The 57,671-nt window shown below is 55.8% G+C and carries 56 protein-coding genes and 1 tRNA gene (1 of these 57 only partly in view); 36 read left to right on the top strand and 21 right to left on the bottom strand.

The genetic code is table 11. The annotated features are described in order from the left end of the window. The 6 genes in view from ACZ5D1_RS07780 to uvrB are tightly spaced (at most 32 nt apart) and all read right to left on the bottom strand, a layout consistent with a single transcriptional unit that may run on beyond the window. Positions 1-405, bottom strand: the 5' end (the start) of a protein-coding gene (locus ACZ5D1_RS07780; RefSeq protein ID WP_011367992.1) for an NAD+ synthase. Its footprint begins 1,248 nt before the window's first position; the window shows 405 of its 1,653 coding nt (coding positions 1-405); the start codon lies at positions 403-405; the stop codon falls past the left edge of the window. Beyond that, positions 406-1,185, bottom strand: a complete 780-nt coding sequence (dapB, locus tag ACZ5D1_RS07775; RefSeq protein ID WP_027181119.1) for a 4-hydroxy-tetrahydrodipicolinate reductase — start codon at positions 1,183-1,185, stop codon at positions 406-408. Between the two features lie 22 nt (positions 1,186-1,207). After that, positions 1,208-3,271: an NAD-dependent DNA ligase LigA gene (ligA, locus tag ACZ5D1_RS07770; RefSeq protein ID WP_234702925.1), complete on the bottom strand. Its 2,064-nt coding sequence runs from the start codon at positions 3,269-3,271 to the stop codon at positions 1,208-1,210. Positions 3,272-3,300: 29 nt separating this feature from the next. Continuing rightward, on the bottom strand, positions 3,301-4,032 hold the full coding sequence (locus ACZ5D1_RS07765; protein ID WP_011367995.1) for a glycosyltransferase family 2 protein: 732 nt from the start codon (positions 4,030-4,032) through the stop codon (positions 3,301-3,303). A gap of 6 nt (positions 4,033-4,038) precedes the next feature. Next, positions 4,039-5,079 carry a potassium channel family protein gene (locus ACZ5D1_RS07760; RefSeq protein ID WP_464556459.1) on the bottom strand — a complete coding sequence of 347 codons (1,041 nt, stop codon included), beginning with the start codon at positions 5,077-5,079 and terminating at the stop codon, positions 4,039-4,041. A gap of 32 nt (positions 5,080-5,111) precedes the next feature. Further along, on the bottom strand, positions 5,112-7,160 hold the full coding sequence (uvrB, locus tag ACZ5D1_RS07755; protein ID WP_464556457.1) for an excinuclease ABC subunit UvrB: 2,049 nt from the start codon (positions 7,158-7,160) through the stop codon (positions 5,112-5,114). 213 nt (positions 7,161-7,373) lie between these two features. Here uvrB and ACZ5D1_RS07750 point away from each other — a divergent pair, with 213 nt between their 5' ends. After that, positions 7,374-7,859, top strand: coding sequence for a hypothetical protein (locus ACZ5D1_RS07750; protein ID WP_011367998.1), 486 nt, complete (start codon positions 7,374-7,376; stop codon positions 7,857-7,859). 49 nt (positions 7,860-7,908) lie between these two features. Here ACZ5D1_RS07750 and aat read toward each other — a convergent pair whose 3' ends face one another. The 4 genes from aat to ACZ5D1_RS07730 all read right to left on the bottom strand — a co-directional run bounded on the left by aat (position 7,909) and on the right by ACZ5D1_RS07730 (position 11,995). After that, positions 7,909-8,655 (bottom strand): leucyl/phenylalanyl-tRNA--protein transferase, encoded by a 747-nt coding sequence (gene aat, locus ACZ5D1_RS07745; RefSeq protein WP_011367999.1) that lies wholly within the window; start codon positions 8,653-8,655, stop codon positions 7,909-7,911. 26 nt (positions 8,656-8,681) lie between these two features. Beyond that, on the bottom strand, positions 8,682-10,964 hold the full coding sequence (gene clpA / locus ACZ5D1_RS07740; RefSeq protein WP_464556455.1) for an ATP-dependent Clp protease ATP-binding subunit ClpA: 2,283 nt from the start codon (positions 10,962-10,964) through the stop codon (positions 8,682-8,684). A gap of 1 nt (position 10,965) precedes the next feature. Continuing rightward, positions 10,966-11,280: an ATP-dependent Clp protease adapter ClpS gene (clpS, locus tag ACZ5D1_RS07735; RefSeq protein ID WP_011368001.1), complete on the bottom strand. Its 315-nt coding sequence runs from the start codon at positions 11,278-11,280 to the stop codon at positions 10,966-10,968. Positions 11,281-11,344: 64 nt separating this feature from the next. Next, entirely contained in the window at positions 11,345-11,995 is a 651-nt protein-coding gene (locus tag ACZ5D1_RS07730) for a class IV adenylate cyclase (RefSeq protein ID WP_234703577.1), read from the bottom strand. Positions 11,996-12,015: 20 nt separating this feature from the next. Here ACZ5D1_RS07730 and ACZ5D1_RS07725 point away from each other — a divergent pair, with 20 nt between their 5' ends. Together ACZ5D1_RS07725 and ACZ5D1_RS07720 are read left to right on the top strand one after the other, a co-directional pair. Beyond that, positions 12,016-12,390 (top strand): fluoride efflux transporter FluC, encoded by a 375-nt coding sequence (locus ACZ5D1_RS07725; protein WP_011368003.1) that lies wholly within the window; start codon positions 12,016-12,018, stop codon positions 12,388-12,390. A 36-nt stretch (positions 12,391-12,426) separates the two neighbouring features. After that, a complete protein-coding gene (locus tag ACZ5D1_RS07720) occupies positions 12,427-12,777 on the top strand; it encodes a DUF190 domain-containing protein (RefSeq protein ID WP_027181125.1) in 351 nt (116 codons plus the stop codon). A 173-nt stretch (positions 12,778-12,950) separates the two neighbouring features. On the opposite strand, the gene ACZ5D1_RS07715 is transcribed toward ACZ5D1_RS07720, so the two are convergent. The 11 genes from ACZ5D1_RS07715 to ACZ5D1_RS07665 form a co-directional block, all read right to left on the bottom strand. Next, positions 12,951-14,021, bottom strand: coding sequence for a protein-glutamate methylesterase/protein-glutamine glutaminase (locus tag ACZ5D1_RS07715; protein WP_027181126.1), 1,071 nt, complete (start codon positions 14,019-14,021; stop codon positions 12,951-12,953). 7 nt (positions 14,022-14,028) lie between these two features. Then, positions 14,029-14,880, bottom strand: a complete 852-nt coding sequence (locus ACZ5D1_RS07710; RefSeq protein WP_464556451.1) for a CheR family methyltransferase — start codon at positions 14,878-14,880, stop codon at positions 14,029-14,031. Positions 14,881-14,948: 68 nt separating this feature from the next. Continuing rightward, the gene (locus ACZ5D1_RS07705; protein WP_464556449.1) at positions 14,949-17,078 is read right to left on the bottom strand and encodes a chemotaxis protein CheA; all 2,130 of its coding nucleotides are present in this window, start codon (positions 17,076-17,078) and stop codon (positions 14,949-14,951) included. Between the two features lie 15 nt (positions 17,079-17,093). Beyond that, on the bottom strand, positions 17,094-17,456 hold the full coding sequence (locus ACZ5D1_RS07700; RefSeq protein ID WP_011368008.1) for a response regulator: 363 nt from the start codon (positions 17,454-17,456) through the stop codon (positions 17,094-17,096). A gap of 46 nt (positions 17,457-17,502) precedes the next feature. After that, complete coding sequence (locus tag ACZ5D1_RS07695) at positions 17,503-19,221, bottom strand: methyl-accepting chemotaxis protein (protein WP_011368009.1); 1,719 nt, start codon at positions 19,219-19,221, stop codon at positions 17,503-17,505. A gap of 180 nt (positions 19,222-19,401) precedes the next feature. Continuing rightward, a complete protein-coding gene (radA, locus tag ACZ5D1_RS07690; RefSeq protein WP_027181129.1) occupies positions 19,402-20,760 on the bottom strand; it encodes a DNA repair protein RadA in 1,359 nt (452 codons plus the stop codon). A 15-nt stretch (positions 20,761-20,775) separates the two neighbouring features. After that, entirely contained in the window at positions 20,776-21,546 is a 771-nt protein-coding gene (locus ACZ5D1_RS07685; RefSeq protein ID WP_011368011.1) for a DUF3426 domain-containing protein, read from the bottom strand. Between the two features lie 32 nt (positions 21,547-21,578). After that, positions 21,579-22,109, bottom strand: coding sequence for a hypoxanthine phosphoribosyltransferase (gene hpt, locus ACZ5D1_RS07680; protein WP_011368012.1), 531 nt, complete (start codon positions 22,107-22,109; stop codon positions 21,579-21,581). A gap of 21 nt (positions 22,110-22,130) precedes the next feature. Continuing rightward, positions 22,131-22,592, bottom strand: coding sequence for an N-acetyltransferase (locus ACZ5D1_RS07675; protein WP_011368013.1), 462 nt, complete (start codon positions 22,590-22,592; stop codon positions 22,131-22,133). A gap of 10 nt (positions 22,593-22,602) precedes the next feature. Then, positions 22,603-23,082, bottom strand: a complete 480-nt coding sequence (locus tag ACZ5D1_RS07670; protein ID WP_011368014.1) for a TlpA family protein disulfide reductase — start codon at positions 23,080-23,082, stop codon at positions 22,603-22,605. Between the two features lie 12 nt (positions 23,083-23,094). After that, positions 23,095-25,527, bottom strand: a complete 2,433-nt coding sequence (locus ACZ5D1_RS07665) for a homocysteine S-methyltransferase family protein (protein ID WP_011368015.1) — start codon at positions 25,525-25,527, stop codon at positions 23,095-23,097. Between the two features lie 214 nt (positions 25,528-25,741). Between ACZ5D1_RS07665 and ACZ5D1_RS07660 the strand changes: the two genes are divergently transcribed. From ACZ5D1_RS07660 to ACZ5D1_RS07500, 33 genes are all read left to right on the top strand, one after another. Further along, a complete protein-coding gene (locus ACZ5D1_RS07660; RefSeq protein WP_011368016.1) occupies positions 25,742-26,824 on the top strand; it encodes a sigma-70 family RNA polymerase sigma factor in 1,083 nt (360 codons plus the stop codon). A 27-nt stretch (positions 26,825-26,851) separates the two neighbouring features. Then, positions 26,852-28,552, top strand: coding sequence for a tetratricopeptide repeat protein (locus ACZ5D1_RS07655; RefSeq protein WP_464556444.1), 1,701 nt, complete (start codon positions 26,852-26,854; stop codon positions 28,550-28,552). Further along, entirely contained in the window at positions 28,549-29,382 is an 834-nt protein-coding gene (locus tag ACZ5D1_RS07650; RefSeq protein WP_464556442.1) for a hypothetical protein, read from the top strand. The genes ACZ5D1_RS07655 and ACZ5D1_RS07650 overlap by 4 nt, the downstream gene beginning before the upstream one ends. Positions 29,383-29,416: 34 nt before the next feature. Beyond that, complete coding sequence (locus ACZ5D1_RS07645) at positions 29,417-29,830, top strand: hypothetical protein (protein WP_464556440.1); 414 nt, start codon at positions 29,417-29,419, stop codon at positions 29,828-29,830. Positions 29,831-29,845: 15 nt separating this feature from the next. Further along, positions 29,846-30,286 (top strand): ribose 5-phosphate isomerase B, encoded by a 441-nt coding sequence (rpiB, locus tag ACZ5D1_RS07640; protein ID WP_011368020.1) that lies wholly within the window; start codon positions 29,846-29,848, stop codon positions 30,284-30,286. Positions 30,287-30,318: 32 nt separating this feature from the next. Next, on the top strand, positions 30,319-31,776 hold the full coding sequence (gene cysS / locus ACZ5D1_RS07635; protein ID WP_464556437.1) for a cysteine--tRNA ligase: 1,458 nt from the start codon (positions 30,319-30,321) through the stop codon (positions 31,774-31,776). A gap of 1 nt (position 31,777) precedes the next feature. Then, positions 31,778-33,229 carry a M48 family metalloprotease gene (locus ACZ5D1_RS07630; protein ID WP_464556435.1) on the top strand — a complete coding sequence of 484 codons (1,452 nt, stop codon included), beginning with the start codon at positions 31,778-31,780 and terminating at the stop codon, positions 33,227-33,229. Between the two features lie 11 nt (positions 33,230-33,240). Further along, the gene (locus ACZ5D1_RS07625) at positions 33,241-33,792 is read left to right on the top strand and encodes a macro domain-containing protein (protein WP_011368023.1); all 552 of its coding nucleotides are present in this window, start codon (positions 33,241-33,243) and stop codon (positions 33,790-33,792) included. A gap of 12 nt (positions 33,793-33,804) precedes the next feature. After that, a complete protein-coding gene (gene hslV / locus ACZ5D1_RS07620; protein ID WP_011368024.1) occupies positions 33,805-34,347 on the top strand; it encodes an ATP-dependent protease subunit HslV in 543 nt (180 codons plus the stop codon). Then, on the top strand, positions 34,348-35,331 hold the full coding sequence (gene ispE / locus ACZ5D1_RS07615) for a 4-(cytidine 5'-diphospho)-2-C-methyl-D-erythritol kinase (protein ID WP_011368025.1): 984 nt from the start codon (positions 34,348-34,350) through the stop codon (positions 35,329-35,331). Positions 35,332-35,334: 3 nt separating this feature from the next. Then, positions 35,335-35,410: transfer RNA gene (locus tag ACZ5D1_RS07610), tRNA-Gln, on the top strand. A 42-nt stretch (positions 35,411-35,452) separates the two neighbouring features. After that, on the top strand, positions 35,453-36,394 hold the full coding sequence (locus ACZ5D1_RS07605) for a ribose-phosphate diphosphokinase (protein WP_011368026.1): 942 nt from the start codon (positions 35,453-35,455) through the stop codon (positions 36,392-36,394). Positions 36,395-36,457: 63 nt separating this feature from the next. Then, on the top strand, positions 36,458-37,039 hold the full coding sequence (locus ACZ5D1_RS07600) for a 50S ribosomal protein L25/general stress protein Ctc (protein WP_273191737.1): 582 nt from the start codon (positions 36,458-36,460) through the stop codon (positions 37,037-37,039). Positions 37,040-37,175: 136 nt separating this feature from the next. Next, complete coding sequence (pth, locus tag ACZ5D1_RS07595; RefSeq protein WP_011368028.1) at positions 37,176-37,781, top strand: aminoacyl-tRNA hydrolase; 606 nt, start codon at positions 37,176-37,178, stop codon at positions 37,779-37,781. A 91-nt stretch (positions 37,782-37,872) separates the two neighbouring features. Further along, a complete protein-coding gene (locus ACZ5D1_RS07590) occupies positions 37,873-38,388 on the top strand; it encodes a CarD family transcriptional regulator (RefSeq protein WP_011368029.1) in 516 nt (171 codons plus the stop codon). A gap of 347 nt (positions 38,389-38,735) precedes the next feature. After that, positions 38,736-39,986, top strand: a complete 1,251-nt coding sequence (rho, locus tag ACZ5D1_RS07585) for a transcription termination factor Rho (protein ID WP_027181135.1) — start codon at positions 38,736-38,738, stop codon at positions 39,984-39,986. Between the two features lie 1,380 nt (positions 39,987-41,366). Further along, on the top strand, positions 41,367-42,335 hold the full coding sequence (gene hysB / locus ACZ5D1_RS07580) for a NiFeSe hydrogenase small subunit (RefSeq protein WP_267878609.1): 969 nt from the start codon (positions 41,367-41,369) through the stop codon (positions 42,333-42,335). Between the two features lie 32 nt (positions 42,336-42,367). After that, positions 42,368-43,834, top strand: a complete 1,467-nt coding sequence (gene hysA / locus ACZ5D1_RS07575; protein WP_011368032.1) for a NiFeSe hydrogenase large subunit HysA — start codon at positions 42,368-42,370, stop codon at positions 43,832-43,834. Between the two features lie 193 nt (positions 43,835-44,027). After that, positions 44,028-44,498, top strand: a complete 471-nt coding sequence (gene hysD, locus ACZ5D1_RS07570) for a NiFeSe hydrogenase maturation protease (protein ID WP_011368033.1) — start codon at positions 44,028-44,030, stop codon at positions 44,496-44,498. Between the two features lie 375 nt (positions 44,499-44,873). Then, a complete protein-coding gene (locus tag ACZ5D1_RS07565; RefSeq protein WP_011368034.1) occupies positions 44,874-45,827 on the top strand; it encodes a hydrogenase small subunit in 954 nt (317 codons plus the stop codon). 56 nt (positions 45,828-45,883) lie between these two features. Then, a complete protein-coding gene (locus ACZ5D1_RS07560; protein ID WP_011368035.1) occupies positions 45,884-47,590 on the top strand; it encodes a nickel-dependent hydrogenase large subunit in 1,707 nt (568 codons plus the stop codon). A gap of 76 nt (positions 47,591-47,666) precedes the next feature. Beyond that, on the top strand, positions 47,667-48,158 hold the full coding sequence (locus ACZ5D1_RS07555; protein WP_011368036.1) for a HyaD/HybD family hydrogenase maturation endopeptidase: 492 nt from the start codon (positions 47,667-47,669) through the stop codon (positions 48,156-48,158). Between the two features lie 18 nt (positions 48,159-48,176). Then, a complete protein-coding gene (locus tag ACZ5D1_RS07550) occupies positions 48,177-48,428 on the top strand; it encodes a HypC/HybG/HupF family hydrogenase formation chaperone (RefSeq protein ID WP_011368037.1) in 252 nt (83 codons plus the stop codon). Between the two features lie 2 nt (positions 48,429-48,430). After that, the gene (locus tag ACZ5D1_RS07545; protein WP_273191750.1) at positions 48,431-49,009 is read left to right on the top strand and encodes an arylesterase; all 579 of its coding nucleotides are present in this window, start codon (positions 48,431-48,433) and stop codon (positions 49,007-49,009) included. A gap of 109 nt (positions 49,010-49,118) precedes the next feature. Beyond that, the gene (gene ileS / locus ACZ5D1_RS07540) at positions 49,119-51,923 is read left to right on the top strand and encodes an isoleucine--tRNA ligase (RefSeq protein WP_011368039.1); all 2,805 of its coding nucleotides are present in this window, start codon (positions 49,119-49,121) and stop codon (positions 51,921-51,923) included. A gap of 61 nt (positions 51,924-51,984) precedes the next feature. Beyond that, on the top strand, positions 51,985-52,455 hold the full coding sequence (lspA, locus tag ACZ5D1_RS07535; RefSeq protein WP_464556427.1) for a signal peptidase II: 471 nt from the start codon (positions 51,985-51,987) through the stop codon (positions 52,453-52,455). Positions 52,456-52,478: 23 nt separating this feature from the next. After that, positions 52,479-52,727: a PLD nuclease N-terminal domain-containing protein gene (locus ACZ5D1_RS07530; RefSeq protein WP_011368041.1), complete on the top strand. Its 249-nt coding sequence runs from the start codon at positions 52,479-52,481 to the stop codon at positions 52,725-52,727. Further along, positions 52,717-53,223: a hypothetical protein gene (locus ACZ5D1_RS07525; RefSeq protein WP_011368042.1), complete on the top strand. Its 507-nt coding sequence runs from the start codon at positions 52,717-52,719 to the stop codon at positions 53,221-53,223. The genes ACZ5D1_RS07530 and ACZ5D1_RS07525 overlap by 11 nt, the downstream gene beginning before the upstream one ends. 104 nt (positions 53,224-53,327) lie before the next feature. Continuing rightward, complete coding sequence (gene ybgF, locus ACZ5D1_RS07520) at positions 53,328-54,335, top strand: tol-pal system protein YbgF (RefSeq protein WP_011368043.1); 1,008 nt, start codon at positions 53,328-53,330, stop codon at positions 54,333-54,335. A gap of 32 nt (positions 54,336-54,367) precedes the next feature. Continuing rightward, entirely contained in the window at positions 54,368-54,808 is a 441-nt protein-coding gene (locus ACZ5D1_RS07515; protein ID WP_011368044.1) for an NIL domain-containing protein, read from the top strand. 9 nt (positions 54,809-54,817) lie between these two features. Beyond that, a complete protein-coding gene (locus ACZ5D1_RS07510; RefSeq protein ID WP_027181142.1) occupies positions 54,818-55,357 on the top strand; it encodes a PilZ domain-containing protein in 540 nt (179 codons plus the stop codon). A 37-nt stretch (positions 55,358-55,394) separates the two neighbouring features. Then, a complete protein-coding gene (locus tag ACZ5D1_RS07505; protein ID WP_011368046.1) occupies positions 55,395-56,123 on the top strand; it encodes a protein phosphatase CheZ in 729 nt (242 codons plus the stop codon). Between the two features lie 261 nt (positions 56,124-56,384). Next, positions 56,385-57,622, top strand: a protein-coding gene (locus ACZ5D1_RS07500; protein ID WP_455697283.1) for an IS3-like element ISDde2 family transposase whose coding sequence is annotated in 2 segments (ribosomal slippage) — positions 56,385-56,739 and positions 56,739-57,622 — 1,239 coding nt in all. Because the reading frame shifts where the segments join, the coding sequence is not laid out codon by codon here. Positions 57,623-57,671 lie beyond the last annotated feature (49 nt).

Genomic DNA, 57,671 nt, shown 5'->3' with positions numbered 1-57,671 from the left:
ACCGCACCGGTGCCCCGGGGTGAAATACCGGCGTTCGTCGAACACATCATACGTGGGCAGCAGCACCTTGGAGCCTGCAACCTCCGCAACGCCGTCACGCAGCAGCACTGCCGCATTGCGCACGGTATCGGGATAATCGCCGGCTGCTGCCACGGGAGCACCGACCAGCACCGGACAGCAATCCGCAAGCTCCTGCGCCAGCCTGTCCAGATGGCCGCGGCAGGCGGAGATGAATTCGTCCATCAGCAGAAGATCGCGGGGGGGATACCCGCACAAAGCCAGCTCGGAAGTCACGCACAGCCGGGCACCCCCTGCACTGGCGCTTCGCACCGCACCGGCAATGGCAGACGCATTGGCTGCAAGATCACCCACCACGGGGTTCAGTTGTAACAGAGCGATACGCATCTACAGCATGTCCGACATGGTATACAGTTTACCGGGTCTGTTCTGCGCCAGCCACTTTGCGGCACGGATAGCCCCTGCTGCAAAGGTTTCACGCGAATGGGCCTGATGGGTCACTTCGATGCGCTCGCCGGGGCCCAGAGCATAGACCGTGTGTACGCCGACCACATCTCCGCCGCGAATGGTCTGAATGCCTATTTCCTCGTGCGGACGTTCTCCGATGATACCTTCACGGTGATAATTGGCCACCGTGTCCAGATCCCATTTCCGGGCTTCCGCCAGACATTCGGCAAGACGCAGTGCCGTCCCGCTGGGAGAGTCTTTCTTTTTGTTGTGGTGCAGTTCCACCATTTCCAGATCATACTGTTCGCCCAACAACGTCACCAGCTGAGGCAGAATTTTCAGCAGCACATTAACCCCCACACTCATGTTGGGAGCCCAGAACACGGGAGTCTGCAATGCGCAATCCGCAAGTTCGGCTTTCTGTTCTTCGGTGAAACCCGTTGTGCCGATGACCAGCCCGCTGCCGTGCCGCGCACACGCCCGCGCGTTATGCACGCTGGCTTCCGGTGCTGTAAAATCGATGACCACGGCATCGGGCAGTCCGGGCAGCAGTTCCTCCAGCGTTCCGGCCACCTGACAGCCCAGATGTTCCAGTCCTTCACGGCGGCCTTCGCGTTCGACCACACCGGCAAGACGGCATTCTCCGTCAGCACGCACCATACCGGTAATGGTTGTGCCCATACGCCCGCCGGCACCCATCACAATAACGGAAACACTCATGACGTCCTCCTCGCTCTGGCGCCTACTGCACGCGCAGCAGACTGTTTTCATAGTCATCTGCAGCCTGTCCGGAAATTTCTTCAGACTCTGATGCCTGCCTGATGAATTCATCTTCCGTCAGAACCGTTATTCCCAGTGAACGGGCTTTTTCCAGCTTGCTGCCGGGCTTGTCTCCGGCCACAAGTATATCAAGTCTGGCGGAAACGCCGCTCATGACGGCTGCCCCCGCTTTTTCTGCCATAGCTTTGGCTTCAGAGCGTGTCATACGCACCAGCGAACCGGTAAAAAGAATTTTTTTGCCCGCAAGCGGTGTCACCGGCGTGCTGTCACCTGCAGGCTGCTGCTCCTCGGGCCACAGACCAAGATTCTTGAACTGCTGCAAAAGCTCCCTGTTCTGCCCGTTGGCAAAAAAAGCTCGTATGGAACCGGCCACCTCGCCGCCGATATCACGCAGAGACTGCAATGTCTCCTGATCGGCACGCATCAGTTCGTCCATATTGCCGAAACGGGCGGCAAGCGTTCTGGCAGTCTGTTCACCCACATGGCGGATACCCAGCGCGCAGATGAAACGCTGGAGCGTGGATTCGTGGCGTGCCGAATCAAAAGCCTCTATAAAATTGGAAGCCAGTTTTTCGCCCATGCGCTCCATGCCCAGCAGGTCCTCCCGCGTAATGCGGAAAAGATCAGCCGGAGAAACCACCCTGCCGCTGTCCACCAGCTGCTCAATCCACTTGCGACCCACTCCGTCTATGTCCAGACCGGCCTTGGAAACAAAATGAATGATTGCCTGCTTGCGCACGGCAGGGCACTGCATATTGGTGCAGCGCCAGGCGGCCTCCCCTTCGCCGCGCACGGCAGCACTGCCGCAGACAGGACACACGGCAGGAAAAACATACTCACGTTCAGCTCCGGTGCGTTCTTCCGGCACCGCGCGTACCACTTCGGGAATCACATCCCCCGCCCGCTGCACAATGACAACATCGCCCAGCATAAGGCCCTTGGCACGTATTTCATCTTCATTATGCAAAGTGGCGCTGGAAACAGTCACCCCGCCCACAGTCACCGGCTCAAGCTCGGCCACAGGCGTCATCACACCAGTCCGCCCCACCTGAATTCTGATGTCCTTAAGGCGGGTACGCGCCTGATGCGCGGGAAATTTAAGCGCAATGGCCCAGCGAGGAGCCCTGGCCGTAAACCCCAGAGCCTCCTGCAGGTCAAGGTCGTTCAGCTTGGCGACAACGCCGTCTATTTCAAACGGCAGTTCATGCCGCGCGGCAGAAAGCTCGGTAAAAGCGGCTTCCACATCTGCAGGCGCAGCGCACAGTCTGCCCTGAGAAGGTACGGCAAACCCAAGCTCCTGCAGTCCCCGCATTATGTCATATTGGGTCCGCCAGCGCTGTCTGCCGTCCGCCCAGACAACCTGCCCCACGCCATATGCCATGAAACGCAGAGGGCGCGCCGCCGCCACGGAAGAATCCAGCTGGCGAACAGAGCCTGCGGCGGCATTGCGGGGGTTGGCGAACAGTTTGCCCCCCTTCTGCTGCTGCCGCGCATTAAGCGCTTCAAAATCGGCGCGGGTGATAATAACCTCTCCACGCACTTCAAGCCGCACGGGTGCTTCAATTTCCGGATTCAGCCGCATGCGGACATTGCGTACCGTGCGCATGGTGTGGGTCACATCTTCCCCCATGCTGCCGTCTCCGCGGGTCACAGCCAGCGAAAACACTCCGTTTTCATAAACAAGTTCCATGGCCAACCCGTCCATTTTGGGGTCAACCCAGAATTCAAGCGGAGCATCAGGTTCCAGCCGGACAACGCGCTCGACAAATTCGCGGAACTCTTCAATACCGAATGCGTTATCCAGACTGTACATGCGCAGGGAGTGCTCACGGGGCTTCAGTCCGTCTAGTATCTGCCCGCCAACCTTATGCGTGGGCGACCCCGGATGGATATGCTCAGGGTGTTCCTCCTCCAGCCGCACCAGTTCCCTGAAAAGGGCATCGTACTCCGCATCGGATATTTCGGGCTCATCCATCACGTAGTACCGGTGACCGTGATACTCCAGCAAAGTGCGCAGTTCTTCCATGCGCTGTTCAACCTTGGCCGAATCCTGCTTCACAGGTGCTCCTCGTCTGTCCACTGCCGCTTCATATCCTGAAGCAGCTCGTTGTATTGCGGGCCAAGCCGGGCGGTAAGGTATTCATTTTCCGCTCGCGCCGCCGTCTCTAAAAAACCGCTCACTGTTCTGGCCGTGGAATGATATGCGTGCTGCACAACAATGCCGTTGTCCACCACCACCGCCCAACCCGCACGGTGTGCGCAAAGCGAAAACCAGATATCCACCCCGTATCCGTAGGGGTTGCCGGCATAGTCCACGCCGCCGGTCTGCCGCCAGCAGTCAATGCTGATAACCGGTGCGATACCGTCTACATACGCAACCCGCCGGAACTGGTAACGGGGGTCGGCAACCATATGCTCATGGTAAGGGCTGCGCACCACGGCAGGCGCCCACACCCCTATAGCACCGGTACGCCGCTGCATGCGGGCCATACGGGCTTCCGCCCGCGCCAGCAGCGGCGGGCGCGTGTCAAACATGATATCGTTGTTCAAAAACCACAGGTGCGTGTAGCCGAGCCCCATGACAGACGCAAGAGTGTATTCCAGCGCCCCCGCCCAGTACAGGTTTTCAGAGGTCCGCTGCCATGCGCCGCAAAACGGTTCCGGTGCGCAGTTGTCCAGTACCATGATATCCGCCGCCCGCTGCGGATCGGCCGCCAGCATCTGCTGCTGCAGACGCATGGTCAGCTGCGGGTTGCCATAGTGCAGTATAACAGCCGCAATGCGCATGGCGTGCTACAAAATCTCCTGAAACAACGCAAGATTATCTTCTGAACCGACCACGATAAGCGTATGTCCCGCATTGATGACAAAATCGGAAGCAGGATTGAAATGCATGGTGCCGTCCACATCTTTTACTGCAATGACAATAAGATTGAACCGCGCGCGGATGCCGGAATCCATCAGTGCTTTGCCCACAAGCCCGGAAGATGCCGTGATCAGCAGTTCCTCCATCTGGATATCCATTTTGCCGCCGCGCTGGGTCAGCTCGACAAAGCTTGTAACGGTGGGACGCAGCACTGACTGCGCCATGCGCAGACCGCCTATGCGATGCGGCAGCAGCACCTTGTTGGCGCCTGCCTGCATCAGCTTGCTTATGTGCGACTCCGCTCCGGCACGGGCCACTATGTGCAGGTCGGGGTTAAACTGACGGGCGCTGAGAACCACATAGACATTGGCGGAGTCCAGCTCCAGCGCGGCTATCAGGTTGGTCGCATTGCGGATATTGGCCTCTTCAAGAACCTGGTCGGATGTGGCGTCGCCTGCGATGTGCAGAATGCCTTTTTCATCCAGTTGTGTCACACTTTCAGGGTTCTGTTCGATGACCACCACCGAGCCGCCTTCATGCATGATCTCTTCCGCCACCACCCGGCCTATTCTGCCGTAACCGCAAACAATACTGTGCCCTTTGAGTCTGGCTATGGCTTTGAGCACCCTGCGCCTCCCGAAAGCCTTAAATAATTTACCTTCCACAAGCATCTGCGAAAACGCCCCGAGAATGAACGCAAAGTTGCCCACACCGGTCAGAATAAGCAATGTGGTCAGAATACGTCCCTGCGTGGACATGGGATGTACTTCCTGAAAGCCAACCGTGGACAGCGTGATAACCACCATGTAGCAGCTGTCCCAGAAATCCCAGCCCTCGATGTGCATATATGAGAACACCGCCGCAAAAAAGACCAGAAACATGGTCAGCTGGCTGAACACCAGCGGCCAGAATGTCCCTACCCTGTTGCGGAGGCGTATTATACGCACACGTAACGTCTTCTCGTCCATGCACTGTGTTCCGTATAAAGATTCAGAAAAGCTCAATCCTGCTGCAGCAGCCGTTCGCGCAGCATACGTATTCTGTCGCGCAGTTCAGCTGCCTTTTCAAATTCAAGATCGCGCGCCGATTCCCGCATCTCGCGTTCAAGACGCTGGATAAGACCGCCCAGTTCCTCTGCGCTGATGCCGTACGCCGTGGTGTCCTCCGCAGCGGTCTGGGCCGGTGCAGCCTGCCGTCCTCTGCCCTTGCCCCTGCCTTTGGCAGCAGCAGACCGGGCATCGGAATACAGCGTGTCAAACGGCGTCTCAAGCGATTTACGGACGCTCACAGGCTCTATGCCGTGCTCCTCGTTATACAGGCGCTGCTTTTCACGTCTGCGTTCCGTTTCCTGCATGGCCGCAGCCATGGAACGTGTCACGTTGTCGGCATACATGATAACGCGGCCGTCCACATTACGCGCGGCGCGGCCGAATGTCTGAATAAGCGATCCGGTGGAGCGCAAAAAGCCCTCTTTGTCGGCATCCAAAATGGCCACCAGAGAAACTTCCGGAATATCAAGACCTTCACGCAGCAGGTTAATACCCACAAGCACATCAAATTCTTTACGACGCAGCGCCTGAATAATAGCCATGCGCTCCATGGTATCGATGTCGGAATGCAGATACCGCGCACTCACGCCCATGGATGTCAGGTATTCTGTCAGGTCCTCCGCCATGCGCTTGGTCAGCGTGGTTACAAGCACCCGCTCATCCCGTGCCGTTCTGGAGCGGCACTCGGTCATCAGGTCTTCCATCTGGCCTTTGGTCGGCCGCACTTCAGTCAGCGGATCAAGCAGACCTGTGGGCCGGATAATCTGCTCGACAACAATGCCCTCGGACCGGTCAAGCTCCCATCTGGACGGTGTGGCCGAAACATAGACAACCTGATTGAGCCGCTTTTCAAATTCGCTGAACTCCAGCGGACGGTTATCCAGCGCGGAAGGCAGGCGGAAGCCGAAATCAACCAGCGTCTGCTTGCGCGACCGGTCGCCTTTGTACATGGCGCCCACCTGTGAAACGGTAATGTGCGATTCATCCACGAACAGAATGAAATTATCGGGAAAATAATCAAGCAGACACGCCGGAGGTTCTCCCGCCGTGCGGCCGTCCAGATGGCGGGAATAGTTTTCAATACCGGTACAGTAGCCCATTTCCTCAATCATTTCAAGATCAAGCATTGTTCGCTGTTCGAGCCGCTGCGCCTCCACCAGTCTGTTCCCCTGCCGGTATTCTTCCAGCCGTAGACGCAGTTCTTCCCGAATATCGGAAACGGCTCTGTTCAGGTTGTCTCTGTCGGAAACATAGTGGCTTGCAGGATAAATCACCGTTTTGCCCACATCACCCAGCACATTGCCGGTCAACGGGTCGATTTCTTTTATGGAATCAATTTCGTCGCCGAAAAACTCCAGCCGCAGCGCCCGCTCGTGGTGATAGGCGGGAATGACTTCCAGCACGTCTCCCCGGACACGGAATGTACCGCGGTGAAAATCATAGTCGTTGCGCTCGTACTGCACATCGACAAGTCTGCCTATCAGGCTGTCCATGCTCATGTGCTGGCCGGCTTCCACAGGTATGACCATCTTTGAATAGTATTCCGGAGACCCCAGCCCGTAGATGCAGGAAACCGAAGCGATGATGATCACATCCCGTCGTGTAAGCAGGGCGTGCGTTGCGGCATGGCGCAGCTTGTCTATATTGTCGTTGATGGAAGAGTCTTTTTCTATATAGGTGTCGGAAGTCGGCACATAGGCTTCCGGCTGGTAGTAGTCATAGTAGCTGACGAAATATTCCACGGCATTATGCGGAAACAGCGCGCGGAATTCGTTATACAGCTGTGCGGCCAGCGTCTTGTTGGGAGCAAGAATCAGCGCGGGACGCTGGCAGCGTTCTATGGTATGCGCCATGGTGAACGTCTTGCCAGAACCGGTCACCCCCAGCAGTACCTGATGAGCCACTCCGGCTCTGATGTTGTCACTCAACTGGGTGATGGCCTCCGGCTGGTCGCCTCTGGGCACATACTCCGACTCTATCCGGAAAACGCTATCCTGCATGATTCATCCTGAAAATCAAAAAAGAACCGCAGCGGCCCTGTACCCGCCGGACATCCGGCACCGCATCCGCCTGCTGCAAACATAGGTATTTAGCCTGTCCTGCCGGTTCCGTAAATACGCAAGCCACTTCACACCGGCGGGAAAATCCCCTAGAACAAAGGAAAAGAAATATTTCATAAACTGAGCGATTTCATACCATACCGGGAGTTTTCCATGGAAGTAAGCATAGTTCCCGCCGAAGGGAATGAGCCTATAGAACGCATTCACGTTGTCAGCATCACCATCCGTACCTTCAAGGGCCGCAGAGATGTTGAAGCCCACCTTTTCAAAACCGGTGCCAGCATTGAAAACGTGGCTGACTATCCGTGGCAGAACCTTATCGGTCCGCCGCTCGACCCGGAAAACCCCGGCTCGCCGGAGGGTGTAAAACGCATGCTGGCCGAGGCGTTCACTCCTGACGAAAGAGACCGTGTGGTCGAATATCTCAGGGACAGATACGCAACCAGACTGACCTGCATCAGTGCGTGCCCGCTTTCGCTGCCCATCCCGCAGGGGGTCACGGCTCTTTCAGACATCCCCGAAGGCAAAACGCTTGGTTTCATCCACTTCAGCAGGGTACGTAACTACACTCTGCCGTTCGGCATACAGGGCTTTTATGATCTGGCCCAGCATGAACCTCTGGTGGGCGAAAACATCTGATCCTTTTCACATCAAAAACGCCCGCCGGCATACCGGCGGGCGTTACAGCTCACTGATTCTCATCCGGCAGCGTCGCGCGCCGCAACGGGCGGAATCCATCGGGTATCTGCCACCTGCCCGCCCGCAAAGGCATCCGCAGCGCGCGGTCAAGCTCTTCCAGAAAACATGCCCGGGACACCTCCTGCGCGCCAAAGCGCAGCATATGTGTCGTAGTCTGCTGACAATCCACAACGCGGTATCCCCAGAATTCAAGCAGGCGCACAAGCCACACCACCGCCACCTTTGAAGCATCAGTGCGGCGGTAGAACATTGACTCGCCGTAAAAAACGCCACCCAACGCTACACCGTACAGCCCGCCGGCCAGCACGCGCCCATCACCCGCACCGCGGCTCCATACCTCCACAGAATGCGCCACACCGGCCTCGTGCAGATTCATATAGGCGTCTATCATCTCATCTACAATCCATGTTCCGCTCTGCCCGGGACGCGCAGCGTCGGCACAGGCATGTATAACCGCCTCAAAAGCGGTATCGAGCGTCACTTCAAACTGCCCGGAGTTGATACGCCTGCGCAGGCTTGCAGGCACATGCAGCTGCGAAGGATACAACACACACCGCGGGTCGGGCGACCACCACAGGATGGGGGTGTCATCATCGTACCACGGAAAGATACCGTTTGCGTAGGCAGTGACCAGCCGGGCGACACTGAGGTCACCCCCTATGGCCAGCAGCCCTTCCGACGATGCCGTCTGCGGGTCGGGAAACTCCAGCTTTTCAGACAGTGCGTAAAGGTGCATGCAGACTCCTGCCCGGGTCCGTACCGCTACGAGGCGGGAGTCTCGAATCTGAACGTGAGCCCGAGGTCATCATCCGCTCCGTGCGCTGCCGGCTTGCGGACTCCTATCCGCACTGTGCCGCCTTTCTGCAGCCTGCCGAACAGCACCTCACGGGCAAGCACGTCCTCAATGCCTGTTCTGATGATGCGTCCCATGGGCCGGGCGCCGAAAGCGGGATCATATCCTTTCTCCGCCAGACGTTCGCGGGCTTTATCCGAAAGATGGATGGTCACCCGCCTGTCCTTCATCTGTCTTTGCAGCTCACTTATGAATTTTTCTACAATTTTCAGCATCACTTCGCGGGAAAGATTACTGAACGGAACGAGGGCATCAAGCCGGTTACGGAATTCAGGGCTGAACAGCTTTTCCACGGCCTTCAGCCCCTTTGCCGCCATATCCTGCCCGGCACTGTCGCCGAAGCCGATGGTTTTGGCCGCCATTTCCTGTGCTCCGGCATTGGAGGTCATAATAAGAATGACATTGCGGAAATCGGCTTTGCGTCCGGTATTATCCGTCAGTTTGGCGTAATCCATTACCTGCAGCAAAATGTTGAACATATCGGGGTGTGCTTTTTCAATCTCGTCAAGCAGCACCACGGCATGAGGTGTCTTGCGCACGGCTTCTGTAAGCAGCCCGCCCTGATCAAACCCCACATAGCCCGGAGGAGCCCCGATAAGCCTGGCCACGGCGTGTTTTTCCATATACTCGCTCATGTCAAAGCGTATGAAGCTGACCCCCAGAGTAGCAGCCAGCTGTTTGGCAAGCTCTGTCTTGCCCACCCCGGTGGGACCATAAAAAAGGAAACTGCCGGTGGGACGCTCGGGACTGGAAAGACCTGCGCGTGACCGCAGGATGGCTTTGGTAACACTGTCCACCGCAGCCTGCTGGCCAAAGACAACGGAATGCAGGTCTTCTTCCAGCCGTTCCAGCCTGCCCCTGTCCGAAACACTGACCCGTTGTGCGGGAATCTGCGCCATACGGGAAATAACACGCTCAATATCGCTCACGGTAATGGTGTTGCGCTTGCGCCCGTGTGCGCCCAGCTTGTATACGGCACCCGCCTCATCAATGACATCTATGGCTTTATCAGGCAGAAACCTGTCCTGCAGGTACCGGCTGGAAAGTTCCACCGCCGCCTTGAGTGCAGGCTGAGTGTAACGCACTTCGTGAAACTCTTCGTAATACGGACGCAATCCCTTGAGAATTTCAAGGCACTCATCCTGCGAAGGTTCCTGCACGTCGATTTTCTGAAACCGCCGCGAAAGCGCACGGTCTTTTTCAAAGTGGTTGCGGTATTCCTCGTATGTCGTGGAGCCGATACAGCGTATGCCACCCGATGCCAGCACCGGTTTGAGGATGTTCGAAGCATCCATTGAACCGCCGCTGGTGGCTCCCGCTCCCACAATGGTATGTATTTCATCAATAAACAAAATGGCTTCAGGAATTGCCGACAAATCCTTGATAACCGCTTTAAGCCGGGCCTCGAAATCACCCCGGTATTTTGTCCCCGCCAGCAAGGTTCCCATATCCAGCGCGAATATTTCGGCATCGGCAAAGCTTTCGGGCACATCGCCATCCGCAATGCGCAAAGCCAGCCCCTCGGCTATGGCTGTCTTGCCCACGCCGGGGTCTCCCACAAAAAGCGGATTATTCTTTCTGCGGCGGGCAAGCACCTGCACTGTGCGCTCCAGCTCGGCAGACCGGCCGATAAGAGGATCAATCAGCCCGTCACGGGCCCGCGCTGTCAGATTGACGGTAAACTGATCAAGAGCAGAAGCTCTGCCCTGCCGTTCGCCGCCATCCGCAGTCTGCGCTGCCGGTTCAGGTTCTCCGTCGGACCAGTCTCCCATGCCGTGCGAAATGAATTCCAGCACGTCGAGCCGCGCCACCCCCTGCGCCCTCAAAAAATACAGCGCATAAGAGTCTTCCTCTTCAAACATGGCGGCCAGCACATCGCCCAGCTCCACCGCATTTTTGCCGGATGACTGCATCTGCATGACGGCCCGCTGCAACACGCGCTGCACCCCCATCGTCTGCACAACCTCTGTGGGGGTCTCTTCCGGAAGCGATTCAAGATGAGAATCAAAAAAAATCTCTAACCGCTTGCGCAGATTCTCGGCATCGGCCCCGCAGCCTTCCAGTATATAAATGCCCTGCGGTTCCAGCGTCATGGCATACAGCACATGCTCAAGGGTGAGATACTCATGGTTTCTCGCCTTCACTTCGCTTACCGCGACGGATAAAACGGCTTCAAGCCTCTTGCCGATCATATTACACCTCTTCCATGCTGCACCGGAGCGGAAAACCTTCGGCCCGGGCACGGGCATGTACCATGGCTACTTTGGTTTCTGCTACTTCGGCTGTGTAGACGCCGCACACGCCTATACCCTTTTCATGCACGCTGAGCATTATCGACATGGCCTGCTCGCGGCTTTTACGAAAAATATCAATCAGTACGGCCACAACAAAATCCATGGACGTATAGTCATCATTATGCAGCAGCACCCTGAACCGGCGCGGCTCTTTAAGTTCCTCCTCCAGCAGGACATCGGCGTCCTCTCTGGTGGACAGCTTACGGTCACTCATAGGTTGTTCCGTGCCTCCCGTAGAAAGCAGTATAGTGTCACGTTCACAGATGTCGAGGCCACGGTCAGGCGATACTGCCCAGCAGAGACAAGGCCGCTTCGTCATCGGGAAAATGAAAATTATCATCCTGCGGAAGACCGGCTGTCAGGCGGTACTGCCTGTTAAGGTCGTGATAGGTTGCTCTGGTGGCCTGACAGCCGGAAAATCCCAGCGCCTCCGCCAGGCGGAAAATGGCCTCCCGCTCTCCCTCAAGTTCAACCACATCACCGAACACCAGTGTGTCGAGGCATACCGTCACCCCGGCGCACAGCCACTCTTCGCGTATCTTATCGTACCGGAATGCGGCCTCGTATCCAAGCCCTTCCAGAATGCCACGCATGGAATCAAAGCCGGCAACAGTCGTCTCGCGCTCATCCCACACTTTTACATCATCAGGCACCGGTTGCGCCGGCGGCACCTTGAGCGTAAGCACACAGCGCCGGTCCCTGCCGTACTGCTGCGCCCACTGCTGCGAGCGCAGCCGCAACAGTCTTCCCGTTGCCTTCAGATCACGTTGCGGAGTATCAAAAACGATATTACGTTCCCAATGGCGCCCGCGGCTGACGCCGCCAAGCCGATGCAGCCGCGGACGCAGATCAGTGAAGTCGACACCGGTATATTTCAGTTCCACCTCGTAAGACATATTCACCCTGTACACAGTTACCGGCAACGGCATGCCATCACCGGAGGTTCATTTTGCAAAAACTGTTACTTATAGCCATTGCCGGCGGACTTGGCAGCCTGAGCCGTTACTCGCTGGCAGGTGCCGTGCAGCGCCTTTTCGGTGCATCCTTCCCTGCGGGGACGTTCGTCGTCAACATCACAGGCTGTTTTCTTTTCGGATTGGTGTGGGGATTTCTTGAAGACAGACTTACTCTGGGTCCGGCCGCCCGCATGATTGCCCTCACCGGATTCATGGGGGCTTTCACCACGTTCTCCACATTCATCTTTGAAAGCGTGGCGCTGCTCAACAGCTCGCAATGGCTGTTTGCGGCACTGAACATAACGGGACAGATAGTGCTGGGCATCCTGCTGCTGGCGGCCGGCCTGTATCTGGGCAAACTTGTCTGAACACCCTTCTGCTACCTTAAAACCACAGGAGACACTATGCATACCCCCCCGAAAGACGCCGCAAGGCTATGCATTTATACCGGTGAAAACGACACATCCGACGGCAGGCCGCTGTATGAACTGCTGGTTGAAAAAGCCCGCCATGCCGGACTTGCCGGGGCCACGGTGCTGCGCGGCATTTCCGGATTCGGCGCCAACAGCCGCGTACACACCCTCAAGGTACTGCGCCTTTCCGAAGACCTGCCGCTGGTCATTGAAATTATTGATTCCCGGAAAAAAATCGATGCGTTTCTACCGCAGGTAGACAGTCTCATGCGTGAAGGGCTGGTCACTCTGGAACCGGTTCAGGTTATCTTTTACCGGCACAACGACGGACACAAGGAATGACGCCGGAGAAAACCGGCAGCCTCACTGTACAGAAAACAACAAAATGAACGGAAAACAACAGCCACCATGCGCCGGTTCAAAAAAATCTTGCAGCCGCAAGGTATCAGAAAAGACAATGATTCCGTAAGAAATTGACAACACACATGGACATGGTGTGCTGCCGCAGCAGATTTTCAGCTGTTGCAGGCTTTAACAATCGCCGCAGCCAGTGCTCCCAGCGGCAGAACGGCATCCACCCCGCCCAGCTTCACGGCTTCATGCGGCATACCGTACACCACACAGGTAGCTTCGTCCTGCGCAATGGTATAGGCGCCGGTTTCATGCAGCTCTTTCATGCCTGCGGCGCCGTCATCCCCCATGCCGGTCATAATGGCTGCCACGGCATTGTTTCCCGCATAGCGGGCCGCGGAGCGGAACAGCACATCCACGGAAGGACGATGCCGCCGCACAAGCGGACCTTCCTTGGTCTCCACATAGTAACGGCTGCCCGAACGCTTTAGCAGCAGATGCAGATTGCCGGGAGCAATAAGCGCCTGTCCTCTCTGCATCACATCACCGTCAGAAGCTTCCTTCACCTGTATGCGGCAGGTGGAATTGAGTCTGCCGGCAAATGCCGCGGTAAAATGTTCAGGCATATGCTGCACAATGGCAATGGGCGGACAGTCCGGCGGCATGGCTTCCAGCAGAACCCGCAGAGCTTCGGTTCCGCCTGTGGAGGCCCCCACAACCACAACCTTTTCCGTTCGCTGCACGACGGACCTTCCGGCATTGGCCGGCAGCATGGCATCGGCCGACAGCTTGGGGGTAACTTCAAAACGCTTTGCCGCCAGCTTGCGCAACTGGGCGCGGGCAGCGGCCTTGACTGCGTCGCATATTCTTATGCTGGATTCTTCGAGAAACTGCTTGGTACTGACTTTCGGCTTCTGAATAATTTCAACGGCGCCGTATTCCATGGCCTTAAAGGAGGCTTCGGCTCCCTGCTCCGTCACGGCAGAACAGATAACCACCGGAATGGGATGCTGACTCATTATCTTGCGCAGAAAGGTCAGCCCGTCCATGCGTGGCATGGCCACATCCAGCAGAATCACATCGGGCACCACCGTTTCCATGCGTTTGACAGCTACAAAGGGGTCAGAGGCAGTTCCCACCACTTCCAGTTCTGGATCGGCAGAAAAGATATCGGTAAGCGTCTGCCGGACAAGGGCTGAATCATCAACAATAAGAACCTTGATGCGTCGTGCCATGGTGTCCCTACACTCTCCTGTAGACGGTCGGGGCAATCTGCTCCAGCGGAAGAGCCATTCCTGACAGGCTTTCGGAATGACCGATGAATAGGTGGCCATCTTTTTGCAGACAGCGGCAGAACTGGCGGAACAGGCGCTCCTGAGTCTGTTTATCAAAATAAATTATGACATTACGGCAAAAAATAATATCAAGCTCTTTATCGAAAGAAAACTCTTCCATAAAATTCAGGCGCCTGAAATCAATAGTCTGCCGTAGTTCCGGCCCCATACGGACAAGCGCTTTATTCGGGTCTTTGCTCCGCAGCAGGTATTTTTTACGAAACTGCTGCGGAATGCTGCCTATCTTGTCCTGTTCGTACACGCCGCGTGCTGCATGCTGCAAAGCCCGCGTTGAAATATCTGTGGCCAGTATGCTGAACGAAAACGACTTGTTCCACCCTGCAAACTCGTGCATCACCATGGATAGTGTATAGGGTTCCATACCGAAGGAACATCCCGCACTCCACAGTCTGAGCGTCCTGTGTCCGCCCGTGCGCCGCATCCATTCCGGCAGTATGTCCTGAACAAGAATTTCAAAATGCTTCGGCTCGCGGAAAAATTCTGTAGTGTTTGTGGTAACCACATCTATCAAAGGCCGCAACTCGCTCTGCTGCCCCTTTTCAGTGAACAGGAAATCCACATAACTTTCGTACGAATCCATTCCGAGCACACGCAACCGCTTCTGCAGCCGCGCTTCCAGCATGACCTTTTTGCCCTGCGGCAGCTTGATGCCGACCTGCGTGTGGATAAACTGGCTGAGCTTCTGAAATGATTTTGAGGACATGACGCGTGGGTGCGCTATTCCAGTGGTTGCTGCCATGATGCGGACACACTCTCCGTTGAAATCGCGTAACAAAAGCAGGCTGATGCGCTGCCGGAACTGCAACTCTACCGGGCGGAAATCGCAGACTGGACCAGACGGGGCAGGTCCAGAATAAGCGCCATGGTTCCGTCTCCGCGTATGGTAGCCCCCGAAATACCTTCGACGTTCTTGAATACCTTGCCCAGACTTTTAATAACTGTCTGGTGTTCGCCCACCACCCTGTCCACCACGATACCGAACCGGCTGCCCAGCGCATTGACAACCACTATCTGTTCGATTTCCGGCGGTGTTCCAGAAACGTCAAACAGCTTGCGCAGAGAAATATAGGGTACAACCTCGTCGCGCAGATTGATTATCTGCTTTCTGCCGGAGTCTGCCGTGCCGAAATGCTCGACACACTCTTCAACAGGTGCGAGGGGAATCACATAGCTTTCTTCACCCACCTGAACCTGCAGGCCGTCAATGATAGCCAGCGTAAGCGGCAGCCTGATGGTAATGACCGTGGACATGCCCGGTTCGGATGTCAGCTCTATGGTGCCGCGCAGTTCTTCGATGGAACGCCGGACAACATCCATGCCCACCCCGCGTCCGGAAACACTGGTAACTTTTTCTGCCGTGGAAAAACCGGCAGCAAAAATAAGAGCATAAATCTCTTTATCCGAAAGCTCGGCATCGGGCGCAACAATACCGCGTTCCACCGCCTTTGACAGCAGCCTGTCCCTGTCCAGCCCTTTGCCGTCATCGCTGATGGTGATAAGCACCTCACCACCGGAGTGGGCAGCCCCCAGAGTTATCGTACCCTTGCGGGGTTTGCCGGCCGCCACCCGCTGCTGCGGTGGTTCCACACCATGGTCAAGACTGTTACGCAGGCAGTGCACCAAAGGATCGCTCAGGCGTTCAATGACTGTTTTATCCAGTTCGGTCTCTGCCCCAAAGGTCACCAGATCAACTTCTTTGCCCAGGTCAGCGGAAAGATCCCTCACCAGTCTGCGGAATTTGCTGAAGGTGGTACCTATGGGCAGCATGCGGATACCCAGCGTGGCATCGCGAAGCTCATCGCTGAGCCGTTCCAGATTTTCGCTCAGTGCCAGCATATCGGCGTCTTCACGCTCATGCACCATCTGCGCTATCTGAGACTGCACAATAACAAGTTCACCTACAAGATCGACAAGATAGTCAAGCTTGCTTGCGGCAACGCGGATGCTGGAAGCGGCTTCCGAGGAAGCCTCCCGCTTCTGCTGCATGTCCCGCACTGTCTGCTGTTCCTGCAGCGCCGACTCAACACTGTCTTCACTCACCACTCCGGCCTGGTGCAGCAGCTTGCCCATCGGCTGTCTGCTGCTGAGCACCCGCTGCAGGTCTTCAGGCTTCAGGTCACCCCGCTCGACAAGAATTTCACCTATCAGCTTGTACTTCTCGTCGGAATCAATCCTGTCACCGCTGTCCACAACCTGCACGCTCAGCTCGCATTCATCTTCCACAAACATGAACACATCGCGCACTTCCTGCTCTCCGGCAGAGGTATGCAGCAGCATGTCCCACCACAGATAGCAGGATTCCGGATTAAGTTCGGCCAGAGAAGGCAATGCGGAAGTATGTACATATGTGGTCAGCATGCCCATATCGCGCAGCTCTTCTATGAGATGCAGCGGATTGTTGCCGGTAAGAAAGATATCGGGGGCTGGTTTGAAGCGTATTCGGTAAGTAAACCTGCAGCTGCCGTCTTCTTCATCAAAGCTGCTGTCTGCAGACTGGGCGGTCTGAGCCGGAGCCGCGTCTGCAGGCTCTTGCTGGTCACCTGCGCCCAGCATCAGCCGGACCTTGGCGGTAAGCGCACTGCCTTTTTCCAGATCCACCTGTGTGCCGCTGCCGGCGCATTGCAGCAGATATGCAATGTGATCGCGGCAGGCCAGCGTCAGATCAAGAATTTCTCTGGACAGCTGCAGTTCATTGTTACGCACTCTGTCGAACATGTTTTCCACGTCGTGCGTGAAGGCGGCTATATCGTCAAAGCCGAACATAGCGCCGGAGCCTTTGATAGTGTGCATGGCACGGAACACCCGGTCCACCAGTTCGGTATCTCCGGGCTGTTCTTCCAGCTCCAACAGCGCAGACTCAAGTTCTGTCAACAGATCCTGAGCCTCTTCCATAAAAGCCTGACTGTTCACGTCCAGCTGCACACCATCCTCCTGCATGAACTCTGCCGCTGCCTAGCGCAGAACTTTTTTTACCACGGCGAGCAACTGTTCAGGCTTAAAAGGCTTCACAATCCATCCGGTAGCCCCCGCAGCCTTCCCGTCCTGTTTTTTAGCCGCCTGCGATTCGGTGGTAAGCATGATGATGGGAATAAACTTAAACCCTGATTTGGCCCTGATGTTCCTGATCAGTTCTATCCCGTCCATGTTGGGCATGTTCAGGTCGGTAATCACCATCTTCACATCGGGCCTTATTTTGGCAAGCGCATCTTTACCGTCTGAAGCCTCAATGACTTCATACCCTTCATTGCGCAGTGTAAAGCTGACCATCTGCCGCACACTGGCAGAATCATCTACGGTCATGATTGTCGGTGCCATTCTTTTCCCCCTTTTCTCCGGTTCTGTTCTTGCGGCGTGTCACTTTTCAGAACAACTCGATATTGTCGTCATCAGCTTCGTCTGATTGTCCGCCGAAAGCCTTCAGGTGGATATCGCGTTCCTGCTTCATGGTATATCTGTTCATCATCTGATCAAGCTGCGCAGGTCTGCGGACAGATTTCGCGTCCGGCACGGCAGCTTCAATTCTGCGTACCAGCCCCTGCAGCCGCTCCTGCGCTGCAGACAGTTCCTTGCCCACTGTTTTTTCAAACGTGATTCCGCGGACAACGGATGATATGCTTTCAGCAATATCGCCGGCTTCACTGCTTAATGCCGAGGCAAGGTTTTCCGCCTGCATTCCCAGTGCGCGCAAAGAGCCTGTGACTTCTTCCAGCTTGCCTATGGTCTCGTTGATAACCGTCGCATCATGAAATGAGCGGGCCTGACTTTTCAGGCTGTCTGCCGAAGATGAAACCGTGTCAAGCGTTGCCGCAATGACACCTGTCTGGTTGCCCGCATCCTGCGAAAGCCGCTGTATGGAAGAAGCCAGAACCCCCAGCGCCTTGCCTTTGTCACCGGTATGGGCAGCCTTGATGCTGGCATTGAGAGCGATAAGTTCTATCTCGGCGCCCACATCTTCGATGTGTTCCAGAAATCCGGCCATATCAGCCACCGTGGAAGCCACGGAAGACATGGTTTCGCCCATTTCTCCGCCTTGTGCCGCCACGCCGCGCATACGCTCCGCTGTGTCATTGATGGTCTGAGAAATGGAATCCAGAGCACTTCCGGCCACACTGTCGCCGGAAACAGCAGTGTGTGCCACATGCATGACATTGGACGCTATCTGCCCGAGACCGGCGGAAAGCTGCCCCACGGCATCGGAAAAACTGTCCCGCGAGTGCTCAAGCTGCATGGCCTGCAGACGTGCGACATCCATAATCCAGACCAGTTCTTCATCGGGAGAACTGTCCTCCTGCTTTTCAATCACCATGCGGCTCACACTTTCCAGAATCTCATCGACATGCTCCACCTGCTGACGCACGATGTCATGAAACTGCAGCGAAGAGACTATCTGCCCCATGCTGGCTGCAATATCGCTCATCAGTGCATCCACATGCTCCGACCGCTCCTTTGCAGCCTGAGCCGCGTCCTGCAGCAGGTGTACACGATCGGTCATGCCCGATGCAGCCTCAAGCGCACAGGTCTGCTGGTCGCCCAGCATTATCTGCGAACGGACGGAAGCCTCATCTGCCAGAGCATCCAGATTTTTGGCGTACTGCACTATCTGCCCGGAATATTCGACAATTTTCCCGGCAAGTTTTTCAACATCATCGGCAAGGGTATTAAATCCGCGGCCATCCGTGCCCAGACGTGCACTTTCTATTCTGGTTGATATTCCAAGCATCTGGAGTGTCCGGACAACACGGGCATAACTCTGGATAAGCCTTATCAGCTCATGAAGATTACTGCGTACCCGTACCAGCTCGTCCAGATTACTTTCCGAACCCACACTGCACAGCTCATGCAGCCGTCCCATATCGTCGGCCAGCTGATTGATCACACTGTAAATAGCTTCGCCGGAAACAAGCTCGACAAGCTCGGCGGAACGCTGCCGCACTCCGCCCACAGCATCCGACAGAGACATAATGTTTTCGCCCAGCGCAAGAAATTCATGTTCTCTGCTGCTGATGAGCATGTTCAATTTTTTCCGCACGTCGCCGAGCAGTTGCAGACTTTCTTGGACCAGCTTGCCAGTTCCTGACATGAAAACGCCTCTCAATGCATTCGGGGGCAGCTTTGGACAAAAAACCGCCGGAAAACGACCGTTACCTGACAACTCTTAGCATGTACCAAAAAAAACAGCTGATACATGATATATAGCATACGATGCGGCAACGTGCCGGACAGGTCAAGAATATCTTGGAACAGAAGAAACGCGGAGGCATCAGGCATCCGCGGCGGGGTTGCGGAAAAGTTTTTCCTGCAGCATGCCGATGGTGGTCACACCTGTTCCCCCCTCTTCCGGGCAGAACATGGATGAATAGCCCAGCCTTTTAGCCTGCACCGAACGCACAGACTGCGCTGACACCGGGCGTATCTGACCGTTGAGATCAACCTCGCCCCAGAAGACGCTGCGTGCAGGCAGGGGCACGTCATAAAAGGAAGACAGAATGGCCGCCACAAGCGCAAGGTCCATTCCGGGGTCCTGCACACGCATCCCGCCGCCCACCTTGGCATAGATGTCCACCTGTCCGAAATTGAGGCGCAGGCGTTTTTCCAGCACGGCAAGCAACAGGTGCAGCCTGTTCACATCGAACCCCAGCGCTGTGCGTCTGGGAATGGAAAGATAGCTGCGGGTGACAAGCGCCTGCATTTCAACGGCAAAAGGTCTCTGACCATCTACGGTCATGACCACGGAAGTACCGCTGAGAGAAGGGTCGCGGGCATCCAGAAAAAAAGTTGAAGGGTCGTCCACAAGATCCAGCCCCTGCTGCACCATGCGGAAAACAAGAAGTTCCTGATTGGGGCCGAAACGGTTCTTAAGCACCCGCAGCATACGGAACTGCTGCCTGCGGTCTCCTTCCAGAGAAATAACCGTATCGACCATATGCTCCAGCAGTTTGGGCCCGGCAAGCTGTCCGTCTTTGGTCACATGGCCCACAAAGAGCACGCATGTGCCGCAGGCCCTGCATTTTTCCGCCAGTTCCGTAGAAACTGCCCGCACCTGACTGACACTGCCCGGCAACCCCTCGGCACGGGTCGAGGTAAGCGTCTGCACCGAGTCGACAATGAGCAGATCCGGTGCCGGCTGCTCTTCCAGCATGGGCAAAGCGTCTTCAACCCGTGAAGACGACACGGCCAGCATGGTGTCGTATAAAACACCGAGCCGCTCTGCCCTTCCGCGCAGCTGACCCAGCGACTCTTCCCCCGAAAGATACAGTACGGAACGGCCGGAAGCCGCCACAGCACCGGCAACCTGAAGCAGCAGGGTGGACTTGCCGATTCCCGGCTCTCCGCCCACAAGCAGCGCCGCCCCCGGCACCAGTCCCCTGCCCAGAATACGGTCCAGCTCGGCTATTCCTGTACCGAAAGGTGTATGATGCTGTTCCGTAACGTCTTTAAGCCGTACAGGACGGCTGGCTGCCACAGCGGCATGCCTGCCCGCACGTCCGGCAGGCCGGTTCTTTTCCACCACCACAGACTGCAGGGTGTTCCATTCGCCGCACCGCGGGCACTGTCCTCTCCACTGCGGGGCACCGGCCCCGCACGACGAGCAGACATACGTTTCTTTAAGCTTTACCACAGATGCCGCCTGACTCTAATTGGAAGGAGGGGGATTCTTGGCTTCCACCACCTTGACCAGAAACTCGCGCACAGTCTGGGGAGGATTGTAAAAGGCGACCATAAAAGGCACTTCGCTGCCGGGCTGCACATTGGTGTTATTGGTCAACACCTCAACCTTGTTGGTCAGCGTTGTCTCAAGCTCATTTTCGGAAAGAACCTGCAACTGAAAAAGCGAAGCCGTAACACCGCACAACTGCTGCTTGCTCATGACCGTCTGTCCTGAATCATCAAACAGCAATGCTTCTATTTTGATAAGATCTTTGGGAGAACTGAAGTTGTTGACAACTTTGCCTTCAATGACAGTTATCCGGCCGATTTTTTCATTGGTGATGGTGTACTGCCGCACGCTGCGCAGCGCGATTTTTTTAACCTGTTCCGTGGGAACCGGTTCCGGAGCAGGTTCCTGCGCAACGGGGCGGGAGTCAATGAACGACACAAGCTCCGGCGCAAACAGGTATATTCCGCCGGCCGCGCACGCAAGAAGAACAACAGCGGCCACAATGCCCAGCAACGCGCCGCCCTTCTTTTTCTTATTCACAGGGCCGGGTTCATCCAGATCAAACGATGGCAGCGACGCGGGAGAAGAATCCGTTGCGGAGTCTGAAGGTGCAGTGTCATCTTCCGGCGCATCAATAACCAGAGGAAACACCTCTTTACATACCGTGCAGCGGCATTTGGCTCCCGGTCTGACCAGTTCTTCCGCAAGATTGTATACTGTCTTGCAGTTCGGGCAGGTAACGTGCATCGTTTATCCTGTTACAAGTATATGCCCTGAGGCTAGTTTGCGACATGAGCGTCGTAAATGGCGTCAAGCTCCCTGTACTGTTCGGCGTAATCCATCCCGTACCCGATAATGTACCCTTTATCCAACGCAAATCCGGGGAAGTCCACGGTCACGTCCACCTCGCGGCGCTCGGCCTTGTCCACTATGGCGCACAGCCGGATGCTGGCGGCACCGCGCGCTGCAAGCTGACGGTACAGAAAGTCCACGGTATGGCCGGTATCCACGATGTCTTCGACCACCAGCACATGCTTGCCGTCTATGGACACTTCCAGATCCTTGGTAAAGGAAATGTTTCTGGAACGGGTTGTCGAGTTACCGTAACTTGCTACCCTTACGAAATCAATTTCCGGCCGGACTGTCAAATGCTTGAGCAGGTCGGAAAAAAACATGAAAGCGCCTTTGAGCACGCACACCACGACCAGCGGTTTGTCTTCATACTCAGCGTTGATCTGAACAGCCAGTTCGCGCACACGCTCCTGCACCTGCTCGGCGGTATATACAACATCCATTCCGGTTACGGTCATCTTTTTCTGCCCTTTGTTGCGTTACAATTCAATCATCATAGCCACTTCATCGCAGTCGGGAAAGCGCGGACAATTGATGCAGTCCGCCCACACCTTCTGCGGCAGCACGTCTTTGGCCACTTCCGCAAAGCCCTGCTTGCGGAAAAAACCGGCCTGATACGTCAGAGTGAACACCTTGTAAAGCCCGAGCGTCACAGCCTCGCTGACACAGGCTTCGACCAGCCGCCGCCCCCAGCCAAGGCCCTGCATGTCGTCAGCCACCACCAGAGAACGGACTTCCGCCAGTTCATCCCATATGATGGAAAGCGCGCAGCACCCCTTGATGGGGCCTCCGTCGTCCGGGTCGACCACGTAAAACTCACGGATATGATTGTACAGCTGGCTGAGAGAACGCGGCAACAGCAACCCGCCTGCGGCATGGTGCATGAGAAGTGCGTGGATGGCCTTCACATCCTGAATACGGGCTTTACGTAAATACGTCATTGCGCAGCCTTTATTTTACAATGTTCGCGTCAATAAGCTGTCTGAGTTCTTCTTCCGTCATGTAGCCCAGGTGGTCGGAGACCAGCTTGCCCTCAGCGGAATAGACAAGAAGACGAGGAATGCCGGTAACGCCGAAAGTGCCCGCCAGTTCACGGTTGCCCCGGATAACAGGATAATTGATTCCAAAATCCTGAATCATGCGGTCCAGCGCCGAGCGGCTTTCATCCAGCGACACCCCGATAATGGCCACGTCATCCGCCGCATACTGCGAACGCAGTGAGACAAGGCCCGGAATTTCCTCTTTGCAGGGGGGGCACCAGCTGGCAAAAAAATTCACCAGTACGGGTTTTCCGCTCTGCGCGGCAATGGAGTCAAGCAACAGCGCCGACCCGCCTTCCTGCACATCCGCGGCACGGACAGCTCCGGCCCACAGGACAACAAGGCAGCATACCGTCAGCATCGTCCGCATGATCAAAAAAGAACGTCTCATATCTGTAACTCCTCACTGCACTCTGGCTGGAGCTTCCACAAGCCCCCGCGCAATTCTCACCGCTTCCACGGCATCGCGGGAGTACCCCGCTGCGCCGATGGCTTCGGCAAAAGCAGGCGTGACAACAGCCCCGCCCACAAAAACAGGAATGGAAAGCCCGCGTTCGCGCAGCAGCTGTATGGTGTCTTCCATGCGCACCATGGTAGTGGTCATCAGGGCCGAAAGCCCTATCAGCTTCGCGTTATGCTCCACTGCGGCATCTACAATATCCACCGCTTTAACATCTTTGCCCAGATCAACAACATCAAAACCATGGTTGCCCAGCATAAGACAGACAATATTCTTTCCGATGTCATGAATATCGCCTTCCACGGTGGCCATAATGATGACCGGTTTTGTCTCGCCGCCGGAAGCCTCTTCCAGCAGGGGCTTAAGCCTGCCGAAAGCTTTCTGCATGGTTTCTGCGGAACGCAGCAGCTGCGGCAGGTAATACTCCTTGCGCTCGTATTTGTCGCCCACCTCGGTAATGGCCGGAATCAACCTTTCATTAACAAGAGCATACGGTTGTGCGCCTCGGGCCAGTTCGTCTTCCACCAGTTCCAGAATGATGTCGCGTTCTCCGCGTATGACAGCCTCTTCCAGACTGACGGGGCGTTTTTTCTCTTCTCCGCCGCCGGCAATAATGCCGCCGCTGCCGCCTCCTGATGTCCAGCCGGAATAGCCGGCGATAAACCGCTCGGCATTGCTGTCGCGCGCCATAAGCACCTCGGCTGCGGCCAGTGCTTCCCGCAGTCTGACGTTGCCGGGGTGGGCGATACAGGAAGTAAGTCCGGCCCCCACGGCCATGGCAAGAAACGTGGCATTCAGCAGTTCACGCGCAGGCAGACCGAAAGAAATATTTGACAGTCCAATGGTGGTGGGCAGTCCCAGCTCTTCGTTGCAATACCGGATGGTATCGAAACAGTGCCGCGCAGCTTCCGCCTTGGAGGAAACAGCCAGAGCCAGCACATCAACCATAACCAGCCTGCGGGGAATGCCCAGATCATCGGCCTGCAGAAGCAGCTCATCGATGATGGATATACGCTCGGCGGCCGTGACGGGCAGTTTTCGGCCTTTCAGGGGCAGCAGAACAAATGGCGCCCCGTAATCTCTGCACAGCGGTCCCAGGCGTTCCATGCGTCCCGGTTCGCCGCTGATGGAATTGACCAGAGGGGACCCCGCGTATACGGCAAGCGAAGCCTCCACGGCGTCCATATCCGAGCTGTCTATGGAAAGAGGAACCCCGTGAGCTGCAGCGAGGTCTGAGATCAGCTGCGGCAGCAGCACTTTTTCGTCCACCATGGGCGCACCCACGTTCACATCCAGCAAGGGGGCTCCGGCATCAATCTGCTGCTGTGCAAACTGCATGGCCAGTGTAAAATCGCCTGCCTGCAGCTGTGCTGTCAGTTCCTTTTTGCCGGTGGGGTTTATGCGTTCCCCGATTATCCTGCAGGGCTGGTCGTGACCGATACGCAGACAAGCGGCTCTGGTCGTCAGCACAATGCCGGAGCGGCGGCGTTTTTCAACCGCCGGACGGGGCTTGCTGCGCGCCTCACGCGCCAGCGCGGCAATATGATCGGGGGTCGTACCGCAGCACCCGCCGAGACACCGCACACCGGCACGCACAAAGTCCGCAGTCTGCGCGGCAAACTCTTCCGGTCCCAGCCGGAACACCGTGTTGCCGTTTTCCAGCTCGGGCAGGCCGGCATTGGGCATGACCAGTACGGGTATGTCTCCCGCGGCAGTCAGTCCGGCCACCACTCCCGCCATCTGCTCCGGTCCTGCGCTGCAGTTGGTGGCAATAAGGTCCACTCCCATGTTCTGCATGGTATGGACAAAAACTTCGGGACGTGTTCCTGTAAGACTCACGCCATCTTCAAAGGTCATGGACACGCCCACAGGCAGATTGCACTCGGCGCGCGCGGCCAGCACCACGGCACGCACTTCGGCAAGATCAAAATGCGTTTCGGCAAGCACAAGGTCTATTCCGCCCTGCACAAGCCCGCGGATCTGTTCACGAAAAATATCAACCAGCTCCGAAAATTCCAGATCGCCGAGCGGCTTTACAAAGTGTCCTGTGGGCCCCACACTGCCCGCCACAAACACGGTGCGTCCGGCCTGACCGGCGGCGGCCTTTGCGGCTCTGGCCATTTCGCGGTTGAATTCCACCACGTTCATGCCCTCGGGCAGCTTGAGGCGTGTTCCCCCGAACGTGTTGGTGGTCAGCACATCCGCCCCTGCGCGTGCGTAGTCCAGATGAACACCCTGCAGCACAGCCGGATTGGAAAGACAGAAGACTTCGGGACTCATGCCGGCGGGCAGCCCCCGCCCCTGCAGCATGGTTCCCATGGCCCCGTCGAAAAACAACAGGGTATCATCACTCAGCGCTCGTCTGAAATCGGGCACGGCGGCTATCTCCTCGCAGAAACTTTTGGTAAAAAAACGGCGCGTCCCGCCGCGGTTTGGCAGTATGAACCGCTTCGGTCTACTGAAAAACATTGAAAAGGACAAACTAAAACTATACCATTCAATGCCCAAGCCTGTTCTTAAGAGCAGGACTTCCCATCAAAGATCATATCCGGCTGATGCCGGTTAAAGCTCCGGATAACACTCTATATCTATGACTCCCGCAAAAGATACCGTAAAAAAGCATACCGCAGCCGCAGCCACGGACAGCAACGCCGCAGAAGATTCCGCGGCGGAAGTCCTGACCGGAGACGACGAAACGACCTATGATATCGAAATTGATCAGGAAGAAGACGATGAAGATATCGATATCGACGAGGGCGATGTCATCGACGTCAGCGATACGGACCTGCCTGCCCCCCTGCCCCCCGGCAACAAGCCCACGCGCGATTCGCTGCATCTGTACCTGCGCGAAATAAGCCGTTTTCCCATGCTCAAGCCCGACGAAGAGTTTGAGCTTGCACGGCGGGTACAGCTGCACAACGACAGTGATGCGGCCTTCCGGCTTGTGTCATCGCATCTGCGGCTTGTGGTCAAGATTGCCATGGACTTTCAGCGCCGCTGGATGCAGAACGTGCTCGACCTGATACAGGAAGGCAACGTGGGGCTGATGCGTGCCGTCAACAAGTTTGACCCGGACAAGGGCATAAAATTTTCATACTACGCCGCTTTCTGGATAAAGGCGTATATCCTCAAGTTCATCATGGACAACTGGCGGCTGGTCAAAATAGGCACCACGCAGGCCCAGCGGAAGCTTTTCTACAACCTTAACAAAGAACGCCAGAAGCTTATAGCGCAGGGGTACGACCCCGATGCGGCCATGCTTTCCGAGCGGCTGGACGTCACCACCGAGCAGGTGGTGGAAATGGAGCAGCGGCTTGACGCTTCGGACATGTCGCTTGATGTGCAGGTCGGCGACGAAAACGGCTCGGCTTCGCGCATGGACTTTCTGCCGGCGCTCGGTCCCGGCATTGAAGACACCCTCGCCAACAACGAAATCGCGGCAATGGTGCAGGAACGCATCCGGGATATCGTCCCCCTGCTCAATGACAAGGAGCTGGACATACTCAACTCGCGCCTGCTTTCGGAAGACCCGGTCACCCTGCGCGAAATAGGCGAAAAGTATGATATAACCCGCGAACGGGTCCGCCAGATAGAAGCCCGTTTGCTCCAGAAGATCCGTGACCACCTGTTCAAGGAAATCAAGGATTTCTCTTCGGACTGGATCACCAGATAGCAGAATACACTTACAAGAGAGACTGTCATGTTTTCCTTCAGGCACATCACGCTGGCAACAGCGTTGTGCGCGTCACTCACTGCCGGATGCGCCACAGGACGGTACAACGGCGACACAGCACCGGAACAGACTCCCGCCGGCTGGCAGATGTCTGAAAGTGCACAGCGCACCTATAATTTTCTGCTGCTTAACGAAGCCGTGCGGGAAAACGACGATGCCACGGCTTCGGCTGCCATCTCGCGCCTACTTGAGCTGAACAATTCGCCCGAAATATATCTGGCAGCGGCCAATTATTACCGCCTGCGGGGCGAAGCATCGTTCGCGCGCCCCATCCTGCAGAAAGGCATTGAGCTGCACCCCGACAATCTGGATCTGACACTGGCGCTTGTGGAAGCCTATATGCAGGAAAACAGACCGGATGCCGCTCTGGCCGCTTTGACAGACTTTGTGCACAGGCACAAGGATGACTACGAAGCGCAACAGATACTTGCCATATATCTTCTGGATGCAAAGGAATACGCACAGGCTGCCGACATGCTGGAAGCGGTCCCCGAAGACAGACGCAGCGCGCATTCCTATTACTATCTTGCCAAGGCGCATATAGGCCTGAGCAAATTTGAAGAGGCCGAAGAGGCCCTGCACACGGCGCTTAAAATGGAACCGGATTCAGCCGTCGAAGCATGGGCGGAGCTGGCGTATCTTTATGAACTGCAGAAAGATTACCCCGCAGCGGAACAGACGTATGCCCGCATTCTGGAGCTTGGTGACGCCGGCCCCGAAGTATGGCTGCGTCTTGTGGATCTGAACCTCAAGCTTAACCACCCGCAGAAAGCGCTTGAATACACCCGTCAGGGCCCTGACAGCCTGGCCTTCACCCTGCAGGCCGGAACACTCTTTCTGGAGGAAGGCTTTTACGAAGAGGCAGAAGAAATTCTGCTGCCCGTGAGCAACCGCCCTGACAGCCCCGAAGAAATCTGGTTTTATCTGGGAGTGCTTTCGCTGCGCGGTCACGATGATGCCGACGCGGCCATCGCCAACTTTGCCCGAGTGCCTGTTTCAAACAGATACTACAGTCAGACCCTGCGGTTCCGCGCCGACCTGCTGATAGAACAGGGCGATTACCCTGCGGCACAGCAGCTTATCGACGAAGGGAAACGACGTTTTCCCGACTCGCCGGAATTCTGGCTGATAGAGGCCGGAGCGGCATTTGAACGTGAAGACTTTACCAGTGCGGAACGCATCCTGCGTGAAGCGCTGGGGAACTGGCCCGGAGACCCGCAGTTTCTTTTTGCGCTGGGCAGCCTGTACGACACCCGCGGAGAAAAGCAGAAAGCGCTTGAATTTATGGAACAGGTCATTCTGGCCGACACCGACCATTACCGCGCGCTTAATTATGTGGGCTACACGCTGGCAGAACAGGGACGCGATCTGGACAGGGCGCTCGTGCTCATCGAAAGCGCGCTCAAACTGAGCCCCGGCAGCGCCTACATACTCGACTCACTGGCATGGGTACATTACAAACTCGGCAACAACGCGCTGGCGCTCAAAAATATCCGTCTTGCCGTTGCCGCCGAAGGCGGCGACGACCCGACCATGTGGGAACATTACGGAGACATCGCCGCTCGTGCCGGTCAGCGCAAACTTGCACTGGAAGCCTATCGCAAGGCCATCAGGCTGGGCTCTCCCGAAGCTGATGCCATCAGAAACAAAATCAACGGGCTGCAATGATCCGGCTGCGGCGTTCTTCTCTGCCCCGGCGCCATCACCGCCGCTCTCTGTATGCACTGACTGCACTGCTGCTGTGCTGTGCTGCGGTTTACCTTTCCGGCTGCACCGCCGCCAGAATACCCGGCCCCGCCGACCCGGCCGAAGCCGCCCGGCGCTGGCAACGTTTCCTGGCGCAATCATCGGTCCGCCAGCAGAACGCCGGCCCCTTCAGCCTGACCGCCAGCCTGCGTTACCGTAATCAGGACTCCGGACACAGGGTGACCATGCGCATGTGGGGTAACGGCCCTGCGCCGCTCAGGCTGGATGTGGAGGCAGGCGTGGGAGCGCTCATCGCGCAGATACGCGAGGAGAAAGGGCTTTTCGTGGCGTACAGCCCGCGTGAAGCAACGGCGCTGGTGCATGAAGGTGACGGCAGCCCTGCTCTTGCTCTGGGCATACCGGTACCCTTCACCATACAGGATATGGCCGCTCTCCTGCAGGGCAGATTCGGAAAATTTTTTGCCGCGGGATACGACAGGACCGAGGTTGTCGCCGACGGAACGATAGCTTACAGTCTGCCCTCGCAAGCCGGCGGTGCTGGCACCCTGCTGCTTGATGCGCTGGCACGGCCGGTACGCTGGACCGGCGCATCCGGCTGGCACGTGGCCTTTTCTCGGTACGAAAATACACCGGATGCATTGCCGGAGCGCATCGACATGATTATCAGTGATACACGGCAGGCTACAATATTTGTAAAATCACGGCAGAAGCACGCTGACGCCTATACTCCGGCCGAGCTGGCCCTCACGCTGCCGCCGGATACGCACATCAGACCGGTACGGCAACGTTGACGCCGTGCAGTCCTTCAGCTTTTCAGGAGACACAATGTCATCATCCGTACATACAATGGCGGAAACCGTCCGGCACATGACAGGCAACCTCGCCGCCGGTCTGGGGGTTCTTTCCGGCGAACTCCTCTGGCTGGTGCGCGGCAGCATTCATGCGCATGAAATCAGACAGATACAGCGCCGTCAGGATCAGGAACTGAAGGTACTGGGCAGCGCCTGCGAGCATGCGCTGTCTGCAGAGAATGATCCGGAACAGCAGGGTCTGTCCGACAAGACGGCATCGCCAGAAATGGACCTTGCCGCACGGCAGGTGCGCTTTCTGCGCGATGAAATAGACAGACTGAAAGAAAACGCCAAGGCAGACAGGGCACGTTTTATAGAAAAACAGCGGCTGAAGTATGAAAAAAGACATCCGGCCGACAACGGGTCAGTCCCGCAGGCAAACCAGTAAAGACAAGGAAACGCAATGGCCAAGCAAGTAATCATCGGCTCCGATCATGCCGGTTTCAGCCTCAAGGAACTTCTTGTTTCTGAACTTACCAAAAGCGGGTACGATGTACACGACATGGGACCGGCAACCGCGGAAAGCTGTGACTATCCGCTTTTTGCGCAGAAAGTATGCGAACGGGTTCTGCAGCAAAAAGCACAGGGAATTCTCATCTGCGGAACCGGCATAGGCATGTCCATGGCTGCCAACCGCATTGACGGCATACGCGCCGCACTCTGTACCACCGAATTCCATGCCAGGGCCACCCGTCTGCACAACAACGCCAATGTTCTCTGTCTGGGCGAACGCGTGACCGGCCCCGGTGTTGCACTTGAGCTTGCCAGGCTTTTTCTTGAAACCGAGTTTGAAGGCGGGCGGCATCAGCGCCGCATCGACCTGTTTGATTCTGCCAGCGCCTGAAAACAGCTGGTTCCTTCCGGAGACGATACAGAATGCAGCTATATAATACACTGACCCGAAAAAAAGAAAAATTTATCCCCCAGCGTGAAGGTAAAGCCAGCGTCTACGTGTGCGGCATCACCGCCTACGACCTCTGCCATCTGGGGCATGCCAGATCTTCTGTGGCTTTTGATGTGCTGGTGCGCTACCTGCGTCATACGGGGCTTGATGTGACTTTTGTCCGCAACTTTACCGACGTGGACGATAAAATCATCAAACGGGCCGGAGAGACAGGGCTGACCAGCACCGAAGTGGCGGAAAAGTATATGGCGGCCTTCCATGAAGACATGGACAGGCTGGGTTGCCTGCGCGCCGACATAGAACCCCGCTGCACCCAGCATATCGGAGAAATGATAGCCCTGTGCGAAGACCTGATCAGCAAAGGCAAAGCCTACTCCACAGCCTCCGGCGATGTGTACTTCAGGGTCAGAAGCTTTGCGTCCTATGGTAAACTTTCCGGGCGCGATGTGAATGACATGCGCTCCGGAGCACGGGTGGCACCGGGCGAAGAAAAGGAAGATCCGCTGGATTTCGCTTTGTGGAAAAGTGCAAAACCCGGAGAGCCGTACTGGGAAAGCCCCTGGGGCAACGGCCGGCCCGGCTGGCATATCGAATGTTCGGCCATGAGCGAAAAACACCTGCCGCTGCCTCTTGATATCCACGGCGGCGGTCAGGACCTTGTGTTTCCGCATCACGAAAACGAAATAGCCCAGACCGAAGCCGCCACCGGTAAAGAATTTGCACGCTACTGGGTGCATAACGGCTTTGTGCAGGTCAATGCTGAAAAAATGTCAAAATCTCTCGGCAACTTCAGCACCATACGCGATATTCTGCAAGGATACCTGCCGGAAACTTTGCGCTATTTCCTGCTGACCAAGCATTACAGAAGCCCCATAGACTTCACCTTTGACGGTATGGATGAAGCGGAAAAAAACCTGAGGCGCATCTACCAGACGCTGAATCTTGTGGAAAACGAACTGCAGAAGACCAAGTGGTCCGCAGCGCCCCTGCCCGAAGAAGTACTCAGCGAAATGGATGAAACAGAACGCGCGTGGAACGAAGCCATGGAAGATGACCTGAACACAGCCGCAGCGCTGGGGCATATCTTCGGTCTCGTCCGTCTGGTAAACCGCATCATTGAAGACAAGACCATGCGCAAAAGCGCGCAGGCCCGTGATGCACTGCTGCGCATGCAGAGCATGATGGCCCGCTGGGGCGCAGTGCTCGGACTGTTTACCCGGCAGCCGGCAGAGTTTCTGCGCGAAATGAGAGACTGCCGCGCAGCCCGCAGGGACGTTGATACCGCCCGCGTTGAAACGCTGCTTCTCGAACGGCAGGAAGCACGCAAGGCCAAGGACTTTGAACGGTCGGACGCCATCCGCGAAGAGCTGGCGCGTATGGGCGTCGAAGTACAGGACACCCCCGCAGGAGCCGTCTGGGACATAGCCTGATATGGCAGCACCCGAGTTCACCATTCCGCGTTACCGGCACCCTGTGCGGTGCCGGTACGCGGCTCTGCTAATCGCAGTGCTCTGCCTGAACCTTGTTCTGGCACCGCTTGCTGCCGCTCCGGCGCACGCCTTCGGGTTTGGTGAATTCACTGTCAAAGACGAAATCGAACTGGGCAAAAAGTTCAGAGTTCTTGTAAAATCCCGCCTGCCAATCATTGAAGATCCTGAAATAGCAGATTATGTGCGGGAACTTGTGGCCCGTCTGCAGGCCGTCATTCCGCCTCAGCCTTTTCCTTTTGAAACCAGCGTGGTGCTGGACAATAACATGAACGCATTCGCCACGCCCGGCGGATACGTTTTTGTCTACACCGGCCTGCTGCTCAATCTTGAAAACGAATCGGAAGTTGCGGGAGTACTGGCCCACGAACTGGCGCACGTGACCCAGCGCCATGTGGCCAAACGCATCGAGGCCGCACAAAAAGTCAGTCTGCTGTCCATGGCCGGACTGCTGGCCGGTTTGCTGCTGGGCAAAGGGGAAGCCAAGGACGCCATGCTTTTCGGCACTGCCGCGGCCACTCAGGCCGCCATGCTCAACTACAGCCGCACAGATGAGCGCGAAGCCGACCAGATGGGTATGCAGTACCTGATCAAGGCGGGTTTTTCACCCTGGGGATTGCCCGGCGCCTTCAAACACATTCAGAACCAGCAGTGGCGCAGCGGCGGCGGTGTGCCGCAATATCTCAGCACACACCCCGACGTACAGCAGCGTATACAGTATCTGAGCAATCAGGTCCGCCTGCTGCCCGCTGCCCAGCGCGAAATCAAAGATGACAACACCCGCTTCCGGCGCATCCAGACCCTTATCAGGGCCCGCTTTGCCGATCAGGAAGCAGCAATGCACTATTTCAACAATTCCGGAACACTGCCGCCGGAACTGGCCCTTATGGGCAAAGGCATTGTCTACGCGCGGCAGAACAAAATCTCCACCGCAGCGGAATTTTTTGATCAGGCAGTCAGCCTTGCGCCTTCAGACGCTCTCGTCCTGCGTGAGGCCGGGCGCTTCCATTATAATAAAGGAGACAGCAAGCGCGCAGCAGGACTGCTGCAGCGGGCAGTGATGAACAACCCGCACGACCTGATGGCGCTGTTTTTCTTTGCACGGCTGCTGGCAGACAACGGACAGGTGGACAAAGCCGTGGAATACTACCGGCAGGTATTACAGAAACTGCCCGAAGACTCAGAAGTTCACTACTACTACGGGCGCATGCTCGGAGAAAACAACCGATTGTTTGAAGGTCATCTGCAGCTGGCATACAGCGCACTCTACGCCAACAACAAACGCAAAGTGGAATTTCACCGCAAGCAGGCGGAAACACTTGCCCGCACAGAGGATGACAAGGCCGAACTGGAACGGTTTGACACCCGTCATGCAGAACGTGCGGAGTTCTGGTAGAAGGCTGCGGCATGCAATGGTCTTCAGCAACAGGCTGTCTGGAAATACTGCAGGGCGATCTGACCCTTTTCAAAGCCGACGCCGTTGTCAATGCGGCCAACAGCCGTCTGGCCGGAGGCGGGGGCGTTGACGGAGCCTTACATGCAGCCGCAGGCCCCGCGCTGCTGGCTGACTGCTCGCGTTGGGTGGCCCGCCACGGACTACTGCCCGCAGGCAAGGCCATGGTCACCCCTGCCCACAGACTGCCGGCCCGCCATGTCATTCATACTGTCGGCCCCGTGTGGCGCGGCGGTAAAAACAATGAAGAGACAACCCTGCGACAGGCGTACGAATCCTGCTTCACCCTGTGCCGCAGCAACGGTTTCGCCCATGTGGCTTTTCCGGCCATAAGCTGCGGAACATACGGGTATCCGGCATCGCCGGCCGCCCGGGTGGCACTGGCGTGTGCCGCACAGGCTCTGGCCTGTCAGGGCGCCCCCGCAAAAATAACCTTCGTGCTGCATACGGCACAAATGTACACAATCTGGTTGAAAGCTGCGCAAGATGCGGCGCCAGACCTGTAAAGCGAGAGACATATGGATCTGAAAGGAACGACTATTCTGGCGGTAAAAGATGACGAAGGTGTTTCCATGGCCGGTGACGGACAGGTTACGCTCGGTCAGGCCATTGTAATGAAACATGGAGCCCGCAAAGTCAGACGCATATATAAAGATAGAATCATCGCCGGATTCGCAGGGTCAACGGCCGATGCGTTCACGTTGTTTGAACGCTTTGAAGCCAAGCTGGAAGAATTTGGCGGCAACCTGCTGCGCGCCAGCGTTGAGATGGCGAAAGACTGGAGAAAAGACAAGTTTCTGCGGAGACTTGAGGCCATGTTGCTCGTTTCGGACGGCACCACCCTGCTTATGCTGAGCGGCACCGGCGACGTCATTGAACCGGACGACGGCGTGGCAGCCATCGGCAGCGGCGGCCCTTATGCTCTGGCCGCGGCACGGGCACTGCAACGCCACACGGCCCTGAGCGCTCAGGAAATTGTGACCAAAGCCATGGCCATTGCGGGCGAGCTGTGTGTTTTCACCAATGACCACCTGACCGTGGAAAACGCGCGGCGGGCATAAATGCTTACCGTTCCGCAACAGACCATCCGCTCGGGGTGCAAGATAAACCTGTTTCTGGAGATAACGGGAGTGCGGCCTGACGGCTACCACGAACTGGTCACGCTGTTCTATCCGCTGTCAGAGCCTTTTGACCTGATGGAAATCAGCCCCGCAACGCATGGAGTGACCGTGCTGAGCGAACGGGCCGACCTGTGCGGCGACAAAAACATCATCTGCAAGGCATGGCACACGTTCGCGGCAGCAGGCGGTACTCCGCCGCCCATGCAGGTACGCCTTGCAAAAGGGGTACCCGACGGCGCCGGACTGGGCGGCGGCAGTGCCAACGCGGCCGCAGTGCTCAAGCTGCTGAACACCGCGGGAGGAGCTCCGCGTTTTTCTGACACCGCTCTGGCGAAAATAGCTGCGCAGGTCGGTGCCGATGTGCCCTTTTTTCTGCATAACACGCCGTGCCTTGCAACAGGCATAGGTGAAAAACTTGTCCCCGCGCCCCTTGACCTTTCCGGGTGGCACCTTGTACTAGTCTGCCCCGGAGTGCAGGTTTCCACTCCATGGGCTTATAACCGGTGGGACACTCTTTACCGGAGCGGGCTGCATCACCCGTGCGGGCAGTTGCCCGCCGCGCACGCACCGGCGGCCTGCGCACAGTTGCAGACAACAGGGCCGGACCGCCCGGTACGGGCCGAAACAGGCTGCGCAGGCAGGAAAAAAAATACCTGCCGCAGCTTGACAACTGAACGGCAAGCCGATAGTAAACCTGTCTCTCGTGCCCTGTGGCTCTTTAACAGCTTTGAAACGGTGGTTTTCTCGGCCTATTCCGAACTGAGACAGCACAAGAACACGCTTCTTGCGCACGGCGCTTCGGCTGCTCTGATGAGCGGCAGCGGTTCCAGTCTGTTCGGCCTTTTCAGGGACAAGGCTCAGGCCGAGGCGGCAATGCTCCACTTCTGTCAAAGAAGCATTGCAGTATACGTCCACCGACTATAATGCAGGGGTGTCGCCAAGTTGGTAAGGCAACGGGTTTTGGTCCCGTCATTCGAGGGTTCAAGTCCTTCCGCCCCTGCCATTTTTTTTGCGTGAACCATAAAAAAGTCCCGGATCTATTACCATGCATGGCGATTTAAAAATTATTACCGGCACCGCCAATCCGGAATTAGCCAGCGCCATATGCAACCACCTCGGCTGCCATCTGACCCCCACGCTGTGCGAAACATTCAGTGACGGTGAAATCAGAATCGAAATAGGCGACAATGTTCGCGGAGATGATGTTTTCATCGTCCAGCCGACTTGCGCTCCTGTCAACGACAACCTGATTCAGCTCAGCCTGATGCTTGACGCTCTGAAAAGAGCCAGTGTCGGACGTGTGACTGCGGTTGTCCCCTACTACGGGTACGCCCGTCAGGACCGCAAGGTCAGCCCGCGCGCTCCCATCAGCGCCAGACTGATGGCGGACCTGCTGGAAGCTGCGGGGATGCACCGGCTTGTCACGGTGGATCTGCACGCGGGACAGATTCAGGGATTTTTCAACTGTCCGGTGGACAACCTGTACGCCGCACCTGTCATTCTTGACTACCTGCGTCAGACTGTCACCAACGACATTGTTATCGTATCGCCCGATGCGGGCGGTGTGGAACGCGCACGCGCCTATGCCAAACGTCTGGGCGCTTCTCTTGCAATCATCGACAAACGACGCGATAAACCAAATCAGGCCGAGGCCATGAACGTTATCGGCGAAGTGAAAGGCAAAACAGCCATTGTCGTTGATGATATGATCGACACAGCCGGCACCATGGTAGCCGCAGGCAATGTTCTGCTTACCAAGGGAGCCAAGGAAGTGATGGCTTGCACAACGCACCCTGTCCTGTCCGGACCGGCCATTGAGCGGCTCTGCGAATCTTCTTTCTCGCAGGTGGTTGTCACCGACACCATTCCGCTCGGGTCCAAACTTCAGGCATGCAGCAAACTGAAGGTACTTTCCGTTGCGGGATTGCTGGCAAAGGCCATCCATAATATCCACACGGAATCGTCCGTCAGCGTGCTTTTTGTGTAGCCTGTAAACACCGTATCACACGCGCAGCCAATAAGCGCGACGTTTTTTGAAAGGAGAGAACTTATGTCCCAGCAGATGACACTGAGCGTCCAGAAGCGTGAAGGACTGGGCAAAGGTGCCAATCGCAAGCTGCGCACCGCCAAAAAGGTTCCCGGCATTTTCTACAATAGCGAGGGCAAAAACATTCCCGTAGCTATTGACGGTACCCAGCTGGAAAAGCTGTACGAAACCGCCGGCAAGACCACGGTCTTCAACCTTGATATCGAAGGCGAAACCGCTCCTTGCCTTATCTGGCAGATCGAACGCCATCCTTACAAGCCTTTCTTCACCCATGTCGATCTGTTCGGCGTGGACATGGAAAAGCCCATCAAGGCACGTATTCCGCTTAAAATCACCGGTGTGGCCAAAGGCACCAAGATCGGCGGCCGCATGGAAGTGTACCGTGACTTTGTTGATGTATTCACCAAGCCCGGTTCCATGCCCAAGGTGATCGACATTAATGTTTCCAACATGGAAATGGGCGATGCCGTTCATGTTGCCGACCTCAAGCTGGAAGACGGACACTGCACATATGACAGCAACTATGTCATCGTGCGTGTATCCGCCCCCCGCGGCGGCAAGGGAGAAGAAGGCGAAGACGCATAAGCGTTGCAGCCTCCTGCGATCAAGTTGCTACTGTGCGGCTCCGTACTACGTGCGGAGCCGCATTCCCTTTTGCCGGAGCAGTTCTGCGTTCTGCTGCTGCCCGTGTGCCTTTCTGTAGACAGTTCGGACAGACACCATGAATTTAGACGGCCTGATTGTCGGCCTTGGCAACCCCGGCAAGGAATATGAAAACACCAGACACAATCTGGGGTTCATGCTGGCGGACGCCCTGCTTGATGAAGTAAGGCGCACCGCGCCCCATGCCGTCACATCACTCGGCACGGGCAAAAAAAAATACGACCTGTGGAAGTGTGCCCCGCTTACCGGCGGGTCGTCCTGGCTGGTGGCAAAGCCGCTTACGTTCATGAACAGAAGCGGTGATGCCGTTGCGCACATATGCGGATTTTATCGCATACCACCGGAAAAAATACTGGTGCTGCACGACGAGCTGGATCTGCCGCTGGGCCGCATGAAATTTAAAACGGCAGGAGGACTTGCCGGCCACAACGGGCTGAAGTCTATCGCCGAACGCACCGGAAGCAAAGATTTTCACCGCCTGCGTCTGGGCATAGGCAAGCCCCAGTCCGGTCAGACCACAGGGTATGTGCTGGGCAGGTTCGGCAAAGACGAACAGGCACTGGTGGAAAAAGTGCTGCAGGCAGGAGTGGAAGGCATACGGATTTTTGCTCAGCAGGGAGCCGTGGCCGCCACCCAGTTCATCAACGCTCAAGACATCCAGTAACGGAGCAGCAAATAGCCGTAGACTCTCTCGGCCTGTTAGGGTATTATCAAAAGTCCTTACAGCGGCTAGAGAATCCTTCAAGGAGTACCAAGTGTTTGTTCCCGATCAACTCGTCGTCTATCCTGCTCAGGGCGTGGGTAAAGTAGAACGCCTTGAATCTCAGGTTGTCGGCGGCGCAGAAGCCGAATTCTACATCGTTCGTATTTTAAGCAACAATGTGACCCTGATGGTTCCCGTAAAAAATGCGGTGAACGTCGGACTGCGCGCGCTGTGCTCGGCAGAAGAAGGGCAAAAGATACTTGATAGCCTGCAGGACCGTTCGGACTTTACCGGCTATACCGGCCAGAACTGGAACAGAAGATATCGTGAATATTCTGAAAAGCTGAAAAGCGGCAGTCTTGAGGATGTAGCATACGTGCTCAAGGAACTGCTGCTTATCGGTAAAGACAAAGAGCTTTCTTTCGGTGAACGGCGTCTGCTTGAACAGTCTATGGGGCTGATTACCCTGGAACTGGCTCATGCACTTGACACCACTCAGGAAGACGTAAAAGCGCGTATTGAGGTTTTCTTCGAAGATGTGCTCCATCCCGAGGAAAATCCCGAATAGCTTCTTGCCAAGCCCGCTGCTTTAGGCTAGGCTTTTCAGAATAGGCCATCATTTTGGCTGCCGCACTCTCCACCCGTTCAGGTGGCATGTGCACCGACTCATATTACGAGTTTCCTTTATCCTGTCCTAACCAGATACACCTTGCTTACCATACGGCTCTCCTGACGGAACGCTGTAGTTCGGGCTTTTACCTGAGCACTGCACAATGTGCGGCACTGTATCTGGTGCTTTTCTCACCTTCAGCCCCCCTGCGTCTTGCAATGGAACAGCAAGAAAACACAAAACGAAAATACACTCGCAAGAAGAACACCGTACAGCATCAACCGCCTGCAAACCCGGACAGTCATATGTATTTGTCTGAGCTGAAAACAAAAAGCATGGCGGAACTGATGGAGCTGGCAGACCAGTATAACGTCGAAAATCCGAGTAACCTGCGCAAGCAGGAACTTATTTTCGCCCTGCTGCAGAACTGTGCTTCACAAAACGGTGCCATCTACGGTGAAGGCGTTCTGGAAATTCTGCCCGACGGATTCGGTTTTTTACGCTCGCCCATGTACAGCTACATGCCGGGTCCGGACGACATTTATGTTTCTCCTTCGCAGATCAGAAGATTTACCCTACGCAAAGGTGACATAGTTTCCGGACAGATACGGCCTCCGAAAGAGGGAGAGCGATACTTCGCTCTGCTTAAAGTAACCGAAATCGGATGCCAGCCCCCCGAAAAGGCAAAAAATCTTGTCCTTTTCGACAACTTGACCCCCGTTTACCCTGACAGACAGCTTATTATGGAAAACGGGGACAAAAACTTCTCAGGCAGGGTCATAGACCTTATGGCACCCATCGGGTGCGGGCAGCGCGGCCTTATTGTCGCTCCGCCCAGAACAGGTAAAACCGTCCTGCTCCAGAACCTCGCCAACTCGATCAACGCCAACAATCCTGACGTCTACCTCATTGTCCTGCTTATAGACGAGCGCCCCGAAGAAGTTACCGACATGGAGCGCACCGTCAAAAATGCCGAAGTCATCAGTTCCACATTTGACGAACCGCCCCAGAGGCATGTTCAGGTGTGTGAAATGGTACTGGAAAAGGCAAAGCGTCTGGTCGAACGCAAACGTGACGTCGTGATTCTTCTTGATTCCATAACCCGTCTGGGGCGCGCATATAATGCTGTAACCCCCTCTTCCGGCAGGGTTCTTTCCGGCGGACTAGACGCCAACGCCCTGCAGCGTCCCAAGCGGTTTTTCGGTGCTGCGCGCAATATTGAAGAAGGCGGAAGCCTCACCATCATCGCCACAGCTCTGATCGACACCGGTTCCCGTATGGACGAAGTGATCTTTGAAGAATTCAAAGGTACAGGCAACCTTGATATTTATCTTGATCGCCACCTTTCTGAAAAACGCGTATTCCCGGCCATTGATATCAACAGAACTGGTACGCGCAAAGAAGATCTTCTGCTTTCGGATGAAGTGCTCAACAGAGTGTGGATTCTGCGCAAAATTCTGGCCCCCATGAACTCTGTCGACAGTATGGAGTTTTTGCTGGACAAAATGCGGGGTACCAAAAGCAATCGGGACTTTCTTATCGGGATGAATAAATAATACCCGCCTCTTAGCCCGCTCTTATCCAGAGCGGGCTTTTTTTTGGGGTGACTCCGACCTCCGACCGGTAAACCGGCAGTTACGGTCCGGCTGAGCTGCATAACGCCCGCCGGACTTTCGCCTTCATCCCGTTTGCCCGCATCCGGCCGGCAACATAAAACCTTCCCCGCAACAAAGCTGTCCCGCCATAATGCAGGTGCTGTGCATAATCACAACGGCTTCCGCTGCACCGGTCTGCATACATGCCGGCACTTCACCTGCTAGTCTTGCGGTGTCAGGCAAAAGCAGCTTCCATGGCGGAGCATGGACTTTGAACGTAACCAATGAGTTCATAACCAGCCTGTGCCCAACCCCATCCCTGGGGCGCAGGCGGACAAAACGGCTGGCTTTGCTTCGTTGCATACACCTGACCGGACTCCCCCCCTGACCGGACTGTACGCCCTTGCCGCCGCCACTGGCACAATGGCTTCTCTCGCCTGCCCGCCTGATTGAACACTTTGCGGTACCGTACCACTGATTCCCGGACAAAGGGCGGAGGCGCTATGCAGCAGGCCACGTCTGTCATATGCCAACCATTCCGGCATACAACTCGGAAAAAACAACTCAGAGAACGCTGTACTGTGTGGTTAACAAAGCCCTGACACATAATTAATCCTTCACCTGCTCCGGGATATACCAAGTCGCCAGCTTCCTTTCTGCGCTCCGGTATCATTTCCCATGCTGCATTCAAGTTTGTGCCAAAACGTTCTGCCTCTGCCCTGCTGTGCTTTTTTGCCGGTAACGCTCATGGTAGCCGGTTAGTGTGTAAAAGCCCTGCAGAGTATGTGTCGCGTTCGACTGCCTGCATAACGATTACCGCCTTTTTTTTATCAGCGACAACCATAAACGCCCTTTTGCGACGGACAGCCTGAAGCATTAAAACACACTATTCCGCACAGGATTCCGGATACTCTGGGCTCCTTTCGGGCAATTGCGGCCGCCAGTGCTGCTCTAACCCGCCGGGCACGCAATATGGACATCCTGCCGCAGCAGACGTCACACGGCCCAGAATGCCCCGCCTTGCGCCTCGCGGGCTATCCCCCTTGCATTAAAAAGTGTTTGTGCACTCAATCGCAACATATTTATCAGTTTTTCCTGCCTGCAATTCCTGTCCGATGTCACAGCGTGAATTCTTAGTGCTATGTTTTTAAATTTTCGTGCCACATAGTGTCATGTTTGATCATTCAAACATCACACATCGGCTGACATATCAGAATTCTTGATAAATTTCGCTCTTCTTATTTGCCATTCCGTTGACACAAGTTTTGACTGGATTGTATTTTTCTATCGAATTTGACCGAAGCTATTGGTTACAGCATCGGCTTCATAAACGCCCAAAGTTTGAAGGAGGCAGGGATGAGTCTCAGCAGGCGTAATTTTGTAAAACTGTGCACAGGCACAGTGGCGGGCTTTGGGGTATCCCAGATGTTCCATCCCGCAATTCGCGACGCACTGGCTGATACGCTGAAAGGCGACCGTCCGCCCGTGCTCTGGCTGCAGGGTCAGGGCTGTACCGGGTGCTCGGTCTCGCTGCTCAACAGCGTCCACCCCAGCATCAAGGACGTTCTTCTTGATGTGATCAGTCTTGAGTTCCACCCCACGGTCATGGCGTGGGAAGGTGAACACGCCATCGAACACATGATGAAGATCGCAGAGAAGTACGAAGGCAAGTTCTTTGTGGTTGTTGAAGGTTCCATTCCGCTTGCTGCGGACGGCAAATACTGCATCATCGGCGATATAGACCACAAAGAAATCTCCATCGCCGACGCCATGCGCGACATCGCCGCAAAATCCGCTGCTGTTCTTGCAGTGGGCACCTGTGCAGCCTACGGCGGCATTCCCGCGGCCGAAGGCAACCTGACCGAAGCAGTTTCCGTTCAGCAGTTCTTTGAGCAGGAAGGCATAAAAACTCCTGTTGTCAATATTCCCGGCTGTCCACCCCACCCCGACTGGATTGTGGGTACGGTCGTAGTCGCGCTTGACGCCATCAAAAAGCACGGCCTGCAGGGCGGTCTGGGCGAAGTTGTCAAGCTGCTCGACGGTGACGGACGCCCCACTCCCTTCTACGGTACAAACATCCACGACAACTGTCCGTACCTGCCGCAGTTTGAAGAATACGTCATGTCTGAAACATTTACTCAGAAAGACGGCTGCCGGTACGAACTGGGATGTAAAGGCCCCTCCACCATGGCAGACTGCTACAAGCGCAAATGGAACAACGGCGTCAACTGGTGCATCAGCAACGCTGTCTGCATCGGCTGTGTGGAACCCGACTTCCCCGACGGCAAGTCCCCGTTCTACGAGTCTTAACAAGCGCTTGACCAACATCAGGAGGAGACCACATGTCTGGTTGCACGAATAAAATGGCAGCCGGTGGCGTGAGTGGCAAAACTAAAATTGCCATCGACCCGGTTACCAGAATCGAAGGCCACCTGAAGGCCGAAGTCGTCGTGGAAGGGGGCAAAGTCGTTGACGCCCACATTTCCGGCGGCATGTTCCGAGGCTTTGAGAACATTCTGCGCGGGCGCGATCCGCGCGATGCGTCTCAGATTGTACAGCGTATCTGCGGCGTATGCCCCACTGCACACTCGACCGCTTCGGTCATGGCTCTGGATAAGGCTTTCGGTGTAAAGGTGACCACAAACGGCCGCCTGACCAGAAACCTGATTCTGGGTGCCAACTACATGCAGTCGCATATTCTGCATTTCTATCATCTGGCCGCACTGGACTTTGTGCAGGGGCCGGAAACCGCACCTTTTGTCCCCCGCTTCAAAAATCCCGACCTGCGCCTGCCTTCCGCTGTGAATCAGGTGGCTGTCGACCAGTATCTTGAAGCACTTGAAGTCCGCCGCATCTGCCACGAAATGGTGGCCATTTTCGGCGGCAGAATGCCTCACGTACAGGGTCAGGTTGTAGGCGGCACCACAGAAATTCCCACCAAGGAAGCTCTTGTCGAATACGCAGCCCGCTTCAAAAAAGTACGCAAATTCGTGGAAGAAAAATACGTTCCCGTTGTGTACCTTGTGGGCAGCGTCTACAAAGACCTTTTCGCTTTCGGTCAGGGCTACAAGAACTGCGTCGCTTTCGGCGTGTTCCCGCTCAATGACGAAGGCACCGAATTCGCCCTGAAGCCCGGCGTATACATGGATGGCGAGGACAAGCCCTTTGATGCCCGCCTCATCAAGGAATACGTCAAATACAGCTGGTTCGACGACAGCACAACCGGCCTGCACTACACTGAAGGCCAGACCATACCTGACCCCGAAAAGCCCGGCGCATACAGCTTCGTCAAGGCTCCCCGCTACAACGGCAAGCCCTGTGAAGTGGGCCCGCTGGCCCGTATGTGGGTGGCCAACCCCGAACTGAGCCCCATGGGCCAGAAGATGCTCAAGGAACACTACGGCATCGACGCCAAGCGCTTCCGCGATATCGGTGCCGAAGCCGCCTTTTCGCTGATGGGCCGCCACGTGGCCCGCGCAGAAGAAACCTGGCTGACCACCAACTACATAGAGCGCTGGCTCAAGGAAGTGGTACCGGGAGCTGAAACCTACGTGCCTTCCGAAATTCCCGAACAGGCCGAAGGAACGGGCTTCACCGAAGCTCCCCGCGGTTCGCTGCTGCACTACATCGACATCAAGGATTCGGTGATCAGCAACTACCAGATAGTCTCTGCCACACTGTGGAACTGCAACCCCCGTGACGACATGGGCAACCGCGGTCCCGTGGAAGAAGCTCTCATAGGCACCCCCGTGCCGGATCTGGAAAACCCGGTGAACATCGCGCGGCTCATACGCGCGTTTGACCCGTGACTGGGCTGCGCCGTGCACGTGCTGCACGCAGAGTCCGGTAAGGTTTCCGTAGTCGAATTCTAGTCGGATACGCACCTTGCTTCGTAAGGGGCCTTCGGGCCCCTTTTCTGTTACCCCGCTGCGGCGTCCGCAGGCTTGCCATGTGGCCGCCGGAAAAGCTACAACCGGCAAAACACAAGACGAAGGAGCACACATGCCCCGACTGCTGGTACTGGGAATCGGCAACAACCTGCTTACTGACGACGGTGTCGGTGTTTTTGCGGCTGAAGCACTTCTGAAAGAAAGCTGGCCCGAGAATGTCACCATCATGGACGGCGGCACTTTTACGCAGGATATTTTCTACCTGTTCGAAGGATACGACAGGCTGCTGGTGCTTGATGTGATCCATGCCGGCCATCCCCCCGGAACAATTTACCGGCTCACCGAAGACGACCTGATTCAGAAGGACAGCCAGCGGCTTTCCATACATGACGTTGACCTCATAGATTCGCTGAAAATGGCGGAACTGCGAGGCAAACGCCCGCGCCTGCAGGTTGTCGGCATGGAACCCAAAGACATCACCACATGGAATATCGGACTTTCGGAACCATGCAGAAACAGTTTTGAAAATTTTCTTGACGCCGCAAGGCAGGACATACGCGCCATAATTGAAGAGATGGGCTGATACGCCCGCAACCTGACTTTACAGGCTGTTTTCCCAGAGAAAACAGCCTTTTTCTTTTACCGGCTGGTTACCCGCACAGTGTAGCTACCCATCGGTAACACGCTTTTTTCCGCCATCATCCGCTTTTCCGATACAACGCCGATGCTGAATACGCAGATTCAATTTGAAACAAAAATCAGAACCATGTTATCGCTTTAGCGAAAAGCATCTTTCGTGAATCACACAGAGGCGCTTTTCCGCGGTCCGGCCTCCGGCACACAGTGCGCCACAGGGACGCAAGGAGGCATCGGAGCGAATCTGCAAATGATTGCAACGCAATCAGGGCAATAGTGCTCCTGCAGATCTGATCCTTTCATTGCAGTAAGGAGGTTTCGTATGAAGTTTTCTGTGGGTCTCGGCAAAGAGGGCGCAGAAGAGCGGTTGGCAAGCCGCGGCGTATCACGTCGTGACTTCCTTAAATTCTGTTCCACCGTGGCCGTGGCCATGGGCATGGGGCCGGCTTTTGCGCCGGAAGTGGCCCGCGCCCTGACATCGGGTAAACGGCCTTCGGTGGTGTACCTGCACAATGCCGAATGCACAGGCTGCTCGGAGTCTGTGCTGCGCGCATTCAACCCCTACATCGACGAACTGCTGCTGGACACCATTTCGCTGGACTATCACGAAACCATAATGGCAGCTGCAGGCCATGCCGCCGAAGAAGCGCTGCATCAGGCAGTACACGCTCCCGACGGATTCGTCGCCATTGTGGAAGGAGCCCTGCCGGTCAAGGACAACGGCATATACGGTATGGTCGGCGGCAGAACCATGCTTGACATATGCTCCGACATCCTGCCCAGGGCAAAAGCCGTCATAGCCTACGGCACCTGTGCCACGTTCGGCGGTGTGCAGGCGGCCGCCCCCAACCCCACCGGCGCAAAAGGCATCAACGATGCACTGGCCGAGTTGGGTGTCAATGCCGTCAATATCTCCGGCTGCCCGCCCAACCCCTTTAACCTTGTGGGCACCATCGTCCACTACCTCCACCATGGCACCATTCCCGAACTTGATTCTCAAAACCGCCCCCTCATGTTCTTCGGCAAATCGGTGCATGAGCAATGCCCGCGCCTGAAGCATTTCGACGCCGGAGAATTCGCTCCGTCCTTCGATTCAGAAGAAGCCCGCAAAGGGTGGTGTCTGTACGAACTGGGCTGCAAGGGTCCCATGACCATGAATAACTGCCCCAAAATCAAGTTCAACCAGACCAACTGGCCTGTTGATGCCGGCCACCCCTGCATCGGCTGCAGCGAACCTGATTTCTGGGATGCCATGAGCCCGTTCTACGAAATGTAGCGCAGGCCGGTACCGAAACGAATTGAACGCACTATAGCTTCAGAAGAGGAATCAATATGAGCGGTTGCAGAGCAAAAACAGCCCCCGCCGGAATTCCGGTCACGCCCAAGAGCGACTACAGCGGTCCCATTGTAGTGGACCCGATTACACGCATCGAAGGGCACCTGCGCATTGAGGTGGAGGTTGAAAACGGCCGTATTAAAAATGCCTGGAGCAGTTCACAGCTGTTCCGCGGACTCGAAATAATCCTCAAAGGACGCGACCCTCGCGACGCACAGCACTTCACTCAGCGCTCATGCGGTGTTTGCACCTATGTCCATGCCCTTGCCTCCACCCGCTGCGTGGACAACGCCGTGGGAGTGCGCATTCCCAAAAACGCAACGCTGATCCGCAACATGGTGCTGGCCGCGCAGTATATGCATGATCATATCGTGCACTTCTATCATCTGCATGCGCTGGACTGGGTGGATGTAACCAACGCACTTAAAGCCGACCCCGCTAAAGCCGCCAAGCTGGCGAACACCATCTCGCCGCGCAAAACCACGGCCGCTGACCTTAAAGCCGTACAGGAACGCCTGACCAAGTTTGTAGAAAGCGGCCAGCTCGGCCCCTTCACCAATGCCTACTTCCTCGGCGGGCATCCGTCTTACTATCTTGAGCCCGAAGTGGACCTCATTGCCACTGCCCACTATCTGGAGGCCCTGCGTCTGCAGGTGAAAGCCGCCAGGGCCATGGCTGTGTTCGGTGCCAAAAACCCGCATACCCAGTTCACCGACGTAGGCGGTGTAACCTGCTATGCCGCACTGACCCCCGAACGCATTGCAGAGTTCACTGCTCTGTGGAAAGAAACAAAAGCATTCATCGACGAAGTATACATTCCGGACCTGCTGGCAGTGGCCGGTTCGTACAAGGACTGGTCGGCCATCGGCGGCACCAGCAACTTCCTCACCTTCGGTGAGTTCCCCACAGATGAATACGACCTGAACAGCCGTTTCTTCCCGCAGGGAGCCATCTTCAACCGCGACCTCTCGGCGGTGAAGGATTTCGACCCTTCGAGCATCATGGAGCATGTGCGCTACAGCTGGTATGAAGGCGACAAGGCGCACCACCCCTATGAAGGCGTGACCGAGCCCAAATACACCGGCCTGCGGGGCGAAAACGACCGCTACTCGTGGATGAAAGCCCCCCGCTATCTTGAAGAGCCCATGGAAACGGGCCCGCTTGCACAGGTGCTTACCGCCTATGCCCGCGGCCACAAAGAAACAAAAGCGCTTGTTGACATGGTGCTGGGCAAACTGGGCGTGGGACCGGAAGCTCTCTTCTCCACGCTGGGACGCACCGCCGCACGAGGCATTGAAACCGCCATCATCGCCGAAAAAACAGGTCAGATGATCAACGAGTTGAAAGACAACATTGCCTCGGGTGACACGACGATCTACGAACCGTGGGAAATGCCCGACGAAGCGGAAGGTGTCGGATTTGTCACCGCACCGCGCGGCGCTCTGTCGCATTGGATCAAAATCCGTGAAGGCAAAATTGAAAACTTCCAGCTCGTGGTTCCTTCCACGTGGTCGCTGGGCCCGCGCTGTGCCAACGGCAAGCTGAGCCCTGTGGAAGAAGCGCTGGTGGGCACCCCCGTTGCCGACCCCAAACGTCCTGTGGAAATCCTGCGTACCGTGCATTCGTTTGACCCCTGCATCGCCTGCGGCGTGCACGTCATCGATTCGCAGACCAACGAGGTGCATAAGTTCAAAGTGCTGTAATTTTGCAGCGAAACAGCAAAATGAGAGGGAGCCCGGCCTTGCGCTGGACTCCCTTTTTTCCCTATAGTGGATGTGTATGGAGCAGACAAAACGCATACTTGTTCTGGGCGTCGGCAACATATTGTACACCGACGAAGGGCTGGGAGTCCGCGCAGTGGAATCCCTCATGGACCGTTATGAGTTTTCAGACAACATTACTCTTATGGATGGCGGCACACTGGGCATCAAGCTTATGGACGCCATCATGAGCTGCGAACAGCTGATTGTGGTTGACGCCGTACTGGGCGGCGATGCTCCGGGCTCAGTCTACCGGCTGACCGGCGAAGACCTGCGCAAAAGTCTCGGCTTCAATGATTCCATGCATCAGACCGACCTTGTGGATACGCTTATATACTGCGAAATTGCGGGCAACCGGCCGCAGGCAGTTGTCATAGGCATGGAGCCGTATGACTACCAGTCCATGGGAACGGAGCTTTCAGCCACTGTGGCAGAACGCCTGCCCGCAATGTGCGAGATTGTGCTCAAAGAGGTTTCCGATCATGGCGGCAGGTGGTCCGCCAGAACATAACAGAAGGGGGAAGACCGCATGTGTCTGGCAATTCCTGCGGAAGTGAACGAGCTGCTTGACGGAGACATGGCCAAGTGCCGTGTGGGCAAAAGCGACACCTTTGTTAATGTTTCCACAATGCTGCTTGAAGAACCCGCAGCTGTGGGAGATTTTCTCATCGTCCATGCAGGATTTGCCCTGCGCAAGCTGGACCCCGCAGAAGCACAGGAGAGCCTGCGTCTGCTCCGGCAGATGGCCAACATCGAAGAAGGAACTCCCGGAGGCTTTTAGCCGTGCTTCCGCCTTTTACCATCCTTGCTCTGGGAGACAGCCTGACTGAAGGTTACGGCCTTCCGGCGGGATGTGCTGTTCCCGATGTTCTCCGGCAGCTGCTGGAAAAATCAGGTACCCGCGTCCGCATTGTGAATCTGGGGCTTTCCGGCGATACAACAGCAGGCGGCCTCAGAAGACTGCGGGCATGGCTTTCGCGGCACCCGGCTCCCCATGCCGCCATGGTGGAGCTGGGTGTCAACGATACATTCATGGGACTGGAATACGAAGAAATTGAAGACAACCTTGATGCCATCCTGCAGATATTGACAGCTCAGGATGTTCCGGTCCTTCTTACCTCCATGCCGTTACTTTTTCCCGCACATGAAGAAGACCGAAAGGCGTTTGACGCCATCTATTCAAATCTCGCCGCGCGTCACCGTGTCATGCTTCACCCCTTTTTTCCCGAGGGCGTTGCGGCAAATCCTGCTCTGAGCCTGCCCGACGGCATTCACCCTGCCCCCGCAGGCGCACATGCCATCGCCGAACATCTTCTGCCTGCCGTACAAAAACTGCTGTGCAACGCCGCCGGCAGAGCCTGACAACTCCGCACCGGTGTATGCCTGCACCCTTGACTTTACATCACGCTTGCACCATGTTTCGGAGTTTACAACGTTCCGTATCCGATGCTTCCTGAGGAGAAGATTTTATATGAGCGATTATAAAAAAACCCTGCATCTGCCTGTCACCAAATTTCCCATGAAGGCAAATCTGACCCAGAAAGAGCCTGAAATGCTCAAGCGCTGGGAACAAACCGATGCGTACCGGATCATGTACTCCACCGGAGCCACCAAGGAGCCGTTCGTGCTCCATGACGGCCCGCCCTACGCCAACGGCAACATCCATCTGGGACATGCGCTCAATAAAATCATCAAAGATATCATTATAAAATCCCGCAACATGCAGGGGCATCCTTCTCAGTATGTTCCCGGGTGGGACTGCCATGGTCTGCCCATCGAACATAAGGTGGAGCAGCAGCTGGGCGAAAAAAAGAAAACGCTTCCGGCCCATGCAGTGCGCAGAGAATGCCGGAAATACGCCACCAAATATCTTGATATCCAGCGCAAAGAATTTAAAAGGCTCGGCGTGATGGGTCAGTGGGACAACCCCTATCTGACCATGACTCCGGCTTACGAGGCAGCCACCGCGCGCGAACTTGTGCGCTTTATGGAAAAAGGTTCGGTGGTGCGCAGCAAAAAACCCATTTACTGGTGCTGCTCCTGCGAAACGGCCCTCGCGGAAGCCGAGGTTGAATACCACGACCACACCTCGCCTTCGATCTTTGTCCGTTTCCCCATGCCTGACGCTCGTGTGGCCGAAATTCTGGGTACCGACCCGGCATCAACATCCATTGTCATCTGGACCACTACCCCGTGGACAATTCCGGACAACATGGCCGTGGCCGTACACCCCGAATTTGAATACGCCGTGGTAAAGAACGACGGACAGCACTATGTGCTGGCTGCTGAGCTTGCCGCTTCCTGTGCGGAAACCTTTGGCTGGGAAAACCCGCAGACAGTGCGCACCGTAACCGGTGCGGCGCTGGAAGGGCTGGTTGCCCGCCACCCCATTTACAATCGTGAATCTCCCGTGGTGCTTGCAGATTATGTAACGCTTGATTCCGGTACAGGCTGTGTGCACACGGCACCCGGTCACGGCCGCGAAGACTACGAAACCGGCTTGCGCTACGGTCTGGAAATATACTCGCCCATGAACGACGAAGGGCGTTTTCTTGATTCCGTAGAATTTTTCGCCGGACTCAATGTCTTTGAGGCCAATCCCAAAGTCATTGAAAAACTTGCGGAACTGGGCAACCTGCTTGCTCAGGCAAAAATCAAGCATTCGTATCCTCACTGCTGGCGCTGTAAGCAGCCTGTCATCTTCCGCGCCACCACCCAGTGGTTCATTTCCATGGAAGCCAACGGCCTGCGCGAAAAAGCGCTGAAAGCCATCCGCAACGATGTGGACTGGATTCCGGCATGGGGCGAAGAGCGCATCTACAGCATGGTCGAAAACAGGCCCGACTGGTGCATTTCGCGTCAGCGGCTGTGGGGTGTGCCCATCATAGCCCTGCTGTGCGAATCTTGCGATGAGGCATGGTACGACACAGAGTGGGCGGCCGGCATTGTTGAAAAATTTGCCAATCACCCCACGGGCTGCGATTACTGGTTTGAAACAGATCTTTCGCAGATTGTACCCGAAGGACTTGTCTGCCCCAAATGCGGCGGTACACACTGGGCAAAAGTCAAAGACATCCTTGATGTCTGGTTTGACTCCGGCACCAGCTTTGCAGCCGTGGTGGAACAACGCGAAGAATGCTCATTCCCTGCAGACATGTATCTGGAAGGCTCAGACCAGCACCGGGGCTGGTTCCACAGCTCGCTGCTGGCATCCGTGGGCACCCGCGGTATTCCTCCTTACAAAGCCGTCCTAACGCACGGCTACGTTGTGGACGGTGAAGGGCGCAAGATGTCGAAATCCATCGGCAACGGCATTGCCCCTCAGGAAATCATTGATAAGTACGGGGCAGAGATACTGCGTATGTGGGTATCATCCGCCGATTACCGCGAAGATGTACGGATATCCGAAGAAATCCTGAGCAGACTGGTGGATGCCTACCGCAGAATCCGCAATACCTGCCGCTATCTGCTGGGCAACCTTTCGGACCTGAGCGCTGCAGACCTGCTGCCTGTGGGCCAGCTGGAGAGCCTTGACCGCTTTGCGCTGGATATAGCCATGCGTGCCCACAAACGGGTGCAGGCAGCCTATAACGACTACGAATTCCATAAGGTGTACCATACGCTGCACAATCTCTGCGTCAGCGACCTTTCGGCTTTCTACCTTGATATACTCAAGGACCGGCTTTACTCATCCAAAGCCGACTCGAAAGAACGCCGCTCGGCACAGACCGCAGTGTACCACATTCTCATGCTGCTCATCCGCGACATGGCACCGGTGCTCAGCTTCACCGCCGAAGAAGTGTACAGCTACATTCCCGAAGCACTGCGTCCCGAAGCCGTGACAGTGTTTGCACTGCGCGAAGACGACATTCCGCCCATGGAAATGCCCGCGGCGGAACGTGAAGACTGGGAAGCTTTTCTGGCTGTCCGCGCCGAAGTGACTAAAGCCATGGAACCGGTCCGCAAATCCGGCGAAATTGGCCATCCGCTGGATGCCCACGTGACCCTGTTCATGGATGATGCGCTTGCGGCAAAACTGAAGGCGACCGGTGCGGACCTGCGGGCCTGCTTCATCGTTTCTAAAGTTACCGTCGCACCTCTGGCACAGGCTCCTGAGCAGGCCTACACGTCGGAAGAACTGAACGGCCTGCGCATATCCATTGCCAAGGCACCCGGACAAAAATGCGAACGGTGCTGGATATGGAGCGAAGAACTGGGCAGCAGCAGCGAACACCCGTCGTTGTGCCCCCGGTGCACCGGCGTACTCTGCGCCTGATACTGATCATCTGCGCGGGCCCGCACTGCGGGTCCGCGCTATCTCCATACAGAGGAAAGCCATGCGTCCACGTTTTTTCGTCGTGTACCTCATCGCCGCACTTGTCATTGCCGTTGACCAGTGGACAAAGCAATGGGCAGCCTCCACCATCCCTCCGCTTATCGGCTATACAGTTATTCCCGGTTTTTTCGACCTCGTAAACGTGCGTAACCGCGGCGCTGCTTTCGGCTTTTTAAACAGAAGCGACATAGAATGGCAGTTCTGGCTCTTTTTCGCCGCTGCCGTCACAGCCGTCCTCGCCATCATTGCCATGACACGCTCCGCCAAAAGCAATTCCTACCTGTTTACAGGGTTCGGGCTTATCATGGGGGGAGCCATCGGCAACCTCATTGACAGAATCCGCTTCCGCGCCGTTATCGACTTTCTTGATTTCCACATAGGCGGGTATCACTGGCCCGCATTCAACGTGGCGGATATGGGCATCTGCGTCGGAGCATTTTTTGTCTGCCTGGCAGTGTACAAACACAAATAACCTGCGACCGGAGAAATTCAGTCATGCTCCCACTGGTTGACCTTGTACTGCAAACTGATAATCTTCCGCTGATGATGCTGCTGCTTGCCGCACCTATCATTCCCAACCTGTGGTGCATCTGGCATGCCTATTCAAATGAATTTCCCTCTCCGGCAGAGCGGGTTCTCTGGATGGGAATAGGTGTTTTCGTTCCGGTGCTCGGCGGGTTGTCGTACTTGTTATTCGGCTGGCGCCGCAGCAGAAAACCCCGGACAGTACCTGATGAACAGTAAAGCGATCGCGTATGCTGCCTGTTTCGTATTGCTGACCATGCAGGGGTGCACCCCCGCGCAACGCAGTGATGTGGAATACCTGCAGGCATATATGGATGCCACCAACGCTTCACTGCGCGATGCGGCCGAGCAGGCTGCCCGACTGAATGAAGCCCTGAGCAGACGTCTGGCCGAAACAGAGCAGGAGCGGCATGCAATTAAAGCCGAGCTGGAACAACAGCAGGAGCAGTTGCGACGCGTCAAGCTGGCCATCAAACGGGCCAAACGCATGTCACGCCGCAAAACGGCCGAACTGCAAAACGAAACCGAAGCCCTGCGGGGTCGTCAGGAACAGCTGGAACTGAACATCCGCAGGCTTGCCCTCAACCTTTCCCGTGAACTGGATCCCTATTCTGACTCGGGCGACTTTTCGCAGGTGGAATCACCCCCTGCCCCTAAAGCGGGACCTGCCGCACTTTCCACCTCATCCACAGTGCCGGAAACGGACAAGCCCTGAACAAAACGTAAAAGCTCTTTACTGCTTGCCCATATAAGCCCCTGTGCAGTATAAACCGGCAGACGCATAGATAGTAAACAGAAGCAACTGAACAGGATATTTCTATGAAAAATATAGCAAAAGCCCTGTGTGCCACTGCTGCAGTCATTGCCTTGGGCGGCTGCGTGCAGCAAAGAGATCTCGACCTGCTGGAAGTACGCATAGCACAGCAGGAACGCCATGTGGATTCACTGACCAGAGAACTGAACAATGCATCAAGACAGATCGACTCCGTCCAGCCCAGTCAGGCTGACCTGTGGGCGCAGGTGCAGACCATGCGCAACGATGTCGCGTTGCTTCAGGGCCAGATGGATGCGTTGCTGAATACTGAAGACAGCCTGCCGGAAGCCATGGCCCAGATAAAAGAACTGCGGGCAGACGCAGACAGAATGGAACTGGCTTTGCGGCAGATAGAGTCAGAATTCGGGCTTGAGCTTGAAGTGCTCAAACGCCCCGCTCCGGCGGCTCCTTCTGCCAACGCCACCCGGCACAACGCCACAGTGCAAAATGCCACTCGCACGCTGCCGGCCGCCAACGCCACCATGGCAATACCTGAAAATGATCCCGTTGCCGCGGCAGTTACCACGCTGCCGGTAGCAACCACACGCGGCAAAACTCCCGGCAACGCCACAGGCGGTGCCCCGGCACAGATACAGCCCCCGCAGGGCAACACAACGGCACAGACTGCCCCGAAGGCGGACCCCGCCGATATGCTGTATGAGCAGGCTCTCGCCTCGTTCAAAGAGCGGAACTACCAGGCTGCGCAACGTCAGTGGAAAGAATTTGCCACGGCTTTTCCCGCGCATGCCATGGTTGCCAACGCCGTATTCTGGCAGGGTGAATGCTTTTACCAGATGGAAGATTACGCGCGTGCCGTTCTGGCCTATCAGGACGTTGTGACCAAACACGCTGACAGCAGCAAATATTTGCCGGCCATGCTCAAACAGGGAATTTCACTGATCAGGCTGGGCAAAACCAAAGCCGGAAAAATCAGGCTGGAAGAAATCATCAAAAAGCATCCGGGGACGCCTGAAGCCAAACGGGCCGCAACGGTGCTGAAAGAAACCAAATAGAGACACGCCGCCCGCATGGCAAGGAAGCAACCATGAATGACACTCAAAAAGCATACAGAAAAAATATCCACCTCACCTTTCCGCCGCAGGTTTCCAAAGAGCCTGTGGTTTGCAACCTGACACGGTTGTTCGACCTGACTTTCAACATCCTGAAAGCGCAGATAACCCCCCGCAAGGAAGGATATCTCACCCTGGAGCTGGTCGGCAGTCAGGAAAACTGCGGCAAAGCCATCGCCTACCTCAAAGAACACGAAATTGCTGTCTCCCCCGTGGACCAGAGAATTTCACGCGATGAAGATTCCTGTATGCACTGCGGCATGTGTACCGCCATCTGCCCTGTGGACGCCCTGCATATGGACTGGGTTGCCCGTACTGTAACTTTTGACACCGAACGCTGTACTGCCTGCGGACTGTGCACCAAGGTATGTCCTGTGCGCGCCATGCATGTGGAAGTGGAAAACGGCCCCTGGTAGACAACCCTCATGGAAAAACGTTCATATTCCCGCGTTGCGGCAAGCATCTCCGGCAGGTTCCGGCTTATGTCCGGCACCGACGATCAGCCGCTTTATTCCGGCTGGTCCGGGGCTTCCGCCAAAGATGCGGAACAGGCGCTGCAGCAGGCAAAATTACCAGATGCCATGGTTCAGTTTCTGGCAACCATGGATGCCAAACTGGATGCCATACTGGGGCAGATGCAGCGCGACACCTTGCGGGAGGATTTTCCTTTCCGTCTGCGCGTCAGCCAGATAAGCGGTGCGGGAATCCGTTTTTTCACGCAGGAAGAACTGCACGAAGGTTCGCTTCTTGAGGTGGTGCTGTTTCTCAGACAGTATCCGCTTTCGGTGGCATCCGCCGCCGGACGCATAACCCGCTGTTCAACGCACGCCGACGCGCTTTCAGACAATGCACAGAATGAATACGCGCTGGAATTCACAGTTATCAATGATTCCGAGCTGGAACAGGTAATAGGATTTGTTTTTGATCAGGAACGGCGCATTATCCGCCAGCACAGATGGGAATGACCGCGCACCTGCCAGCCGACAAACACAGGAGTTTGCCATGCGCACTCAGGAAGCCATCCTTGAACAGGTAATGCAGAATGTTACCGCACAGGTAGCTGACAGCATCAAAGACGCAATAGCACAGACAATTCAGAACGAGCTGACAACAAATCTTACAAGAGCTCTGCTTGAGGGTGAGTTCTATAAAAAACTCAACTCAGACATGCGCAGCGGGCTGCAGAATATCTATCAGGAAATTTCCCACGCAGCCAAAGATAAAAGTGTCGCTCCTCCAAGCGAAGCACAGACCGACAAACTTTTCTCTGAAGCTTCCGAACAGTTGGACGAAATTCTGACAACAACCGAGCAGGCAACAGACGATATAATGGATGTTGTCGAGCAGCAGCTTGAAAGGCAGGCGGAAGCAAGCGCCCTGCTTGATGCTCTGGAGAAAGAAGCCCCCGGGGACTCCATAACGCAGTTACGTGCCATTAACAGCGAACTGGCAGACAATCTTACTACCATACTGACAGCACTGAGCTTTCAGGACATTACGGGACAGCGCATCAAAAAAATAATCACGGCTCTGCAGCGCATAGAAAGTACTGTATTCGAACTTTATATGTCCACAGGGCTTATTATGAAGGCGTACAGTGAAACCCCCGATAAAGAGATTGAAGAACTGGAACAGGAAGCACGGCAGAAAATGTCGGAACTCAAAGGTCCCACAAGAGACGTTTCACAAAGCGATATAGACGACATGCTTGCCCAGTTGGGTATGGACTGATCATTTTCACATGCTGTCTCGTTCCTTCTGAACTACCGGCACCCCGCGCTCACAGCGCGGGGTGTTTTATCTGCAGCCCGCAGTCACAGCCGGCACCAACCGCCCGCACCGTACCCGATCCGCAATTCATGCCACCTGCCTGCGCCTCTGCATAGACACAAAGCACTATGTGTCTCCGGAAGGCCCGTAAGGTACACAAGCCTTATTCCGCAATTTGTATGTCCCGTCCTGAAATAGGTTGACAAGTAAGGAGCCTATTTCATGGAAAGTGAAAAGAATCAGCATGTAAAGCGCACCCAACGAGACTACACGATGGCCTTTAAAATATCCGTCGTGACTCAAGTGGAACAAGGCGAAATGACATACAAGCAGGCTCAGAAGATGTATGGTATTCAAGGGCGCAGCACTGTGCTTATCTGGCTTAGAAAGCACGGAACTCTTGATTGGAGCAAGCCTGTGGTACATTCGAGTAAATCGCCAAAAGCTAAAGAGACTCCCGCGCAGCAAATCAGAAGATTGGAACGGGAGCTGAGGGACGAGAGGCTGAAGAACATGCTTCTCAACGAAATGATTGACATTTCAGACCGCGAATACGGGACTGCCATAAGAAAAAAGTTTACCCCCGAGCTGCACGAAATCTTCAACAAAAAGCCAAAGTAAGCTTGGCGGCTTGTTGCAGGCAGCTCGGGGTGAGCCGCCAATCTGTTTATCAGGCCGAAAAGCGTTTTGAATTCCGAGCTATCCAGCTTCAAGTTGTGAAAGAGCTGGTGCTTGCCGTCAGAGCCAGAATGCCTCGGCTTGGAACCAGAAAGCTGTATTCGCTGCTGTGCGATGCTATCAGCGCAAAGGGAATCAAGCTTGGTCGCGATGCTTTGTTCGCGTTGTTACGAAAGGAGCACATGCTCATAAGGCGCAAACGAAACTACACAAAAACAACAAATTCAAAGCATTGGCTCAAGAAGCACCCGAACTTGTTTAAAGATATCCGACCATCAAGTCCGGAGCAGGTTTTTGTTAGTGACATCACATATCTTTCGACAAGAGAGCAGACCTACTACCTCACCTTGGTGACGGATGCTTATAGTAGAAAGATCATGGGACATAGCCTCAATCGGGATCTTGGAGCTGAAGGGGTGTCCAAGGCACTGGAAAAAGCTGCCAGGAACCGTTTGACTACCAAAGAGGCAATCCACCACTCTGACAGGGGGCTTCAGTACGCATCGACCATCTACCAAGACAAGTTGAGTAAGGCAGGGATGCTTTGTTCCATGACTGATGGATACGATTGCTATCAGAACGCTTTGGCTGAACGGGTGAATGGCATCCTGAAGCAAGAGTTTCTATTTGTGCCATGCAAAAGTTACGATGAGTTGAAGGCAGTTGTGGACGAGTCGATCGGAATCTATAATACGGAGCGTCCTCATCTTAGCCTGAATATGAAGACGCCGGAGTATGTACATAAAATGGGCTGTGAGGTTGCCCTCACAGCCCAAACTTGAACAATCTAAAAAACGTCAACTCATTTTAGGACGGGTCAGTAACGGCCGT

The sequence above is a fragment of the Oleidesulfovibrio vietnamensis genome (assembly GCF_055388115.1).
The sequence above is the reverse complement of the archived record's forward strand: the minus strand, read 5'-3'. Positions and strand labels throughout refer to the sequence as shown.

Excerpts from the sequence above, each read along its gene's own strand:
- dapB (WP_027181119.1), bottom strand. The coding sequence starts at position 1,185 with ATGAGTGTTTCCGTTATTGTGATGGGTGCCGGCGGGCGTATGGGCACA.
- ligA (WP_234702925.1), bottom strand. The coding sequence starts at position 3,271 with ATGGAAGAACTGCGCACTTTGCTGGAGTATCACGGTCACCGGTACTAC.
- ACZ5D1_RS07765 (WP_011367995.1), bottom strand. The coding sequence starts at position 4,032 with ATGCGCATTGCGGCTGTTATACTGCACTATGGCAACCCGCAGCTGACC.
- ACZ5D1_RS07760 (WP_464556459.1), bottom strand. The coding sequence starts at position 5,079 with ATGGACGAGAAGACGTTACGTGTGCGTATAATACGCCTCCGCAACAGG.
- uvrB (WP_464556457.1), bottom strand. The coding sequence starts at position 7,160 with ATGCAGGATAGCGTTTTCCGGATAGAGTCGGAGTATGTGCCCAGAGGC.
- ACZ5D1_RS07750 (WP_011367998.1), top strand. The coding sequence starts at position 7,374 with ATGGAAGTAAGCATAGTTCCCGCCGAAGGGAATGAGCCTATAGAACGC.
- aat (WP_011367999.1), bottom strand. The coding sequence starts at position 8,655 with ATGCACCTTTACGCACTGTCTGAAAAGCTGGAGTTTCCCGACCCGCAG.
- clpA (WP_464556455.1), bottom strand. The coding sequence starts at position 10,964 with ATGATCGGCAAGAGGCTTGAAGCCGTTTTATCCGTCGCGGTAAGCGAA.
- clpS (WP_011368001.1), bottom strand. The coding sequence starts at position 11,280 with ATGAGTGACCGTAAGCTGTCCACCAGAGAGGACGCCGATGTCCTGCTG.
- ACZ5D1_RS07730 (WP_234703577.1), bottom strand. The coding sequence starts at position 11,995 with ATGCCGTTGCCGGTAACTGTGTACAGGGTGAATATGTCTTACGAGGTG.
- ACZ5D1_RS07720 (WP_027181125.1), top strand. The coding sequence starts at position 12,427 with ATGCATACCCCCCCGAAAGACGCCGCAAGGCTATGCATTTATACCGGT.
- ACZ5D1_RS07715 (WP_027181126.1), bottom strand. The coding sequence starts at position 14,021 with ATGGCACGACGCATCAAGGTTCTTATTGTTGATGATTCAGCCCTTGTC.
- ACZ5D1_RS07710 (WP_464556451.1), bottom strand. The coding sequence starts at position 14,880 with ATGGCAGCAACCACTGGAATAGCGCACCCACGCGTCATGTCCTCAAAA.
- ACZ5D1_RS07705 (WP_464556449.1), bottom strand. The coding sequence starts at position 17,078 with ATGCAGGAGGATGGTGTGCAGCTGGACGTGAACAGTCAGGCTTTTATG.
- ACZ5D1_RS07700 (WP_011368008.1), bottom strand. The coding sequence starts at position 17,456 with ATGGCACCGACAATCATGACCGTAGATGATTCTGCCAGTGTGCGGCAG.
- ACZ5D1_RS07695 (WP_011368009.1), bottom strand. The coding sequence starts at position 19,221 with ATGTCAGGAACTGGCAAGCTGGTCCAAGAAAGTCTGCAACTGCTCGGC.
- ACZ5D1_RS07685 (WP_011368011.1), bottom strand. The coding sequence starts at position 21,546 with ATGCACGTTACCTGCCCGAACTGCAAGACAGTATACAATCTTGCGGAA.
- hpt (WP_011368012.1), bottom strand. The coding sequence starts at position 22,109 with ATGACCGTAACCGGAATGGATGTTGTATATACCGCCGAGCAGGTGCAG.
- ACZ5D1_RS07675 (WP_011368013.1), bottom strand. The coding sequence starts at position 22,592 with ATGACGTATTTACGTAAAGCCCGTATTCAGGATGTGAAGGCCATCCAC.
- ACZ5D1_RS07670 (WP_011368014.1), bottom strand. The coding sequence starts at position 23,082 with ATGAGACGTTCTTTTTTGATCATGCGGACGATGCTGACGGTATGCTGC.
- ACZ5D1_RS07660 (WP_011368016.1), top strand. The coding sequence starts at position 25,742 with ATGACTCCCGCAAAAGATACCGTAAAAAAGCATACCGCAGCCGCAGCC.
- ACZ5D1_RS07655 (WP_464556444.1), top strand. The coding sequence starts at position 26,852 with ATGTTTTCCTTCAGGCACATCACGCTGGCAACAGCGTTGTGCGCGTCA.
- ACZ5D1_RS07650 (WP_464556442.1), top strand. The coding sequence starts at position 28,549 with ATGATCCGGCTGCGGCGTTCTTCTCTGCCCCGGCGCCATCACCGCCGC.
- ACZ5D1_RS07645 (WP_464556440.1), top strand. The coding sequence starts at position 29,417 with ATGTCATCATCCGTACATACAATGGCGGAAACCGTCCGGCACATGACA.
- rpiB (WP_011368020.1), top strand. The coding sequence starts at position 29,846 with ATGGCCAAGCAAGTAATCATCGGCTCCGATCATGCCGGTTTCAGCCTC.
- cysS (WP_464556437.1), top strand. The coding sequence starts at position 30,319 with ATGCAGCTATATAATACACTGACCCGAAAAAAAGAAAAATTTATCCCC.
- ACZ5D1_RS07630 (WP_464556435.1), top strand. The coding sequence starts at position 31,778 with ATGGCAGCACCCGAGTTCACCATTCCGCGTTACCGGCACCCTGTGCGG.
- ACZ5D1_RS07625 (WP_011368023.1), top strand. The coding sequence starts at position 33,241 with ATGCAATGGTCTTCAGCAACAGGCTGTCTGGAAATACTGCAGGGCGAT.
- hslV (WP_011368024.1), top strand. The coding sequence starts at position 33,805 with ATGGATCTGAAAGGAACGACTATTCTGGCGGTAAAAGATGACGAAGGT.
- ispE (WP_011368025.1), top strand. The coding sequence starts at position 34,348 with ATGCTTACCGTTCCGCAACAGACCATCCGCTCGGGGTGCAAGATAAAC.
- ACZ5D1_RS07605 (WP_011368026.1), top strand. The coding sequence starts at position 35,453 with ATGCATGGCGATTTAAAAATTATTACCGGCACCGCCAATCCGGAATTA.
- ACZ5D1_RS07600 (WP_273191737.1), top strand. The coding sequence starts at position 36,458 with ATGTCCCAGCAGATGACACTGAGCGTCCAGAAGCGTGAAGGACTGGGC.
- pth (WP_011368028.1), top strand. The coding sequence starts at position 37,176 with ATGAATTTAGACGGCCTGATTGTCGGCCTTGGCAACCCCGGCAAGGAA.
- rho (WP_027181135.1), top strand. The coding sequence starts at position 38,736 with ATGTATTTGTCTGAGCTGAAAACAAAAAGCATGGCGGAACTGATGGAG.
- hysA (WP_011368032.1), top strand. The coding sequence starts at position 42,368 with ATGTCTGGTTGCACGAATAAAATGGCAGCCGGTGGCGTGAGTGGCAAA.
- hysD (WP_011368033.1), top strand. The coding sequence starts at position 44,028 with ATGCCCCGACTGCTGGTACTGGGAATCGGCAACAACCTGCTTACTGAC.
- ACZ5D1_RS07565 (WP_011368034.1), top strand. The coding sequence starts at position 44,874 with ATGAAGTTTTCTGTGGGTCTCGGCAAAGAGGGCGCAGAAGAGCGGTTG.
- ACZ5D1_RS07560 (WP_011368035.1), top strand. The coding sequence starts at position 45,884 with ATGAGCGGTTGCAGAGCAAAAACAGCCCCCGCCGGAATTCCGGTCACG.
- ACZ5D1_RS07555 (WP_011368036.1), top strand. The coding sequence starts at position 47,667 with ATGGAGCAGACAAAACGCATACTTGTTCTGGGCGTCGGCAACATATTG.
- ACZ5D1_RS07550 (WP_011368037.1), top strand. The coding sequence starts at position 48,177 with ATGTGTCTGGCAATTCCTGCGGAAGTGAACGAGCTGCTTGACGGAGAC.
- ileS (WP_011368039.1), top strand. The coding sequence starts at position 49,119 with ATGAGCGATTATAAAAAAACCCTGCATCTGCCTGTCACCAAATTTCCC.
- lspA (WP_464556427.1), top strand. The coding sequence starts at position 51,985 with ATGCGTCCACGTTTTTTCGTCGTGTACCTCATCGCCGCACTTGTCATT.
- ACZ5D1_RS07530 (WP_011368041.1), top strand. The coding sequence starts at position 52,479 with ATGCTCCCACTGGTTGACCTTGTACTGCAAACTGATAATCTTCCGCTG.
- ACZ5D1_RS07525 (WP_011368042.1), top strand. The coding sequence starts at position 52,717 with ATGAACAGTAAAGCGATCGCGTATGCTGCCTGTTTCGTATTGCTGACC.
- ybgF (WP_011368043.1), top strand. The coding sequence starts at position 53,328 with ATGAAAAATATAGCAAAAGCCCTGTGTGCCACTGCTGCAGTCATTGCC.
- ACZ5D1_RS07515 (WP_011368044.1), top strand. The coding sequence starts at position 54,368 with ATGAATGACACTCAAAAAGCATACAGAAAAAATATCCACCTCACCTTT.
- ACZ5D1_RS07510 (WP_027181142.1), top strand. The coding sequence starts at position 54,818 with ATGGAAAAACGTTCATATTCCCGCGTTGCGGCAAGCATCTCCGGCAGG.
- ACZ5D1_RS07505 (WP_011368046.1), top strand. The coding sequence starts at position 55,395 with ATGCGCACTCAGGAAGCCATCCTTGAACAGGTAATGCAGAATGTTACC.